This is a genomic window from Ornithinimicrobium sp. F0845, from assembly GCF_023015765.1.
Lineage (GTDB): Bacteria > Actinomycetota > Actinomycetes > Actinomycetales > Dermatophilaceae > Ornithinicoccus.
Window position 1 is genome coordinate 511,035 of record NZ_JALKAL010000002.1, and the last position, 47,386, is coordinate 558,420.

The window sequence follows — 47,386 nt, forward strand, 5'->3', positions numbered from 1 at the left end:
CCGTCCAGAACCGGCCGGTCGTCTCCGGGTCACGTGCCTGCATGTTGATGTTCTCCAGTCCCATCCCGTCAATGTAGGCACCGGCACCGACAGCCACCCGTTGCACGCACACCCCCGGGTGCGGTAGGCCTGCTGTCACGTGAGCGGCCCTTTCCCGAGAGGCCCAGAAAGGATGAGCCGATGTCGTCCCACACCCACGGTGTCCACTCCGAGGTCGGCCGGCTCCGCAAGGTGCTGGTGTGCCGTCCGGGGCTGAGCCACGAACGGCTCACCCCGAGCAACAACGACGACCTGCTCTTCGACGACGTGCTCTGGGTCGAGAGCGCGCAGCGCGACCACCAGGAGTTCGTCGACAACCTGCGCTCCCGCGACGTCGAGGTGGTGGAGCTGCACGAGCTGCTGATCGAGACCCTGGCCGTCCCGGGGGCCAGAGCATGGCTGATGGACCGCAAGCTGGACGTCAACGACGTCGGGATCGGCCTGGTCGACGACACCCGGGCCTACCTGGACACCCTGGACGCCCCGACGCTGACCGAGTTCCTCATCGGCGGGCTCTCGACCCGGGAGATGCCGGCAGAGTTCCGGTCCGCCCATCTCGCGCTCGCCCGGCACTCCGAGGGTGTCACGGAGTACCTCATGCCGCCGCTGCCCAACACCATCTACACCCGGGACACCACGTGCTGGATCTACGGCGGGCTCACCCTCAACCCGCTCTACTGGCCCGCGCGGCACGACGAGACGCTGCTGATGAAGGCGATCTATGAGTTCCACCCTGACTACACCGGCAGCACGGTGTGGTGGGGCGACCCGGAGCAGGACTGGGGCCAGTCCACGATCGAGGGCGGTGACGTCATGCCGATCGGCCACGGGGCCGTCCTCATCGGGATGAGCGAGCGCACCTCACGGCAGGCGATCACCCAGGTCGCCGCCAAGCTGTTCGAGGCCGAGGCGGCCACCCGGGTCGTCGTCGCCGGGATGCCGAAGCTGCGCGCAGCCATGCACCTGGACACGGTCTTCACCTTCGCCGACCGCGACGTGGTCACCTACTACCCCGACATCGTCGACGGCATCCGGACGGTGTCGCTGCGCCCGGCCGACGACGGTGGCCTGGAGGTGACCGAGGAGTCCGATTCCTTCATCGACGTCGTCGCCGACGCGCTCGGGCTGCCCGCGCTGCGGGCCGTGGAGCCCGGTGGCGGCTGGTATGCCGGGGAGCGGCAGCAGTGGGACAGCGGCAACAACGCGGTGGCCGTCGAGCCGGGGGTGGTCTTCACCTACGACCGCAACACCTACACCAACCAGCTCCTGCGGGACGCAGGCATCGAGGTGATCCCTATCAGGGGTGCCGAGCTCGGCCGCGGACGCGGTGGCGGCCACTGCATGACCTGTCCGATCTCCCGGGACCCGGTCGACTACTGACCTGACAGCGTTCTCGTCGGGACCTGTCCACCGGAAGGCGCGGACAGCTTCGGCGTCACACGTCCGCGGACAGCCGACGCCGCGTCACGAACCGGTGCCGATCGCCGGTGACCGGGTCGGTGAACGCCAGCTCGCTGGCCAGCAGCTGCAGCGGCGCGCCGAAGTCGTCGGCAGCCACCTCCCTGACCCGCGGATAGAGGGGGTCACCCACGATCGGGGCACGGAGCGCCGCCAGGTGCACCCGCAGCTGGTGGGTGCGCCCGGTCTCCGGCCGCAGCCGGACGAGCGCACGGTCGCCGGACCGCTGCAGCACCTGGATCCGGGTCACCGCGTTCGCCTCGCCGGGCACCTCCACAGCCTGGAGCTGCCCGCGCGGCTTCTCGATCCGCGACCGCACCTCCCCGGGCAGGTCGGCACCTGCCGGCAGCGCCACCACCGCGAGGTAGGTCTTGTCCACCAGGCGCGCCGCGAACAGCTCCTGGTAGTCCCTGCGCACCGCCGGGTCCTTGGTGAGCAGCAGCAACCCGGCCGTCAGCCGGTCCAGCCGGTGCGCGGGCTGCACCTGCTCCCACCCGGTCTGCCGCCGCAGCCGCACCAGCACCGTCTCGCGCACGTGCCGGCCCCGCGGGGTGGTCGCCAGGAAGTGCGGCTTGTCGACCACGAGCAGCCGCTCGTCCTCGTGCAGCACGGAGAGCTCGCCGGGCACCGGGGCCTCCTCCGGCAGGTCCCGGTGCAGATAGACCCAACCGCCCGGGGAGTATGCCGTGCGCCGGGTCACCACGGTGCCGTCACCCAGGCGGACCTCGCCTGCGTCGAGCCGCCGCACCACCTCGGTGGCGCCGTTGGTCCGGTCCAGGAGGAACTCGGCGACGGTCCCCCACGCCCCGCCGATCGGCATACTGAACCGGGCGGGCGGGACCCCGTCGCGAGGTGGGAGCGGCGCGCTCACCTCGGCTCCCTGCCCGTCGCCGTCGGCACCCGGGGGTTGGCTCAGTCGCGGGTGAGCTTGCGGTACGTGACGCGGTGCGGGCGGGCCGCCTCGGCGCCCAGCCGCTCCACCTTGTTCTCCTCGTAGGCGCCGTAGTTGCCCTCGAACCAGTGCCAGTTGGCCGGCTCCTCGTCGGTGCCCTCGTAGGCCAGGATGTGCGTGGCGACCCGGTCCAGGAACCACCGGTCGTGAGAGATGACCACGGCGCAGCCCGGGAAGTTGAGCAGCGCGTTCTCCAGGGAGCCGAGGGTCTCGACGTCCAGGTCGTTGGTGGGCTCGTCCAGGAGCAGCAGGTTGCCGCCCTCCTTGAGGGTCAGCGCCAGGTTCAGGCGGTTGCGCTCACCGCCGGAGAGGATGCCGGCCTTCTTCTGCTGATCCGGCCCCTTGAAGCCGAACTGGCTGACGTAGGCGCGTGAGGGGATCTCGACGTTGCCGACCTGGATGAAGTCGTTGCCGTCGGAGACCACCTCCCACAGGGACTTCTCCGGGTCGATGCCGCCGCGTGACTGGTCGACGTAGGAGATCTTGACCGTCTCGCCGACCTTCACCGTGCCCGCGTCGGGCTCCTCCAGGCCCACGATGGTCTTGAACAGCGTGGTCTTGCCGACACCGTTGGGGCCGATCACACCCACGATGCCGTTGCGCGGCAGCGTGAAGGAAAGGTCGTCGATGAGGATGCGGTCGCCGAAGCCCTTGCGCAGGTCGTTGACCTCGATGACCTGGGCACCCAGCCGGGGACCCGGCGGGATCTGGATCTCCTCGAAGTCGAGCTTCCTGGTGCGCTCGGCCTCGGTCGCCATCTCCTCGTAGCGCGCCAGACGGGCCTTGCTCTTGGTCTGCTTGGCCTTGGGGTTGGAGCGCACCCACTCCAGCTCCTTCTCCAAACGCTTGGCCAGCTTGGCGTCCTTCTTGCCCTGGACCTCCAGACGCTCGCGCTTCTTCTCCAGGTAGGTCGAGTAGTTGCCCTCGTAGCCCAGCAGGCGGCCACGGTCGACCTCGGCGATCCACTGGGCCACGTTGTCCAGGAAGTACCGGTCGTGGGTGACGGCGAGGACGGCGCCGGCGTACTCCTTGAGGTGCTGCTCCAGCCACTGGACGGACTCGGCGTCGAGGTGGTTGGTGGGCTCATCGAGCAGCAGCAGGTCGGGCTTGCTCAGCAGCAGCTTGCACAGTGCCACGCGGCGGCGCTCACCACCAGAGAGGACGGTCACGTCGGCGTCCGGCGGAGGGCAGCGCAGGGCGTCCATCGCCTGCTCGAGCTGGGCGTCGAGGTCCCAGGCGTCGGCGTGGTCGATCTCCTCCTGCAGCTGGCCCATCTCGGCCATCAGCGCGTCGAAGTCGGCGTCCGGGTTGGCCATCTCCTCGGAGATCGCGTTGTAGCGGTCGAGCTTGGCCTTGATCTCACCGACACCCTCCTCGACGTTGCCGAGGACGGTCTTCTCCTCGTTCAGCGGCGGCTCCTGCAGCAGGATGCCGACGCTGTAGCCCGGGGTCAGTCGCGCCTCGCCGTTGGAGGGCTGGTCCATCCCGGCCATGATCTTCAGGATCGTGGACTTGCCGGCGCCGTTGGGACCGACCACGCCGATCTTGGCGCCCGGGTAGAAGGACATCGTGACGTCGTCGAGGATCAGCTTGTCGCCGACCGCCTTGCGGGCACGCGTCATGGTGTAGATGAATTCGGCCATGGTGCTCAGGCTATCCGGCGGAGGCGGTCCGGCCCGAATCGGTGGGCCACCTCCGCCGTCCGCCTCAGGCACCGATCGCCACGGGCTCCTCCGGAACGGGCTCCTGGTCGTAGTCGTCCCCGGCGGGCGGCTCTTGGCCGGCCGGGAGCTCACCGTCGTGCTCCTGGGCGAAGGCTGCCTGCACGTTCTCATCGGCCGACGGGTCGTTGCCGGTGAAGTGCGGTCGTCGCACGGCGGTGAAGTCGGCCTGTCCGAAGCTCAGGTTCGGGCCGACCGCGACCGCGGTGATCTGCACCTCGGTGCCCTGCTTCTCGCCGTTCTCCCACTCGTTGACCCGCAGCTTGCCGTGGACCACGACCGGCGTGCCCTTGTGCAGGGACTCGAAGACGTTGACCGCCAGGGCACGGAAGGTCGAGACCTTGTAGAAGCTGGCGCCCGTCTCGAGCCACACGCCCTTCTCGCGGTCGAAGTAGCCGTGGTTGACGGCCACGCGGAAGTTGGCGAAGACGTCGCCGCCCTTGGTGTTGCCAATCGTGGGGTCGGCGGTCAGGTTGCCGGCCACCGTCACGTATGAATCTGTCATCTGACTCCCCTTCTGCTCGGTCCCACGGGTCCGTGGGTGAGCACCACCGTGCCGAGCGAGTATGTCGGGGCGCAGGTGGGCGGGAGGATCTGTGGACAGGCGGTGGCTGAGCGGGGTGGTTGTGGACAGTGCGTACGGAGCCACGACGAGAATGCGCGGGGGACGTACGGAACCACTACAGGAATGCGTGGGGCCGCCAAGCCTCGACAGACTGGTCAGCGCGCGGCGGCCTGCAGCTGCTGGCGCGTCTGCTTGTGTCGCTCCAGCACCTCGGACACGGGGGTGCTCACGTGCTCGTGGGCCACGTCGGCGACCGAGCCGCCCAGCCGGTCCTCGATCGCCTGGCGCCGGCGGCGGGCACCGACCCGCGCGAGGGCGCGCGCCGTCAGGGCGATCAGCACCCCCAGCAGCAAGCCGCCGGCGAGCATCAGGACCGGGATCGGGAAGGGACCCCACGTCGGCACGTCCAGCGGCATCTGCATGAACCCGAAGAGACCCAGGACCACGAGCCACACCAGACCGCCGATCGCGACCAGGGCGAGCAGCCACTGCAGCACGTTGACCATCTGCCACCACATCGGGTTACGCGCCCGCAGCGGGGTGCTCATGACGGCCTGGTCGAGGGAGTCGGCCAGCTCGCCGGTGTGCGGGGTCGCGGCGTGCGCCACCGCGTCCGCCCAGCGCGGGGGCAGGCCCGCACCGGCCGCCTCGCCCACCTGGCGCGTGGCCAGGTCGACGGCGGACCGGGCCGCCGGGCTGGCCGGTGGCAGCGAGGAGCGTCCGAGAGCCGTCTTGACGTCGACCGGCGTGATCGCGGCGGGGTTGTCGCCCAGACGCAGTCGCTTGAGCGGCTCGGGGCGCAGCGCCGAGACCCACCGGGTGAACGGCCAGCCCACGTGGTTGGCGGCCTGACGCAGGTAGTCACGGTGCACCGCGTCCAGCACGACCGGCACACCGGCCGCCTGCTTCAGCGCCACCACGAGCTTGCGGTCCGCCTCCGGGTCGAGCCGGGGCTCGTCGTCGCCCACGTCCTGCAGCAGGTCCCGCGCCGTGCCCTTGACGTCGCCCACCAGCCGCTGCTCGGCGGCGTTGCGGCGGGCCACGACCTCACCAATCGCGCCCTTGAGGTCATCCAGCCCGTCGTGCAGCCGCGCCGAGGTGCCGATCACCTCGAAGTCGCCGGCGCCGTCGGCCGCCACCAGCTTGCGCAGGTCGGCCTTGATCCGGTCGGCGCCGTCCTCGTCCTGGATCCGGTCGATCTGGTTGAGGACGACGAGCATCACCGTCTCGTGGTCCTGCAGGGGCGCGAGGTACTCGTTGTGCAGGCGCGCGTCGGCATACTTCTGCGGGTCGGTCACCCACACGAAGACGTCGGAGCGCGCGAGGATCCGGTCGGCCTCGACGCGGTGCGCCTCCTCGGTGGAGTCGAAGTCGGGCAGGTCGACCAGGATCAGGCCGTCCAGCGCGCCCTTGCCCGACCCGGGCGACTCGGCGACGTGGTGCCGGGCCTCGATCCCCAGCCAGGACAGCAGCTCGCTCGGGTCCTCACCGCCGCCCCAGATGGCCGCAGTGGCCTTGGAGGTGGTCGGCCGCCGAGCCCCGATCCGGGAGACCTCCTCGCCGACGAGGGCGTTGAACAGAGTGGACTTGCCCGAGCCCGTGGCACCCGCCAGGGCGACGACCGTGCGCCCGCCCTTGAGCGCCCACCGCTCCCGCACCTTGGTGACCAGCTCGGTGGCCGCCTCGGAGCGCTCCGGGTCGAGCTCGGCGCCACCGCTCTCCAGTGCGTCGTCGAGCTGGTCGGTGCGCCAGACCAGTGTCGCACCGCGGCTTCCCGACTCGCGGGGACTCATCGGGACTCCTCCACCTGCTGGGCCGCCTCGGACAACTCCTGGACCGCCTCGCCTGACAGGCGCACCTCGTCCAGGACGGTCTCGTAGCGAGCCAGCTCCTCGTCATACAGTCCGGACACCTTGGCGAGCAGCGCCTTGCGGGCCTTGGCGGCCAGCTCGCGCACCGCCTGGTCACCGAAGATCGCCTCGAGCAGCCGCTGGGCCAGCACTGCCGATCCACCCGCGATGCCCACCTCGACACCGGTCAACCCGGCCGTGGAGGCGAAGACCACCAGCATCAGCATGACGGCGAGCGCGTTGACGCCGAAGGCGAGGTAGCGGGCCGTGGCGCGCTTCTGCCCCGCCTCGTTGCGGACCATGTCGAGGACCTCGCCCTGCCAGTCGCGGATCAGCCGCTCGACGCGCTCCTCGATGCCGGGGCTGGCCTTGGCGAGCTCGGGATGCCGCTGCACCAACTCGGCGCCCCCGCCGGCGCCCTTCCAGTTGCGGGTGGCGGCGGCCGCGGCCACCTGGGCGTGGGAGGTGACGAGCGCGGCCGCACCGGACTGGATGGCCTCACCCAGGTGCTCGGTCGAGACGCTCTTGCCGGTGAAGAACGAGGTCAGTCGGTCGCGCAGGCGGCTGATGCCGGCCTCGACCTGCCGCAGGAACTCGCCCGTCCCGACCAGCTCCTGCCAGCGGGCGAGCACCTCGCCGCGCAGCAGCGTGCCGTCCTCCATCCCGTCCTCGACGCCCTGGGAGGCCTCGGAGTATGCCGTGCGCGCGGCCTGGCGCAGCGCGTCCCGGGCCGCGATCTGAGCCGAGCCGGCCTCGCCGAGCTCGGCGGAGCGGTCCGCAAGGGAGCCCAGCGCACCCTCCAGGGTGCGTCGGATGACCACGGAGCGGGCCTTGGCGTCGCCGGCCAGCGTGTGCAGCCAGCCGCGGAGCCGCTCGGTGTCCTTGGCCGGGAGCATCCCGTCCTCGCCCAGCCGCGACTCGGGGATCGTGAAGATCGGGGACTTGGCCAGCCCCTGCTCGCGGAGCATCTCGGAGAGGTGGACACGGATGTCCTCCATCGCCTCTGGTGGCACGCGGTCCAGGATGATGGCCACGCTCGTGCCGCGCTCGGCGGCCTCGCGCAGCAGCGACCACGGCACGGCGTCGGCGTAGCGCGCGGCGGTGGTGACGAACAGCCACAGGTCGGAGGCGGCCAGCAGCTGGCGGGCGAGGTCACGGTTGGAGGTGACGACCGAGTCGATGTCGGGGGCGTCCAGCAGGCCCAGACCGGCGGGCAGCATCGTGGAGGGGGTGAGCCGCACGGAGCCGGGGTCGTCCTCGTCGGTGACCGAGCCGGTCACCCGCGCCAGCCCGGGCAGGATCCGGTCCCCGGTGAACCACTTCTTGTCGTCCGGGTGGTGCACCAGGACCGAGGCCCGGGTGGTGGGACGCAGCACACCCGCCCGGGTCACGGTCTCCCCCACGAGCGAGTTGACGAGGGTGGACTTCCCGGCTCCCGTCGAGCCGCCCACGACGCAGAGCAGTGGCGCGTCCAGCGAGCGCAGACGTGGCAGCACGTAGTCGTCGAGCTGCTTGACCAGGTCGTCCTGCCGGACCCGTGCCTGGTCGACCCCGGGCAGGTCGAGGGTCAGCTCGACACGCTCTGCCGCGCCGCGCAGTCGCTCGACGGCGCGCAGCAGGGCTGCTCCGGAATCGGTCTTTGTCACGACCCAAGATTGCCGTGTGCAGGGCGTTCGGCCAAACCTGACCCGCCGTAGGGTGCCGAGTTTGTGTCCGCGCACGCTGGTTGGGCCCCTGCGCGCACTGCTGACCCCGGTCGGCGCGCACTGCTGACCCCGGTCGGCGCGCACTGCTGACCCCGGTCGGCGCGCACTGCTGACCCCGGTCGGCGCGCGCACCGCTGACGCGTGGGTGGGCGCGCCCCCGGCAGGACTCGAACCTGCAACCTACGGATTAGAAGGCCGTTGCTCTATCCATTGAGCTACGGGGGCAGCGGCTCCGCTGTGGCGGGCCGGTCGCCCAGTCTAGTTGCGTCGGCCGGACCGACCGTTGCCGCCGCGCCCCGCGCGACTACGCTCGACCCTCATGGAGCACCCCGACCCCTCAGTCGGCCCGTCAGTCAGCGCCGAGGCGCCGCTCGCCGACCTGCGCGACCAGATCGACGCGGTCGACAAGCAGGTCATGGACCTGCTGGCCACCCGGCTGGAGCTGGTGGCCGAGGTGGGCGAGCTCAAGGGGCAGCACGGTCTGCCGATCTACGCCCCCGACCGGGAGCGCACCATGATCGCGGCGCGTCGCGCGGAGGCCGAGCGGCGCGGCCTGCCGCCGGACCTCATCGAGGACGTGCTGCGACGGTGCATGCGGGAGGCCTACGCGCACGAGAAGAACCTCGGCTTCACCCGCCAGGCGCCGCACCTGGGCCCGGCGGTGATCGTCGGCGGCGCCGGCCAGATGGGTCAGTTGTTCGGCCGGATGCTCCGCCTGTCGGGCTACGAGGTGCGTGAGCTGGACCGTGACGACTGGGACCGTGCCGAGGAGCTGCTCGAGGGTGCCGGCCTGGTGCTGGTCAGCGTGCCGATCCACGACACGGTCGAGGTCCTGCACCGGCTCCCGCCGCTGCCCGCGGACTGCCTCCTGGTCGACCTCACCTCCACCAAGGGCGCCCCCGTGGCGGCGATGCTCGAGGTCCACCCCGGTCCGGTGCTGGGGCTGCACCCGATGTTCGGGCCCGACGTCGACAACCTCGCCAAGCAGGTCGTCGCCTACGTGCCGGGCCGCTTCCCGGACGCCAGCACCTGGCTGCTGGAGCAGATCCGCCTCTGGGGCGCCCGGCTGCACGAGGTGTCCGCCGAGGACCACGATCACGCCATGGGCCTCATCCAGGCCCAGCGCCACTTCGCCACCTTCGCCGACGGGCTGCACCTGGTCCGCGAGGACCGCTCCCTCGACGAACTGCTGGCGCTCTCCTCCCCGATCTACCGCCTCGAGCTCATCATGATCGGCCGGCTGTTCGCCCAGAACCCCGAGCTCTACGCCGACATCATCATGGCCTCGCCGGACAACCTCGCTCTCATCGAGCGCTATCACGACCGCTTCGCCGAGGCCCTGGAGATCCTGCGCGCCGGCGACCGCGAGGCGTTCATCGAGCGGTTCCGCGAGATCGGCGCCTGGTTCGGCCCGCACGCCGAGCGGTTCATGACCGAGAGCCACTCGCTCCTGGCGCATGCCGACACTCAGCGCTGAGTGCGCACCGATCCTCCCCGAGAACGCGCTCCCGGCGTACCGATCTTCCCCAGAATGGGGTGGTCAGAGCTTGTGGGGCACCGGCACGATCCGCTGCGCGGCGGCGTAGGGCTGCGGGGTCTGCAGGGGGGCGGCGAAGGTCGCGCGTCTGGCCTGGACGGTGTGCAGCAGCGCCCGCTCGCGGTGCCGCCACACGGGGTCGGGGTCGCCGCGCTCGAGGTGGTGCCGCGCGATCGCCAGCTCGCTCGACTCGTCCTGGAAGGCTTCCATCGCCTGCTCCGCGCGGGTGCCCCCGACGCCCTTGGCCCAGGCGCGGGCCCGGCGGCGCTCGCGTGGCGAGATGAGCATCGCGACCTCCGCCGGGGTGAACCAGCCGTTGAGGCCGTAGCCTGTCAGGTGCTCACGAAGCATCCTCGACTCCTGCCGTCGGGAGTAGAACAGCAGCAGCACGAAGCCGATGAACAGCGGCACCTGAACGAGGACGTAGGCGAGCAGGAACCCGTCGATCGTGCTGAGCGCCGCGAAGTTCCACAGGAAGTGCAGGAAGACCGCCGCCACGAAGCCGATGAGCGGGATGAAGGCGTAGCGCCACCGCCGCCGGTGGGTGATCATCCCCAGCGCGATGCCGAAGCAGATGGTGAACATCGGGTGCGCGAACGGGCTCACCAGTACCCGCATGACGAAGATCCCCAGCAGTCCGGGCGCACCCAGCTCGTTGTAGGCACCGCCCAGATAGATGATGTTCTCGATGAAGGCGAAGCCGACCGCCACCATGCCGGCGTAGACGATGCCGTCGACGACGCCGTTGAACTCACGGCGGGCGACCAGGAAGATCACGAGCACGCCGAGGCACTTCAGGGCCTCCTCGACCACGGGCGCCACGAGCACCGCCCCGGTGAACACCGGGTCGAGGTGGAGACCGGCGAAGAAGGCCATGCCGATGTCGTTGAGGAGCAGGGCTCCCGCCGTGCTGACCAGCGCCCCCCACAGGAAGGCGAACCACATGGTGCGCGCGGGCTCGGCCTCCAGCCGGTCGACCCACAGCAGCACCGGCACGACGATGCCCAGGGCAATCGAGGCGGTGAGCAACCCGAGCAGCGCGGCCGTGGCTCCGGTGCTCTCGGTGACCAGGACCGACATGAACAGCCCGCACAGGCCGAACAGGGTGACCGCACCGCTCCACACCATGAACCGACGCAGCGTGCGCCGGGGCGTGGCGTTGGCGGGCTCACCCAGGAACCCGGCATACGGCCCGTGGGCGACGCCGGGAGGCGGGGCGGGCGGGGCCAGCTGCGGCTGCGCAGGCCCCCACTGGTATCCGACGGGTTGCGGTGGAACCGGTCCCCCGTGCGGCGCGACGTGCGGTCCTCCCTGGTAGCCGGCAGGCGGCTGCTGAGGCTGGTGCGACATGGGCGTCACGCTACCGCCACCGCTGAGTAGGGTGGGGCCCGTGACGGAGACCATCACCAGGGCCCAGGCTGACCGCATCGTGTGGATCGACTGCGAGATGACGGGGCTTGACATCGTCAACGACGCGCTCATCGAGGTCGCCACCCTGGTCACCGACTTCGAGCTCAACGTCCTCGGCGAGGGGGTTGACCTGGTGATCCGTCCGCCGGAGGCCGCCCTGGCGATCATGGGCGACTTCGTCCGGCAGATGCACACCGACAGCGGCCTGCTCGACAAGCTGGCCGAGGGCACCACGATCGAGGATGCGCAGACCCAGGTCCTGGACTACGTGCGCCACTGGGTGCCGGAGTCCCGCAAGGCACCGCTCGGTGGCAACACGGTCAGCACCGACCGCGCCTTCCTGGCCCGCGACATGCCCGAGCTCGAGGCGCACCTGCACTACCGGATCATCGACGTCTCCTCGATCAAGGAGCTGTCCCGCCGCTGGTTCCCCCGTGCCTACTTCGCCGCGCCGGCCAAGACCGGCGGCCACCGCGCGCTGGGCGACATCCGCGACTCGATCACCGAGCTGCGCTACTACCGCCAGGCGGTCTTCCAGGCCCAGCCCGGCCTGGAGACCGCCGCCCTGAAGGACCTGGCCAGCCAGGTGGCCGCCGAGCACGACAGCTGACGGGAGCGCACGACATACTGCCTGCTCAGACAGTATGTCGTGGGCCTGGGACAGCCGTTTTCGGAACCACCCCGCGGAGCAGGTAAGATAGCCGCCGTTGCCTGAACGCCCCCGGTGTCACAGGTCAACATGGTGGGTGTAGCTCAGCTGGTAGAGCGCCGCGTTGTGGTCGCGGATGTCGCGGGTTCAAGTCCCGTCACTCACCCTGGTGTGGCGAGGTTCAGACTTTCGACCAGAGGAACCGCTCTGGTCGGGGTTTGAAACTCGCCGCTCTTCTTGGCCTCAGCCGCCCGGGTCAGCGCGTTGCCCCGCACCAGGAGTTCGCCGTCCTCATCGATGGAGGTGGCGGTGCCGCAGCGAACCCATCATGGTGGGCGGGGAGCCGGTTCGTGATCGCTTCCAGTTCGGCGCTGATCCGGTCCTGGTCCCTTCCTGAGCAAGTCCAACGGGACCGCGCCGCCTTAGTGAGCCTGGAGCAGCTTGCCTCACTCGTCGTCCAGCCCGTCACCGTCCTTGGTGAGTCGAGTGAGTGCCTTGGCCTCCGACACCATCAGCCGGTCGACCTCCGCATCGGCGGACGAGTTCACGAAGCAGTTGGCTGGTGGCCCATTGACCGGAGACGAACACCTGAGATGCCCAGGTCACCAACTCGGCCCGGTCGGGGGCCGACCTGGTGGACGATGCACTAGTTGATCTGGTGTTCGGTGACCTCCGGGATCATCCGCATCAGCTCGGGAACTGTCGACCTTGCCTCTGACTTCCCCCATCCACGAACTCGGGCCGTGTGATGGCAGCGAGGCAGGGACGAGGCTTCGACCGGGCGCGGCTCGAGGTTGACAAGTCCGCGGATCGCATCGAAGGCGCCGGCCGTCAGCAGCACGATGCCTGCGAACCAGCCCTCTCAGACCCTCCAAGAGGTCGCCGTGTCACTCGATGCGGGCACCTCTCTTGGTCTCGTCGGCCCCAGTGCACCCGTTCGAAGGGAATCGGTTCAGCGGGCGCAGCGAAAGCCGATGTGCGTCGTCGCGGTGTCCTCCGCTTGCGGCGAGCGGGCGGCAGGCCGGAAGCGAAGGCAATAGTCCGGTGAGCAGAGGTAGGAGCCTCCCTTCAGCGTGCGTCGCGGGGTCGACGAGCCGGGCTCGCTGTTGAGGGCAGACAGAAGGTTGGCGCGCGGTCCGGCCTCGATCCCGGTACTGCCCGGGACAACATGGCGGCTGGTGTAGAAGTCGCTCGTCCATTCCCACACGTTCCCGATCAGGTCGAAGAGCCCGTACTCGTTGGCCGGGTACGATCCGACGGGCGAGGTGTTGGCGCCGAATCGGCCACGATTGTCGTAAGGGAAGCGACCGAGCCACGTGTTCGCACGCGCTCGCCCGTCCGGGTACGGGACGGCTCCCCAAGCGTAGGGTAGGCCATCGTACCCACCACGAGCCGCATACTCGTACTCGGCCTCGGTCGGCAGACGCTTGCCGGCCCATGCGGCGTAGGTCGCGGCATCCTCAAACGCGATCTGGACGACAGGATGCTGCATGCGGTGCTCGATGGAGGAGCCGGGTCCCTCCGGGGCGTACCAGCAAGCGCCCGCCACCCAGCGCCACCACTGCCGCCATTCGCTCAGGTCGACGGGCCCCTGGGTCGGCGTAAAGACGAGCGCTCCAGGCGCGAAACTCGACAGGTATACGTCCGGGAAGCCGGCGGGATCGAGGGGTCGCTCGGCGACCGTGACGTACCCTGTGGCTGCCACGAACGCCGCGAAGCCGGCGTTCGTCACCGCGTATCGATCGAGCGCGAAGTCCGCGACCACGCGGTCGTGCACTGGTCGCTCGTCGGGGTAAAACTCCTCCGATCCCATCCGGAACGAGCCGCCGCGGATATCGACCATGTCGTGGTCGACTACTGTCGGCGACCCGTCCCCCTCCCCATCCATAGCCAGCCCTCCGGTCCCTCCGGGACTTCTCTAAGTGCCGACACTGCGGCGAGGTTCGTGCGGAACAGGCACCCATCGGTGAGGATTCCCCCCGACGACGGAGTTCATGGCGTCTGGTCTCCGTGGGTAGGCGTGATACGGGTGCCGATGCCCACCGTATCGCCGCCCTCCTAGGGTTCGATTCACACAGATCGCGTGATGTCACCATGTGCGGCCGCCGGGTTCGAGAACTGGGCGCGGACCGTGCCCGGCAAGGGCTGGTTCGTCCTGTTCCGCCTCACGGCCTGCCCGACTCATGGTTCGACGGGACCTGGACGCCCGGTGACATCCACCTCGCCTGATTCTCGGTCCGGCTGTCGTCGGCGTTGATAGGCAGCAGGAGACCGCTCTAGAATTCGGACGTGCGGGAGTCGACCCCATCGGCCGCTCCGGAGACGCGGAGTCTGAGCGGCATCTTCCTCGACGGCAAAACAGCGGTGCGCCCGCCTCGGCCCGGGGCGGTGACCCGGCGGCCGCTGATTGATCGTGCGCGGTCGACAGGTACTCGCGTTGTCGGGGTGACGGCCCCGGCAGGCTACGGCAAGTCGACGATGCTCGCAGAATGGGCATCGAGAGACCGCCGGACCGTCGCGTGGGCATCGCTTGACCGGTTCGACGACGACCCCGCCACGCTGCTGACGCTGTTGGCTACGGCCTGTGCGCCCCTGTCGCCGCGCGCGGCGGAGATCATCGCCGAGATGCGTGGGGTCGGGGTCTCGGCGCTCGGGCGCTCAGCCCCGATGCTCGCGGCCGTGCTCGCCCAGGTGCCCGACCCCTTCGTGCTGTTCCTGGACGACGTCCACGCGGCGGGATCGCTAGAGTGCCAGGACGTTCTTGAGGTCGTGCTCACGGGTGTGCCGGAGGGCTCGCAGGTGGTCCTCGCCAGCCGGCACGAACAGCCCTACTTCGCTCGTCTGCGCGCCGCAGGAGCAGTGCTCGAGATCGGGGTCCACGAGTTGCGCATCGACCGCGAGGGCGCGCGCACGATCTTCGGTGATGCGGCGGTCGAGGTCTCGGAGGACGACCTCGCCGTTGCCGTCGAGCGCTGCGAGGGGTGGCCGACGGGGGTCTTCCTGTGCGCACTCGCTGCTGGTGCCGGCACCGACGTGCTCTCGATGGCTGGGGATGAGCGGTTCGTCGCCGACTATCTCTATCACGAATGCGTCGCCGGGCAGCCCGCCGACGTGCGATGGTTCCTTTACCGGACCGCGGTGTTCGATCAACTGTCAGGGGCCCTTTGCGACGCCGTCCTCGGGACCGAGGACTCCCGGGCGATTCTTCGTCGCCTTGAGACACTGGGCCTCTTCCTGGTACCTCTCGACGGGCGCCGGCAGTGGTTCCGATACCACTCCCTGTTCCGCGAGTTCCTGCTCGCCGAGCTGGAGCGCGTCGACGGCGACATCGTGCCGGAGCTTCATCGGCGTGCGGCAGCGTGGTTCGAAGAGCATGATGCGCCCGAGCGCGCAGTCGAACACCTACTCGCCGCAGGAGACCTGGAGCTTGCGGGTGCGCTCATCGCCGACCTGTCGTTGCCCACGTACCAGCGTGGGGAGATCGCAGTGGTGGAGCGGTGGTTTGCGCAAGTCGGCGAGAAGGTGGTCGAAGCATCCCCGTGGTTGTCTGTGATGGCCGCGTGGACCGCGATCCTGCAGGGCAAGTCCCCGGCCTCGGAGCGGTGGGCCGCGGTGCTGGAGCGCATGGTGCCGGAGGGCTCCGCGGACGAGCAGGTGGCCTTCGAGTCGGCTCGTGCGATGGTCCGGGCCGCGATGTGTGTCGACGGCCCCGAGCGCGTCCTCGTCGATGCTCAGTACGCAGTGGCGAACGAGCCGGACTGGAGTCCATGGCGGGATCAGGCTCTCCACCTGCTCGGTTCCGCCTGGCTGCTCGTCGGTGACACCGCGGCGGCTCGTGAGGCCTTCGCCGCCTCCTCTGCGTATGCGCTGGAGATGGGCAACACCGACTCGGTCTTGCTCAGCGAGGCCGAGCTGGCGATCCTCGCCATCGACGAGGGAAGGTGGGTGGATGCCGAGTCGCATGCCCACATTGCGGTCCGTGCGATCGACGATAAGCATATGGAGGGATACCCCACAACCGCGCTCGCCCTCGCGGTCAGCGCACGGATCGCGTTGCGACGGGGAGACACGACTGCGGGGGAGCGGTTCCTCGCAAGGGCGATGCGAGCGCGCGTGCACTGCACGCACGTGCTGCCCTATCTCGCGATGCGCGTGCGTCTCCAGCTCGCCAAGGCGTTCGGGGGACTGGATGACCGCGCCGCCGCCCAGCACCTGCTGCGTGAGATCGACGAACTGCGGGCACGGCGCCCGCACATCGGCGTGCTCGCCGAGGAGATCGATCGGTTCCGCGCCAAGCTCGGCGAGAAGGCGGGGGGCGTGGCGAGCGTTCCGCTCACGCCCGCGGAGCTGCGACTCCTGCCCTACCTGCAGACGCATCTGACGATCGCCGAAATCGGGCAACGGCTCTATATCTCACGGAACACCGTGAGCACCGAGGTCGGGTCGATCTATCGCAAGCTCGGTGTCACCACGCGCGGTGCAGCGGTCGACCGGGCGATCGAGTGCGGCCTGCTCGGCGAGTGACCGGGCTGTCGCGGTCAAGGCTCGTCACTCAGCAGATCCAGATCCTCCCCAAGGGCGAGAGCGACCTTTGGTGCGGCCGTAACCACTCGGGGTCGACCGACGATGGGCATGATCGCGTCGAGCACGCTCACGATCGCGCTCGCTTCGGCGCCCGCGCTCACCGCGCCGTCGATCTCGCGGCGGATCGACGGGGCAGCAGCGGAGACCGCGATCAGGGCTCCCAGCCGCACGAGACATCGTGTCTTTGCGTCGAGGGCCGACAGCTCGGGGAGATCCTGCTGCTCGTCGAGAAGGCGTTCGTCATCGATGCTCAAACGCCGCAGATGCTCCGAATAGTCCAAGAGGGCACCCCCACTACTGGCGATCGGTGAGCGGTGGACCGCCCGGCGGACCGCCTGCACTGCTCACGACAAGTAAATCCTCTCGAACGCCAATCCGGTTCACATTATCTGCATGATGCGGGTCGTTCGAGCACGCCCCTAGCCTCGCTCTCGAGGGCGCCGTGCCCGGCCCCGTCCGATCGATTCGAAATGAGGTGCACCCATGGGTTTTCTTGATTTCATGCTGTGGTTCCTCTGGGTCTGGTTCGCCATCGTCTGCATCTGGGCGTACATCTGGATCGTCATCGACGTGTTCCGCGACCACACGCTGAACGGCTGGGCGAAGGCGGGATGGCTGATCCTCTTGGTGCTTCTCCCGTTCCTGGGTGCGCTCATCTACCTGATCGCGCGGGGCGGTTCAATCGCATCGCGCCAGGCGCGCGACGTGAGTGAGGCACAGCAGGCCCACGCGGAATACATCCGAAGCGTGGTCGGCACTGCGTCGCCGGGAACTGAGATCGAGCGCGCGCAGTCGCTGCTCACTTCCGGCGCGATCACACAGGCGGAGTTCGACTCGCTCAAGGCAAGAGCGCTCGCGTGAACCGGGCCGATACTGAGCAGGAGATGGAAGACCTCGAGTACGGGCCGGTGGAGCTTGTCCTCACCGCCTTCGCGGGCGAGGAGCCGAGCCTAGGCGTCCTGGATGCGCTGGCGGATCTCGCCGATGCCGCAACGATCCGGTTGATCGACCTGGTTCACGTCGCGCGCGATCACGACGGCACCGTCACATTCGCGGAGATCGACGACCGCGGGATCGAGGTCTGTGCGATCGATCTGGTCGCCGCGGGGCTCGCATCGGACGATGATGTGCACGAACTGGCGTCGCGGCTGCCTCCGGGCACCTCAGCGCTCCTGCTTTGTCGTGGAACTGCTGTGGGCGAAGAAGCTGGCCTCGCGGCTCATGGAGGCCGACGGCTTCGTCGTCGACTCGGTCCGAATTCCCGCCCCCGTGGTCAACTTCGTGGCCGTCGAGGCGGCCGAGATCGAGATGGAAGTGAGCTGACATGCCACTGAGGAGAAGGGGCCGGCCCGGACTGGTCGGAACGGCGGCGCGCACCGCAGTGGTCGCCGGCACCGCGACGACCGTGAGCGACAACGTTGCTCGGCGACAACAGAATCGCGCCGAGGAGAAGCGCGCCGAGGAGAAGTACGTGCAGCACGAGGACCCGGTGCAGCAGCAGGCTGCCGGGATGGCAGCGACTCCCACCCCAGTTCCCGCGGCGGCGGCCGCTCCCGCGCCCGACATGGTCACCCAGTTGCAGCAGCTCGCTGACCTGAAGGCGCAGGGGGTGCTCACCGAGGTGGAGTTCGAGAACGCGAAAGCCAAGCTGCTGAACCGACTGTGAAACCGGAATTACTGAACCCGTTCCAGGGATACCGAGGAGAGAATCGTGAACGACGCCCACACGGTGATCGGATCGCCCTTGCCGCCGGCGAGGACGCTGCCCTTCCCGCCGAAGTCCTCCGGTAGCATCGCTGGGCGGACGATCCAGGAGTCCGTCTACTCACCGAAACCCGCCGACGATCATTTGCCGGACGACGCGCCGAACGTGCTCGTCATCCTCATCGACGATGCCGGTCCCGCGCTGCCGTCGACGTTCGGCGGTGCGATCCGCACCGCGACGCTCGACCGGGTGCGAGCGGGCGGCGTGGGGTTCAATCGGTTCCACACGACCGCGATGTGCTCGCCCACCCGGGCGTCGCTGCTGACCGGTCGCAATCATCACCGCGTTGGGAACGGCCAGATCGCGGAACTCGCGAACGACTGGGACGGCTACTCCGGGCACATCCCCAAGAGCAGCGCCACGATGGCCGAGGTGCTCCGGCACTACGGATACGCCACCGCGGCCTGGGGCAAGTGGCACAACACCCCCGCCGAGGAGACTACGAAGGCGGGGCCCTTCGACCGCTGGCCCACGGGCTACGGATTCGAGTACTTCTATGGCTTCCTCGCGGGCGAGGCGTCCCAATACGAGCCCAACCTCGTGCGCAACACCACTTCCGTGCTCCCGCCGAAGACCCCCGAAGAGGGCTACCACCTCAGCGAGGACCTTGCCGACGACGCAATCGCGTGGTTGCGCGACCACAAGGCGCTCGCTCCGGATCAACCGTTCCTCATGTATTGGGCGACCGGCGCGATCCACGGACCGCACCACATCATGAAGGAGTGGGCCGACAGATACACGGGCGCGTTCGACGACGGCTGGGACGTCTACCGCGAGCGGTCGTTCGAAGGGGCAAAGGCCGCAGGATGGATCCCCCCGGATGCCGAGCTCACGCCGCGGGACGAGAAACTGGCAGCGTGGAACGACATCCCCGAGCACCACAAGCCGTTCCAGCGCCGGCTCATGGAGATCGCCGCGGGTTTCGCCGAGCACGCCGACGCTCAGGCCGGACGCGTCCTCGACGAGATCGAACGTCTCGGGTACAACGAGAACACGATCATCTTTTACATCTGGGGCGACAACGGATCGTCGGGCGAGGGCCAGAACGGCACCATCAGCGAGTTGCTCGCGCAGAACGGCATCCCGACCACCGTCGACCAGCACCTCGCGGCGCTCGATGAGCTCGGCGGCCTCGACGCACTCGGCACGCCGGCGACCGACAACCAGTACCACGCGGCGTGGGCGTGGGCCGGCTCGTCCCCCTACAAGGGCATGAAGCTGCTCGCCTCTCACCTGGGCGGCACGCGGAATCCGATGGTCATCCAGTGGCCGGGGCATATCGAGCCCGACCCGACGCCGCGGACACAGTTCCACCACGTCATCGACATCGTGCCCACGGTCTACGAGATCCTGGGGATCTCGCACCCCGAGACGGTAGGTGGCGCCCCGCAGGACCCGATCGACGGTGTCAGCCTCGCCTACGCGATCGAGGATCCGCATGCTGCAGGCAGGCGACGTGCGCAGTACTTCGAGATTATGGGCAGCCGGGCGATCTACGCCGACGGATGGATGGCTTCCGCGACCGGACCTCGACTGCCGTGGGTCCCCGGACTCCCGCCGGGCATCACGACGTGGACCCCCGATCAGGACACGTGGGAGCTCTACGACCTCGACAACGACTGGAGCCAGGCGCGCGACCTCGGGGCGGAACAGCCGGAGAAGCTCGCGGAGCTCAAGGAGCTGTTCGCGATCGAGGCCGCGCGCAACGACGCGCTTCCCATCGGGGGCGGCCTCTGGGTGCCCGTGATGCACCCGGAGGACCGCATCAGCCCGCCCTTCACCGAATGGGAGATGGGCGGCGATACCGTCCGCGTGCCGGAGTTCTGCGCGCCCGCGCTGGGGAATCGGCCGAACACGGTCACAATCGAGTGCACCGTGCCCGACGGCGCGAACGGCGTTCTCTACAAGCTCGGGGGCGCCGGCGGCGGCCTCACCTGCTACCTGATCGACGGGGTGCTGACGTACGAGTACAACCTGTTCCTCGTGCAGCGCACGATGATCGCCGCGCCTGCACCGCTTGCCGCGGGCGACCACACGGTGGAGATTGAAACGCGCTACGTCGAGGCTCGTCCAGGAGGGTCTCTGCACGTATCGTTGCGCGTGGATGGCACCGAGGTGGTATCGGGAGAGGTTCCGATCAGCGCCCCCCTGCTGTTCTCGGCGAACGACTGTCTCGACATCGGTCGCGCCTACGGCGGCGCGGTCTCACGCGCGTACGCCGACCGGATGCCGTTCGCTTTCGAGGGGCGGATAGATCGCGTGCACATCGCGTACGCACTGCCGCAGCAGGCTTGACGGGGCATGTCGGAGGGCCTCACTCCGTGGTGCGTGGTTCGTGGCGTCGAAGTGGGGCAGCCATTGTCCCTACAGTTCTGCGTTCGCAGAGAAGGGCGAATCGCGGTTCACGCCCGAGTCCGGCCTCTGCAAGGCCCGGTGCAGCTCCCCGGTCCAGACGCGAGTTTGGTCCGGGGCGCTTTGTCGTTGTGGTCACTCTCGGACCGTGGCGCCCCACACCGACTGGGCACCGGAGTCCCCGACGCGGTAGACCTGCACCCCGGCTGCAAGGGCGGCGACCACGCTGAGCACGGCGACGACCGTCACGAGCCCGCGGCCCGCCGGCGCGCCGCTGACGGCCAAGGCCGCGGTGCGTCCTTCCTCCGTGGCGGAGTCACGCTCGGCCCTGCGGGACAGGAACACGAGGACGACGAGGAGGATCAGCAGTGGCACAGCAAACCAGATGAGCTGCTCGCCGAGGTCCTCGTGGTCGCCCGGGGAGCCCACCCGGTCCTCCAGTGCGTCGCCGCTGGAGGTCGCGACCGGGATCAGGAGCGTGGCGATCGCGGCGATCCCCACGACGACCGGGCCGTAGGTCCTGCGCCACGCGGGCCGCACCGCGATGGCGATCGTGCCCAGGACCGCCAGCGGCAGCAGGACGACGACCCCGTGGACGACGAGCGGGTGGAGCGGCAAGCCGTTGATGGTGTCGAACACGAGGGGCTCCTTCGGTTGTGGTGGAGCAACTTTCGCACCCCATGACCCCTGCCGTGCGGATCGCCCCGCCGACGATTTCTCGGCGTCCGTCCCCGCTGGCCCGCCGACCGAAGCACCACTTCCCGTTGACCCGCCGACTGAACCACCCCGGAAATGGTGCTATTATTTTGATATCATTTTTAAGAGAGAGGACACAGCGATGAGCGAGGCACAGGACGAGTCGGTGGGCGGCGCACCGGCAGGCACACCCGTCGGGCACGAGGGCACGCGCGTCGACGCGACGGAGCGCAGGGCGTGGTCGATCGACGGTTTCGCCGGTCTCGTCATCTTCCTCGCGGTGCTCGGTGTCGGGGTGTGGCTCATCATCATCGGGACGATCGCCGCCGCGGAGGGCGAGGGTGGCATCGGCCAGCTGGTCGGCGGCTCGCTGCTGGTGGTCCTCGCCTGCGTCATGCTGGCCTCGCTGACCGTGATCGCGCCGGGGCACACCAAGGTCGTGCAGTTCTTCGGGCGCTACATCGGCACCGTGCGCAAGCCCGGCCTGCGGATGACCGTGCCGCTGGCCACGCGCAAGAATGTCTCGGTCCGGGTGCACAACTTCGAGACCAGCGACCTCAAGGTCAACGACTTCGACGGCAACCCGATCAACATCGCGGCGATCGTGGTGTGGCAGGTCGCCGACACCGCTCGGGCCACCTTCAGCGTGGAGGACTACGAGGACTTCGTGGCCGTGCAGGCCGAGTCCGCGCTGCGCCACGTGGCGATGAGCCACCCCTATGACAACGACGCCCGCGAGGTGACGCTGCGCGGTGACACCGACGTGATCAACGCCGAGCTCGCGCGCGAGGTCGCGGAGCGGATCACCCTCGCCGGCCTCGAGGTCATCGAGGTCCGCATCTCGAGCCTGGCCTACTCCCCCGAGATCGCCCAGGCGATGCTGCAGCGCCAGCAGGCCTCGGCCATCATCGCGGCCCGCGAGAAGATCGTCGACGGTGCCGTCGGCATGGTCGAGGGCGCGTTGACCCGCCTGGAGGGCCAGGGCATCGTGGACCTCGACGACGAGCGCCGCGCCTCGATGGTCTCCAACCTGCTCGTCGTGCTGTGCTCCGAACGAGGCACCACCCCCGTCGTCAACGCGGGGTCGCTCTACTCCTGACCGGGTGAGCCCTATGGACGATCAGAATCCGACGTCCGACCGGCGTCGAGCCGCAGCAGCCCGCAAGCAGGTGCTGCTGCGGCTCGACCCTGCCGTCCACGAGGCGCTGCAGCGCTGGGCGGCCGACGAGCTGCGCAGCGTCAACGCGCAGATCGAGGTCGTGCTGCGTGACGCGCTCAAGAAGGCCGGACGCGCGCCCCGCGGCGCTGCCCCCATCCGCCGGCCCGGCCGGCCACCGAAGTCATAGGCGCGTCGTCACCCGACTCACTCGCGGGCATCGACAACCCACTCGAGGCCCAGACCGAGAAGGGCCTGGTCAGAGGTGAGCAGAGCGAGCCCCTCGGAGGAGGCCTGCGCCAGGAGCATCCGGTCGAACGGGTCCTGCCTGGCGAGCTCCGGGAACTCGGCCAGCGCCGCCGCATGCGGCGCGCGGAACGGCAGCTCCACCAGTCCGGCCGCCTGCGCAGCCTCGGTCACCGGCTCCGGGACCCGCAGCCGCCCGAACATCTCCTTGATGGTGACCTCCAGGACGCACACCGACGAGGCATAGACAGGAGACGACCCCGTCACCAGCAGGCGCGAGCGCTGGCCGAGTCGCTCGTCGCCAGTGAGCAGCCAGAGGAACACATTCGTGTCGAGCACGACACCTCTCACGTGTCGGACTCCTCGTAGAAGGGGGCTGAAACCTCGGCATCGGCACCGTCAAAGACCGCTGGGTCGACCTGAAACCCCTCCCACGACTCCAACCCGATCACGACCTGCCGACCCTGGTGCGCCACCAGGTCCACGACGGGCTTGCCGGCCCGAGCGATCGTCACCGACTCTCCTGCCAGGACCGCTTCGATCAGCCGGGACAGCTGGGACTTCGCCTCGTGCACATTGACCTGGACTATGCACGACTGTAGAGGCCTATGGCTAAGTTTGGCTAAGTCTTGTCGGCAGCCCGAGGTCCTTCGACGTGGGACACCGTCCAGCTCAGCGGGAGGAGTAGACGAAGACCTCGGTCGCGTGCCTCAGGTCCAGCACCTCACGCTCGGATGTCTCGGGCGACTCGTCGAGGATCTGCTCGAGCTCGGCCACCATCGCCGCCCGTCGGTCCGGCTCGGCAGCTAGGAAGCTGCTCACGGTCAGCCAGCGGCGCAGGTAGAGGTCCCGGGTGATCCGCTCGGTCCAGCGCACCACCTCCTGCTCAACGAGCTCGAAGCCCGGCACGTCAGGCTCGGCCGCCGCCTCGTCGTCCGCCAGCCCGGGGTGCGCCACGTCGTAGCAGGCCCGGTCCCACGCGCAGTCCGGGTCGGGAGTGTTCCAGAGCAGACCCAGACGGCCACCGGCCACGAGCACCCGGGCGATCTCGGCGCAGGCGGGCTCGCGGTCGAACCAGTGGAAGGCCTGCGCAACTGTGACGACATCGGCGCTCGCGTCGGGCAACGGGATGGCCTCGGCACCTCCGACCAGCGCCCGCACGGCCGGGAGCTTGTGGCGCAGGACCGCGAGCATCTGCTCGGACGGCTCGACGGCCACGACCCGGTCTGCGCGCCCGATGAGGCGCTCGGTGAACTTGCCGGTGCCGGCCCCGAGATCGACAGCAGTGCCCACGTGCTGAGGCACGATCAGGTCGGCGGCGCGCTCCGGGAAGCCGGGGCGGTAGGTGTCGTAGTCCTGACCGATCTCCCGGAAGGTGCCGCCCAGCATCGCGCGGGTCGCGGACGCGGACGGCCGAGGCTGGACCGGCGGCACGTCCTCGGTCACGGCCGGTCCTCCGGCTCACTCACCGTCGTCGTTCCCGCGGCTCGCCTCGATACGGATCCGTCGGTTCTCCTCGACGATCTCCTGCTGCTTCTCGGCCTTCTTGATCTGCGCGCTGTTGTCACGCGGCGGCAGCTGGAGGTGCTCCTCCGCCGGCAGCCCCGCCCGCAGCTGGCGCCCGCGCTCGAACTCTGCGTCGAACTCGGCACCGAGCAGGAGGGCGAGGTTGACGATCCACAGGAGCAGGAGCAGCAGGATCGCACCGGCCATCACGCCGTAGGTGGCCGAGTAGTTGCCGAAGTTGGCGATGTAGAAGCCGTAGCCGGCCATGGTCACGACCAGCACGACGATGGCCAGCAGCGCGCCGGGGCTGAACCAGCGGAACTTGCGCTTCAGGTTGGGCGTGGCCCAGTAGAGCAGGGCGATGACGCCCACGACCATGAGGAACATGAAGGGCCACTTGGCGATGTTCCACACCATCGTGGCCTGGTCGCTGAGCCCGACCACGCCGAAGACCGCGCCGGCGATGCCACCGGTCAGGACGAGCGACAGCCCGACGACGACGACCAGGAGCAGCACGACCAGGGTGATCAGCAACATCAGGGGACGCAGCTTCCAGAACGGGCGGCCCTCCTTGACGTCGTAGATCGAGTTCATGGCCCGGGAGAAGGCGTTGACATAGTTCGAGGACGCCCACAGCGCGGCGCCGAGTCCGATGACCAGCGCGATCCCCGCCCCACCGGTGCCCTGGAGGTTGTCGACGAAGCTCTCGATCGGCTCCAGCTGCTGCTCCGAGACGCCCAGGTCGATCAGCACGTCCAGCAGCGCCCGGGTGGTCTCCTTGCCCTGTCCGAACACGCCGAGGAGCGAGGTCAGCGCGAGGATCGCCGGGAAGAGCGACAGGACGCTGTAATACGTCAGCGCGGCGGCCATGTCCGTCGCCTTGTCGTTCAGAAACTGGGTCACGGTGCGCTTGAAGACCGTCACGACGTTGGGCATCGGCTGCTGCTCCTGTCGCTCGGCACTCACTGGACCGTCCCCTCGGGTCGACGTCGCGTCCAGCGGCCAGTCTGTCAAAGGTTCACCCGGCGCGCCGTGCGAACGGGGAGTATGCCGGGACCGCCGCTCGGCGGACCCCGCACCAGGGCGGGGGTCCCGGACACAGCACTGGAGGCGAGGCGCACGGCATACAAAAAGTCCCCGCCCGGACACTTCCGGACGGGGACTGGGAGTGCGCCCACAGGGACTCGAACCCCGAACCCGCTGATTAAGAGTCAGCTGCTCTGCCAATTGAGCTATAGGCGCGCGACGCAGAACTTTAGCATCGGCAGACTGCCTGACAGAAATCGAGACCGGTAGGTCAAGATGGACCCCATGCGCGCACTGGTCAAGACCGCAGCCGGCCCGGGTCTGGAGCTGATCGACATCCCCGAGCCGGTGCCGGGACCGGGCGAGGTGAAGGTCCGCGTGCTGCGCGCGGGGCTCTGCGGGACCGACCTGCACATCGAGTCCTGGGACGACTGGGCCGCCGGCATGCTGAAGCCGCCGCTGACCGTCGGGCATGAGTTCTACGGCGAGATCGTCGAGCTCGGCGAGGGCGTGGCCAGCGGCGGGGGCAAGTACGACCTTCAGGTCGGCCTGCGGGTCTCCGCGGAGGGCCACGTGATCTGCGGGCGCTGCCGCAACTGCCGCGCCGGACGCCAGCACATGTGCGTGCAGACCTCCAACCTCGGGGTCAACCGCGACGGCGCGTTCGCCGACTACGTCGTCCTGCCGGCCACCAACGTGTGGGTGCAGCCGGACGACATCGACGCCGACCTGGGCGCCGTCTTCGACCCGCTCGGCAACGCGGTCCACACGGCGCTGAGCTTCCCGATGTCCGGCGACGACGTGCTGATCACCGGGGCCGGCCCGATCGGCGTGATGGCAACCGCCATCGCCCGGCACATCGGCGCCCGCTACATCGTGGTCACCGACGTCTCCGACCACCGGCTCGGGCTGGCGCAGGCCGCCGGTGCCGACCGCGTGGTCAACGTCGCGCGGGACCGGATCCGGCCGGTGCAGGAGGAGCTGGGCATGGCCGAGGGCTTCGACGTGGGCCTGGAGATGTCCGGCTTTCCCACCGCGCTCGCGGAGATGATCGAGAACGCCACGCACGGCGCCAAGATCGCGATGCTGGGCCTACCCAAGGAGCCGTTCGCGATCGACTGGGGTCACGTCATCACCCGGATGATCACGATCAAGGGCATCTACGGCCGCGAGATGTACGACACCTGGTACCGGATGACGTTCATGCTGCAGACCTCGCAGGTCCTGCGCGAGCGCATCCGGTCGGTCATCACCCACCGCTTCCCCGCCGAGCAGTGGGCGGACGCGTTCGCCGCCGCCCGTTCGGGTGAGGTCGGCAAGGTCATTATGGATTGGAGCTCATGACAGGGGTCGGAGGACACGAGCTTGCGAGGCCCGGACGACCCCGCGGAATGAGCACAGTAGATTGGAGCTAACAGATGTATGCCGTGAAGCAGGCTCTCGCAGACGAGCTGCAGGAGATCCGGGACGCGGGTCTGTTCAAGGTGGAGCGCGAGCTCACCTCACCGCAGTCCTCGCACGTCACCACCAAGACCGCGGACGACCTGAAGGCCGAGGCGCTGAACTTCTGCGCCAACAACTACCTCGGGCTGGCCGACCACCCCGACGTCGTCGCGGCGGCGCACGCCGCGCTGGACGAGTGGGGCTTCGGGATGGCGTCGGTCCGGTTCATCTGCGGCACCCAGGCCCAGCACCGCGACCTGGAGCGGACCATTGCCGACTTCGTCGGGACCGATGACGCCATCCTGTTCCCGTCGTGCTTCGACGCCAACGGCGGCATCTTCGAGGTGCTCTTCGGCCCGGAGGACGCGATCATCTCCGACGAGCTCAACCACGCCTCGATCATCGACGGCGTGCGCCTGTCCAAGGCCCAGCGCTTCCGCTACAAGAACCGCGACATGGCCGACCTGCGTGCCCAGCTCGAGGCGGCCAAGAACACCCGCCGCCGGGTCATCGTCACCGACGGCGCGTTCTCGATGGACGGCTACCTGGCGCCGCTGGAGGAGATCTGCGACCTGGCCGAGGAGTTCGGCGCGATGGTGATGGTCGACGACAGCCACGCCACCGGTTTCGTCGGCGAGGGCGGCCGCGGGTCGCACGAGCACTGCGGCGTCTTCGACGGAGTCGACAACCGTGTCGATATTCTGACCGGCACGCTCGGCAAGGCGCTCGGTGGCGGATCGGGCGGCTACGTCGCCGCGCACCAGGAGATCGTCGACCTGCTCAAGCAGCGCGCCCGCCCCTACCTGTTCTCCAACGCGGTGGCCCCCTCGGTGGTGGCCGGCTCGGCCAAGGCCCTGGAGATTGCCCGCGACTCCGATGAGCCGCGTGCCCAGCTGCGCGCCAACGCCGAGCTCTTCCGGTCCCTGATGACCGAGGCCGGATTCGACCTGCTGCCCGGCGAGCACCCGATCGTGCCGGTGATGTTCCCCGGCGAGGACGGAGCGCGCCGAGCGACCGAGATCGCCGACGCGATGCTGCACCGGGGCGTCTACGTCATCGCCTTCTCCTACCCGGTCGTGCCGAAGGGCAAGGCCCGCATCCGCGTGCAGCTGTCCGCCGCGCACTCCGAGGATGACGTCCGCGCCTGCGTCGCCGCCTTCGTGGCCGCTCGGGACCAGGTCGCCTAACAACCTGGACATCCAGACAACGAGCCTGCGGGGTGGCGAGATCCCGTCTCGACGCGGGCACCACGGTCCCACTGGTCAGGCGAGTCGCTCGGCCAACCTGACCGTCGCAGTCACCTCGTCACCGGGCTCGATGCCGGCAGCTCGACGCACTGCGTCCCGCAGCGGCAGCAGATAGCGCCCGTCCTTGGGGAACAGTGCAGTGCTGAACGCCGTGTCGCGGATGGAGACCTCCACTGCGACCTGGCCCCAGTACTCCAGGCCGCGGGCGGCTTCCTTGATGTCCTCGCTCTCCTCAGGTCCGATCGCGAGGAACCAGAAGGGCGCCGGACCACGCCACTCGATGACCGGGCCGGTGCACATGAACTCCACCGGTCAGTCCTAACCCGCGGATGGTGCCGCTGTCCACCGCAAGCGAATCGCCGAACCGTGCGCTCGGACTGGCAGAGGGCTACGCTGGTTGGACATGAGGCCCTCAGCCCGGACAACGGTGTCACTCGCGGCCGCGGCCGTCCTTCTGCTCCCCGTGGCCATCACCGCGACGGCAGCACCCCGGACCTTCACCTACGACGCGATCGGCGACTCCTACGCCGCGGGCTCTGGCGCACCCGACGGCGCCGCCTACCCCGAGGTGCTGGACGGCCGGATGCGGATCAGCCTCGAGGACTTCGCCGCCGTGCCGGGCGCCCACGCCGAGCCGGGCGGGAACGGCCTTGACGCCCAGCTCGGAGGCCTCGACGCGGACACCGATCTGGTCACCCTGACGATCGGGGGCAACGACATCCCCTGGTCGACAACCGTGACCCAGTGCCTGCTCCTGGACGACGCGTTCTGCCTCCAACAGATCGGTGCGGTCGAGCAGGAGATCCGAGACGATCTGCCCGCCATCCTTGACGAGGCATACAGCGGCGTGGCCGACGCGGCGCCCAACGCGCACATCGCCGTCACCGGCTACGCCCACCTGTTCTCACCGCGGTTCGGAGACTACGAGGTCCCGCTCAACCCGGACTTCACGATGGTGATGTCGGTCGCCGAGCAGGAGGCCGCCAACGACGCGGCCGACCTGCTCAACCAGGTGATCGCAGGAGTCGCGGAGGACCACGGCTTCGAGTTCGTGGACGTCACCAAGCGCTTCGACGGCCACGGAGCCAACTCCGACGAGCCCTTCCTCCACGGCGTCCTCCCCGCCGATGTCGGCAGCTCGTTCCACCCCAATGCCGACGGCTACCGGGCCTACGCCGCAGCCCTGACCGCGGCCATCAACCCCAACGAGCTGCGCGGCTAGGCGAGGCGCGTCCCCGCAGGCGCCTCCAGCCCGACGTCGGTCCACACCTCGGTCAGGTCCACGATCAACCCGTCACGGAGCGTGACGAAGGAGGCCACCGCGAAGCGCTGCGGCCGTCCGTCGCTGGTCCCCGTCACCGAGGCCCGGCCGACCGCCCGCTCCCCCTCGCTGACGCAGTCCTCGAGCACCATGCGCTCGAACCCCGGGTAGTCCGCGTTGAACCGCACCCACTCCTCCTTGCCGAACATCTCCCCGGTGTGCACCAGGTGACACCGGAAGTCCTCGTGGAGCAGTCGGGCCAACCCCTCCCAGTCGTGGTCGTCGATCACCGTCACGAACCGCTGCATCATCTCCGCACCCGTCATGCCGAGGATGCTGCCAGCCGCCACCGACAGTGCGGGCGGGGCGAGGCGGCGTCACGCAACTACCCTGGAACGATGGCCGACTACTTCGCCGGGGACGACCGGAGCAACTACGAGCGCATGGTCGCCGGCGACCTCTACATCGCCGACGACCCCCGCATCGCCGCGGAGGGTCGCCGGGCCGTCGAGCTCGCCGCCGACTACGCCCGGGCCTACCTCGAGGACCCCGACGCCGCCCGGGAGATCCTCGCCGGCCTCCTCGGAGACCTGGGCGAGGGCGCCGAGATCAAGCCGCCGCTCTACGTCGACTACGGCAGCAACATCGCCGTCGGCGAGGGCACCTTCGTCAACTACGGCCTGACCGCGCTCGACGTCGCGCCGATCACCATCGGACGCCACTGCCAGATCGCCACGCACGTGCAGCTGCTCACCCCGTGGCACCCACTGGAGCCCGGCCCGCGCCGCGACGGCGTCGAGTCCGCCTCGCCCATCACCCTGGGTGACAACGTGTGGCTCGGCGGCGGCGCGATCGTGCTGCCCGGCGTCACCATCGGCGACAACTCTGTCGTGGGCGCGGGAGCTGTGGTCACCAAGGACGTGCCCGCCAACGTGGTCGTGGTGGGCAACCCCGCCCGCATCGTCAAGCACCTCGATGCGGAGTGACGCCACCCGCTGAGCCCACACGCCGCGCCGCGCGACCGCTCGGCGCCGCTTTCGTCCTGCTCGCCACGGCCCTCATCGCGATCAACCTGCGCCCCGTCGCCTCGTCGGTCGGACCGGTGCTGGAGGAGGTCACACAGGGGCTCGGCATGAGCACCGCCGTCGCCGGGTTCGTCACGGCTCTCCCAGGGCTCTGCTTCGGTCTGATCGGCGCGCTCGCGGTCGGCCTCGCCCGCCGGGTCGGTATGACGACCGGCATCGTCCTCGGGCTCCTCGCCGTGGGCGTGGGTCTCCTCGCCCGGGCCGCCATCGACAGCACCGCCCTGTTCCTGCTGCTCACGGCCCTGGCGCTGGGCGGGGCCGCCATCGGCAACGTGCTCGTGCCCGCCTGGATCAAGCGGCAGCCCCGCGACGTCCGTCTGATGACCATCTACAGCGCCGGCCTCACCCTGGGCGGTGCCATGGCGGCGGCGCTGGTCGCCCCGATCAGCGCCGCCTCCGACCTGGGGTGGCGTGCGGCGCTGGGAGTATGGGGTCTGGTCGCCCTGGTCGCCGTCCTCCCCTGGGCGCTCATCGCCTCGCGTGAACGACGCACCCCCGGCGGGCGCGGGTCGCCCGCCGCGGCGAAGCCCACCGGGCGGATCTGGCACTCATCCACGGCCATCGCCCTGACCGTCGTCTTCGGCATCCAGTCGATGAACGCCTACGTCCAGTTCGGCTGGCTCCCCCAGATCTACCGCGACGCGGGACTCTCAGCCGGGCACGCCGGTATCCTCATGTCCCTGCTCACCGCCCTCACCCTGATCGGCGCCCTGATGATGCCGACGGTCATCGCGCGCTCGCCCTCGCTGCAGCCGTGGATGTATGCCTTCGGCGCGCTGCTCGTCATCGGCAACGCCGGGTTGCTGCTTGCTCCGGCGACGGTGCCCTGGTTGTGGGCGATCATCCTGGGCACGTCCGGCTTCGCGTTCCCGACCGCCATCGCGCTGATCACGGCCCGCACCCGCGACCCACAGGTGACCGCGCGGCTGTCGGGGTTCGTGCAGCCGATGGGCTACATGCTCGCCGCGGTCGGGCCGTTCGTGGTCGGTGTGATCTATCAGGCCACGGGGACCTGGACCATCGTGCTGATCCTGCTGATGCTCAGCGGCGTCGTGCTGACCCTGGCTGGTCTGCGGGTCTCCCGTCACACCTGGGTGGACGACGAGCTGGCTGCCTGATCAGCGCTCCAAGATCTCCAGGACGCGATCCAACTTGCCCTCGACGCTCTCGAACCGGGCATCGTGCGCATCGAGCTTGCCCTCGATCGCCTCAAACCGGGCATCGTGCGCGTCGAGCTTGCCCTCGACCGCCTCGAATCGGGCATCGTGCGCGTCGAACCGAGCATCGTGCGCAGCCACACTGGACTTGATGGCGGCGATGTCCTCGGTGATCTCAGCCAGGCGAGTGGTGTGTTGATCCTGCGTCGTGCTGATCTTGCCGATCATGTCGTAGATGGCGTGGACGTCGTTGTCCAATTGGCGGACCTTCTGCTCGATGCCTGGCGACGTCATGCCCACGACTGTAGGCGAACGACGCGACCCCGACCAGAGCCCGCGGTCAATCTGTGGACAACGGTCCCTGCGTGGACTCGATGAGGCTCGAGCTCAGCACGGCGAGCAGGCGGGTGAGCTCTGTCCGGTCCTCCGAGGAGAGACCCTCCAGCATGACCTCGTCCGAGGCGAAGATGGCGCCGGCGAACTCGTCGGTGATCCGCTGGCCCTCCTCGGTGAGCTGCACATCGACCCGTCGCCCGGGACGTGGCTCGCGCCGGACCCAGCCGCGCTGCTCAGCCCTCGTGAGCCGCTGGGAGATCGCCGCGGGCGAGACCACGGAGGCCTCGGCCAGCTCCCGCGAGCTCAAGCGGTAGGGCTCACCACTGCGGCGCAGCGTGCCGAGCAGGTCCATGAGCGCGCTGTCGATGCCGAGGCTGGTCAGCAGCTCGCGCCGGTTGGCGCTGAAGACCTTGCCCAGGTGCCAGACCCTGGTGATCACCCCGATGGATGAAGGATCCAGGTCGGGACGCTCGCGGCGCCACTGCGCCTCGATCATCGCGGCCCGGTCGGCCACCTGTTCGCCATCCCTGTCGCGCCGACCAGCCCCGTCGCGCACATCATGCCGGCTCATCCCCTCACTCTACGTTAAGCACTTAATGCAGCATGTTAAGGTCTAAACACTGAGAGGAAAGATGCGCATGATCGTTGTGACAGGAGGGGCGACCGGCCTCGGCCGGGAAGTCGCCCAGAAGTTCATCAGGCACGGCGCACACGTCGTGATCACCGGGCGACGGCGGGAGCCGCTGCTGCGCACCGCCGACGAGATCGGCGCGCAGGCGGTGCCGTGCGACAACGCGAGTGCCGAGGACCTGGCCGGCCTCACGGACGCCTGCGCCGACGGGGTGGAGGTGCTGGTCAACAACGCCGGAGGCAACGCTGCGCCACCCGTCGCCAACGGAGACCTGACAGCCACCGCGGAAGCGTGGCAGGCGAACTTCACCGCCAACGTGCTGACCGACGTGCTCACCACAACGGCGCTGGAACCGCTGCTGGTTGACGACGGCCGGGTGATCAACGTCGGGTCGATCGCGGCCGACAGCGGGTCCGGCTCCTACGGGCCGGCGAAGGCAGCCGTCCAGAGCTGGACGGTCGACCTGGCCAGACGGCTAGGGCCGCGCCGGGTCACCGTCAACTCCATCACCCCCGGTTACATCTCCGAGACGGAGTTCTTCGGGGACGGCCCGAGCGAGGCGAAGTACGCCAGCCTGCTCGCGGCCACCATGACCAAGCGGGTCGGGGTGCCCTCGGACATCGCCGAGTTGGTCTTCTTCCTGGCCTCGGACGCAGCCGGGCACGTCACCGGTCAGACCCTGCACGTCAACGGCGGCGCACAGACCACCCGCTGATCACGGGCGGCGGGCGCGCACCAGCCAGCCGCGGCCCGGGGCATAGGGCAGGTCGCCGAGCACGACGTCCTCGAAGCCCGCGGCCGCCAGCGAGGTCTCCAGTTCCTCGGCCGAGCGAAAGCGCAGGGTCGAGGTGGACACCACGTCCTGCCCGTCCGGGAACTCGTTGTGTGCGGTGAAGCTCACCAGCAGCGGGTCCTCTCGCACGTCGGTGACCTCCATCCACTCGGTCAGCGGCCCGAGGCCGGGCACGTCGGTGGTGGCCCGGGTCCGCTCCGGTGTCCAGCGCTCCCATCCGCGGTCCGCGGGCACCCGGGTCTCGAACGCCAGGTGCCCACCCGGCCGCAGCGCGGCGTGGATCGCCGAAAGCGTCCGCGCCCAGGCCTCGTCGGTCAGGAAGACCTGCGCGACGTTGGCAGTCATCGTGGCCAGGTCGACCTGCAGCGGCGGCAGCGTCGTGGCGTCGCCGTGCACCCAGGCGACCTGCTCGGCACCCTCCTTGCCCCGGGCCACGTCCAGGCTGGCGCCGGCCGGATCCAGCCCGGTCACCTCGATCCCCCGCTGCGCGAGCAGTATGGCGAACGTGCCGGTCCCGCAACCGACGTCCAGGACCGATCGGGCACCGATCTCCTCCGCCACGGCGAGGTAGGTGTCCAGGTCGCTGCGGTCGGGGTCGAGGATGTCGTAGAGCGGGGCCAGGCGGGGGTCGTCGAACTCGGCGTCGGGCATGCCGGGGAGGTTAGTCCCCACGCGCCCGAGGCACGATCGGTTTATGCCCCGCGACGGCGGGACCGGCTAGTAGTCGCGGGGTGGAGGCGGTGGAGGCGGGTTGCCCTGCTGGTAGCCACCCTGCTGATAGCCAGCCTGCTGGTCACCGCCCTGCTGATAGCCCCCGGGCTGGTAACCACCCTGATAGCCGCCCTGGGGGTAGCCGTAGCCGCCGGGCCCCGCGGCCATCGCCCGCTTGCTCTCGCCGCGACCGATGAACCACAGGATCGCCCCCACGATGACGAGCAGGCCACCCAGCATCATGCCGCCGATGCCCGCGAGGACCCCGAGGAAGCCACCCACGGCTCCCGCGATGTCCAGGGCCGGGCCGACGAGGGTCCGGGGACCCTCGCAGACGATGTGGTGGTCGCCGGACTCCGCCGCGGTGAAGTTGCCCACGTTGACGTAGGTGGTGTCCCCACTCGTCCCGCTGATGTCGGCGCCGCGGTTGATCGACAGCTCCTGCCCGTCGGGCCCGGTCACCGTGCAGGTGGCCTGCTCGGCGCCCTCCTCGACCTGATAGATCGTGCGCTCGTCGCCGGCCTGCAGGGACACGGTGATGTCACCGTTGGTGGGCTGGGCGTCCTGAACGGCCTCGGTGATGGCCCTGAAGGACGTCATCCCGAGGACGATGGCCAGCGCGAGGGACACGAGCCCGATGGCGATCCCGATCCAGAACGTGATCGCCCCACCCTTGCGCTTGCCATGACCGGGGAGGGGACCAGTGACGTTGGACATGGGGTCAACCGTAGCGGGGCTACTCGGGCGGACGGACCAACTCGGCTGGCACCACCTCGAACGCGAAGGGCAGCTCCATCCGTGCCGTGGCGTCACCGGTGACCCTCGTCGTGCTGGCATAGACCCCGTCGACCAGGTCGAGCGCCTCGAAGCTCGGCTCGACCGGATCGACCAACCAGTAGGAGGCGACGCCGGCCTCCTCATACCGCGAGCGCTTCAGCACGCGGTCCTTCCGGCTGGTCGAGGGCGACAGGACTTCGACTGCCAGCACCATCGCGGCCCCGATGTCCCCCTCGCGCACCTCCTCGTTGCGCACGACCAGGACGTCGGGCTGCAGCGAGGTGAGCCGGTCCGGGCGCCAGTCGAGAGGGGCGAAGAACACCTCAAAGCCGGGCGGGCACGCATCGCGGAGACGTACGAAGATGTTGCCGGTCGCCCGTTGGTGCCACATGGTCGGCGCCGGGGTCACGAGCAGCACCCCGTCCAGCAGCTCGTACTGCAGGCCGTCGTCGGGCAGCCGGTCGACGTCATCGACCGTCCACTCCCCGACCACCCGCGGCAGCGCTGTCATGACACCCATGGTGCTCCTCTCGTCCGAGCCTGTCGATCCCCACCCACCCAGCGTGCCCCGAGACGCCGGATGGGTGACCGAGTTATCCACAGGTGCCCGCCCGTCCCAGCCCGGGGGCCAGCCGGGCCGGCACATCTCAGGCCTCCGCGCCCTGCGCCAGCGGCGTCTTGAAGCGGATCATGTTGCCGGCCGGGTCACGGAAGGCACAGTCGCGCACGCCGTAGAACTGGTCGGTGGGCTCCTGGATCACCTCGGCCCCACTGGCCGACACCTTCTCGAAGAGCGCGTCGACGTCAGGCACCTCGAAGACCAGCGAGGACAGGATGCCCTTGGCCATCAGGTCGGCCACGGCCTGCTGGTCAGCCTCGCTCATCGGGATGCCGAACGCCTTGTAGTCCTGGATGACGATCTCGATGTCGGGCTGCCCCGGCGGCGTGAAGGTGAGCCAGCGGAAGTCGCCCTGCGAGACGTCCTGGCGCACCTCGAGGCCGACGGCGTCCCGGTAGAAGGCCAGCGTGGCGTCGACGTCGTCGACGATCACGAAGCAGTTGTTCAGGGTCGGTGCGGTGGGGTTTGCGTTCATGCCCGCAACGCTATGACGCCCCACCGTCATCGCGCTTCTCCGATCCTGACCGGGTCCGGTCCGCAGCGCCCCGGGTCGGACGCGTCGCGTGCTTGACGTAGCAGCCCGGGATGCCGACGAGCTGGCCGTGGTCGCTCGCGCGGTACTCACTCGGCGTCTGCCCCACCAGCTCGGTGAACCGGGCGCTGAACGAGCCGAGCGAGGTGAAGCCCACGGCCATGCACACGTCGGTGACGCTCTGGTCGCCGAACCGCAGCAGCGCCATCGCCCGCTCCACCCGCCGCGTCATCAGCCAGGAATAGGGCGTCTCCCCGAACGCCTCCTTGAACGAGCGCTGGAAGTGCCCCACCGACATGAGCGCCTCCCGGGCGAGGCGCGGGACGTCCAGCGGCTCGGCATACTCCCGGTCGATCAGGTCTCGCACCCGGCGCAGCCTGATGAGGTCCTCGCGATCCACCCAGCCAGTATGCCGGGCGCGCAAGGCGGCGCGCCGGTCACCTTAGGCTGTGGCCCATGTCGCTGCAGGGTCACCTCTCCCCGCTGGTCTCGTCCGCGATCGAGCGCGCCCTCGGTCCCGAGCACGCAGGTGTTGACCCGGTGCTGCGACCCAGCCAGTTCGCCGACATGCAAGCCAACGCGGCCCTCGCGCTGGCCAAGCGGGTCGGGATGCCGCCCCGCGACCTGGCCGCCCGGATCGTCGAGCACCTGGAGGCCGACGGCGTCCTGGCCCGGGTCGAGATCAGCGGCCCCGGCTTCGTCAACCTCACCCTGGACGACGACTGGATCGGCGACCGGGTGAGCGCCCTCGCGGCCGACGACCGGCTCGGCGTGCCGCGGCAGGAGCCCCAGCGGATCCCGATCGACTACTCCGCCCCCAACGTCGCCAAGGAGATGCACGTCGGGCACCTGCGCACCACCGTGGTCGGGGACGCGCTGGCCCGGACCCTGGAGCACCTCGGGCACCACGTCATACGGCAGAACCACATCGGCGACTGGGGCACGCCCTTCGGCATGCTGATCGAGCACCTGCTCGAGGTCGGGGAGGACAGCGCGGAGGCGAGGCTGCTGGAGAGCGACCCCAACGCCTTCTACCAGGCGGCGCGCGCCCGCTTCGAGACCGACGAGGACTTCGCCACCCGCTCCCGCGCCCGTGTGGTGACGCTCCAGGGCGGGGACCCCGAGACCCTGCGCCTGTGGACCGAGCTCGTGGAGCTGTCCACGCACTACTTCAACCGGATCTACGGCACGCTCGGGGTGACGCTCACCGACGCGGACCTGGCCGGTGAGTCGACCTACAACGACGACCTGCAGGCGATCTGCGAGGAGCTGGAGTCCGCGGGGATCGCCACGATGAGCGACGGCGCGCTGTGCGTCTTCCTCGAGGGTTACACCGGTCGCGAGGGCAGGCCGGTGCCGCTGATCATCCGCAAGTCCGACGGCGGCTACGGCTACGGCACGACTGACCTGGCCACCGTGCGCCACCGGGTGCGCGATCTGGGGGCCGACCGCATCCTCTACGTCATCGGCGCGCCCCAGGCGCTGCATCTCAACATGGTCTGGGACACCGCGCGGCTGGCCGGCTGGCTCCCCGAGGCGGTGGAGGTCGTGCACGTCCAGATCGGCAACGTGCTGGGTGAGGACCGCAAGATCCTGCGCACCCGCTCGGGCGCACCGCTGCGGCTCATGGCGCTGCTGGACGAGGCGGTCGCCACGGCGCGCACTGTCATCGACGAGGCGCGGCCGGACCTGCCCGAGCAGACCCGCGCGGCCATCGCCCCGCAGATCGGGGTCGGTGCCGTGAAGTATGCCGACCTGTCCGTCGCGCACGAAAGCGAGTACGTCTTCGACCTGTCCCGGATGGTCTCCCTCACCGGCAACACCGGCCCCTACCTGCAGTATGCCGCGGCGCGGGTCCGGTCGATCTTCCGCACCGCAGGCCTCGGTCCGGAGGGGGCGCGCGGCCAGATCGTGGTCACCGAGCCGGCGGAGCGGGAGCTGGCGCTGCAGCTCATCGAGTTCGGCGAGGTCGTGGCCCAGGTGGGCGACACCCTCGAGCCGCACCGGCTCTGCGGCTACCTCTTCCAGGTCGCGCAGGCGTTCTCCGCGTTCTACGAGACCTGCCCCGTGCTCAAGGCCGACGACCCGGCCAGCCGGGCGTCCCGTCTGGCGCTGTGCGCCCTCACGCTGGACGTGCTGGTCACCGGGCTCGGCCTGCTGGGCATCGAGTCGCCCGAGGCGATGTGAGGCCTGCCCTCAGAACCCGCCCTCTCAACCGGCCCTCAGAGCCAGCCGGAGCGCTTGAACGCCCGGTAGAGCAACCCACAGATCAGCGCCATCAGCGCGAGCACGAGGGGATAGCCGAAGTCCCAGTGAAGTTCCGGCATCTCGTCGAAGTTCATGCCGTAGATGCCCGCGACCATGGTCGGCACCGCCGCGATGGCCACCCAGGCCGAGATCTTGCGCATGTCGTTGTTCTGCTGGATCGAGATCTGCGCCAGGTGGGCGTTGAAGATGTCGGTGAGCAGCCGCTCGTAGGTCTCGATGTGGTCGGTGACGCGCAGCAGGTGGTCACTGACGTCCCGGAAGCGCAGCCGCAGCTCGGTGGAGGTGATGGGGCCGGTCTCGCCGGCCAGCCAGGACACCGGCTGGCCGAGCGGTGCGGCGGCCCGGCGGAACTCCAGCACCTCGCGCTTGAGGCGATAGATCGAGCCGGAGTGCGCGGTGTCGTTGCTGCCGAAGACCGCCTCCTCGATGTCGTCGAGGTCCGCAGCCACCTCGAGGTCGATCTCGAGGTAGGTGTCGACCACCGTGTCCAGGATCTTGTGCAGCACCCCGGCGGGACCGTCCTCGGCCAGGCGCTCCGGGTCGGCCTCCATGATCTTGCGGACCGGCCCCAGCGGGGCGACGTCACCGCGCCGCACGGTCACCACGAACCTTTCACCGACGAAGATCATGATCTCGCCGGTCTCGATGTCGGAGGTCTCATCGAGGTAGGCCAGGGTCTTCAGGGCGGCAAAGATCGTCGACCCGTACCGCTCCACCTTGACCCGCTGGCGCCCTGAGACGGCGTCCTCGACAGCCAGCGGGTGCAGCCCCAGCTCGTCGTTGACCTCAGCGAACTCTTTGTCGGTCGGGTCCTTGAGCCCGATCCACAGGAAGTCGTTGCCCGGGGCACTGCGCAGCGCGACGAGGTCGCCGCCGAGGTCACCGCACTCGTGGCGGACGCCGTCGCGATAGACGGCCCGGTCGACGATCAGGGCGTCACCCCTTGTGGAAGACCCGCCGGGCCAGGCCCAGCACGATCGCCACACCGGCCACCGCGATCAGGGTCGTGGCGAGACGGTCATAGCGCGGCTCACCGGTGGCGGTGAACGCCGCCCGGTTGGCGCTGGCCTTCAGCGACGCCACCTGCCGGCGTTTGATCTCTCCCGGAGACACCCGGAAGGTGAGCTCGTCGACGGTGCGGGCCAGGCGCTCTCGAGTCGCGACGATCTCCGCCTCGATCTCCTTCTGAGAGCGGGTCGGTGCTGCCTTCTTGTCGGCCATCTGGGCACGCCTTTCCCTGTTGTCAACGTCGCCTGAGACGATAACGCAGAACGCCGCCCCAGACCTCAGGAGATGACATGTCCCGCCTCGAACCCGGCCAGCCGGCACCCGACTGGACCCTGCCCGACGCCGACGGGTCGCAGGTGTCCCTCGGCGACTTCGCGGGGCGCAAGCTCATCATCTACTTCTACCCCGCCGCCATGACACCGGGCTGCACGAAGCAGGCCTGCGACTTCCGCGACAACCTCGCCGTGCTCCAGGGACAGGGCTACTCGGTGGTCGGCATCTCCCCCGACTCCCCGGCCAAGCTCGCGAAGTTCACCGACAAGGAGTCGCTGACCTTCCCGGTGCTGGCCGACGAGGACAAGGCGGTGATGAACGCCTACGGCGCCTTCGGCGAGAAGAAGCTCTACGGCAAGACCGTCACCGGCGTCATCCGCTCGACCATCGTGGTGGACGAGGAGGGCCGGGTCGAGCTCGCGAAGTACAACGTCAAGGCCACCGGCCACGTGGCCATGCTCGCCAAGGCCCTCGGCGTCAGCCTGGCGTGAGGTCGGGTCGATCCTGCCGCGGTGCGGCGGGGCCGTTGAGCACCTGGCGGATCTCCGTTGCTCAGTCGTCCAGGTCGGCGCAGGCCGCCCGTGCACCGGCCATGGCTTCGTCGAACTCGGGGCCCTCGGTCACGAACATCTGGGCCGCGACGTGCCGCGGGCGTTCCATCGCCTCGCGGAAACCCTCCATGCCAGGGTCCTGCGCCTCCGCGGTCCAGGCCAGCATCCCCGCCGTGCTGAGCCGGTTCACCTGGATGAACCGTTCGTCATCACTCAGGCCCTCGAAGCCGTTGAGCTCCGCCTCGGCGAACACCTGGCAGCTCAGCTCGGCCGAGTCCTCGGCGGTGTCGGTCACCGTGTCGTCGTCCCCGTCCGGCCACAGCAGCACAGCCAGCAGGATCATCGACAGGATCGCGAAGCCGATGGCCAGGATCGGCCAGAGCCGACCGACCGCGTTGAGCGGTGGCTTGGGCGTCTGGGGCGGCTCCGCCCCTGGGAACGTGTCTGCTTGTTGACTCACTGCTGTCCTCCCCTTCGGCCGGTCCCGGTCGATAGTAGTGGCAGGTGACGGAGCGACAACGCATACCATCGGTCACGCACGCGTCCGTGGTGGAACTGGCAGACACGCAGGATTTAGGTTCCTGTGCCTCCGGGTGTGCGGGTTCGAGTCCCGCCGGACGCACCACTGCAGTGCGGCAGCTCAGCGCACCAGCGTCGTCGGCTCGTGCTCCACCGGGAAGTTGACGGACGAGGCGATGAAGCACGCCTGGCTCGCCTCGTGGTGCAGCTGCGGGACCAGGTCCACGTGCGCCGGGTCGGTCACCGTGACGGTCGGCCGGAGTAGGACCCGGGTGAAGTGGCCGCCGATGCCCTCCTGGACCATCGTCCCGACCGGGGTATCCGCATAGTCCACCACGGTCACGCCGTGACTGACGGCCACGTGGAGGAAGGACAGCAGATGGCACTCGCTCAGCGCGGCGACCAGCAGCTGCTCGGGGTTCCACTTCGTTGGGTCGCCCCGGAACGGCTTGTCCGCCGAGAGCTCCAGGACCGGGCGGCCCGAGCTCCCGACGCGCACCGACCGGTCGTAGTCTCGGTAGCCGGACGTCCCGCTCCCCCGGTCACCGGTCCAGGTGACCTGCAGCTCGTAGGTGTGCTCCGTCATACTGCCTCCTCGATCTTGGCGACCATCGCGGCCAGGCCGTCCCGGGCGGAGCGCTCGGCGGCCCGCACCCGCTCCTGCATCGCCTGCGCGGCCTCCAGGTTGGCCACCGCCCGCTGCTCCGCGGCACGGCTGGCCTCGACCCCGCGCGTCCGCTCGTGCTCGGCAGCCTCCCGGTCGCTGCGGTAGCCCTGCACCTCCCCCGCCGCGAGCTCGGCCGCCCGGTCGAGCAGGAAGCGGTAGGCGGCGCGCAGCTTCTTCGGGGTGGTCTTGCGCTCGAGGCCGTCGACCTCCTCCTTCATGGAGGCGCGCATGAAGACGAGCGGGTCGGACTGGTAGCGGCGGGCCCCCTCGGCCCGCACCGCGGCCGCCAGCTGCTCCCGGGCCTCGGCCAGCTCCCGCTCGGCCTCCCGCACCGCCGACGCGGCCGCCTCGAGGTGATCGGCGAAGCGCGTCTCCAGCCCGTAGACCAGCTGCTCGCGCTCACCGGGCTCCAGCCCCTCCCCTGCCGCCTGTCCGCCCGTGCCCGACCCGTCGCGTTGCGCCATTCCTGCACCTCACCTTGCCTGTTCCTGAGGCACCACTGTCTCATCCGTGGCGGCCCTCGACCGAGCACGGCATACTCGACCCCAGCAGACTCGGCCTCCGGAGGATTGTGTGGAGCTGCACCCGAGTGGATACCCCTGGTCAGAGCCGGTGCGCACCGGCCTGCTCGGCGACCGCGGGTTCGACCAGGGCTCGCCGGGAGACCTCGACGGGCGGGTGCCGGTGGTCGCGGTCGGGTCGAACGCCTCGCCCGTGGTCCTGGCCGGCAAGCTGGCCAGGCTGCTCGGGCCGGGTCTGCCCGTGGCGGCGGCGGAGGTCCACGGGCTGGCGGTCGGCCACTCGGCCCACATCAGCGCACGGGGCTATGTCGCGGCGGCGCCGGTGCAGGGCGACGGGGTCCGGTCGCTGACGGTCTGCTGGTTCGACGAGGCGCAGCTCGCCACCCTGGACGCGACCGAGCCGAACTATCGCCGGGTCCAGCTGCCCGGGAGTATGCCGTGCCTCGTCGCCGGCGCACCCCTCACGGGCGCGGAGGTGTATGAGTCGGTGCACGGCGTCCTCGGTGAGGACGGGACCCCGCTCGAGCTGCTCGACCAGGCCGGCGTCCTCGCCTGGCTGACCGAACGGCTGCCGGCCCTCGGCGGGCTCGACCACGACCGGCTGGTGGACGAGGACCTGCGCGAGCAGGTACGGCGGGCGCTCCTCGAGGCGGAGCTGGTGCTGCCGTCGGGCCTGTGAACCCCCGGGCGCTACCCTCCGAGGGACGTCAGGAGGAGCCCGATGACCGCCACGCCCGCCCCGCTCTGGGAGCCGTCCGAGGAGACGGTCGCCCACCCCCGCGTCACTGCCTTCACCGCCCTCGCCGAGCGGGTCAGCGGCCGGCGACTGACGGCATACTCCGATCTGTGGGCCTGGTCCACGACGGACCTGGACGGTTTCTGGGGAGCGGTGTGGGACTTCTTCGGGCTGCCGGAGGTCTTCGGTGCGCACGGCCCGGTGCTCGCGCGGGAGGCGATGCCGGGGTCGGTCTGGTTCCCGGAGGTGCGGCTCAACTATGCCGAGTTCGTGCTGACCGGGCGGCCCGAGGACGAGGTGGCGATCGTGGGGGTCGGTGAGGACGACGCGCCGACCGAGCTGACCTGGGGTGAGCTGCGGCGGCAGGTCGGGTCGCTGGCGGCGTGGCTGCGCGAGCGGGGGGTGGGGCGCGGTGACCGGGTCGTGGGCTACCTGCCGAACATCCCCGAGGCGGTCGTGGCGATGCTGGCCACCGCCGGGGTCGGGGCCGTCTGGTCCAGTGTCGGGCAGGACTACGCGCCCGCCGCCGCTGGTGATCGGCTCGGGCCGCTGGAGGCCAGGGTGCTGATCACGGCGGACAGCTACCGGTATGCCGGCACGCGCCACGACCGCCGCGCTGCGGTCCGCGAGGTGCTGGGTCTGCTGCCGACGGTGACCGACGTGGTGATGGTCGCCCGGGGCGAGGGACCTGCAAAACCCCTGACAAAAGACGGGATGGACCAGCAAAACCCCTATCAAAATTGGGGGTGGGGGGAGGTCGTCACGTCGGATGCTGCGCAGATCGCCTGGGAGCGGGTCGGGTTCGACGACCCGCTGTGGGTGCTGTTCTCCTCCGGCACGACCGGCCGCCCCAAGGGGATGGTGCAGTCGCACGGCGGGATCCTGCTCGAGCAGCTCAAGCTGCTCGGTCTGCACCTCGACCTCGGCCCGGGCGACCGGCTCTTCTGGTTCACCTCACCGTCGTGGGTGATGTGGAACATCCAGGCGTCCGCGCTGGCCGTAGGGGCCTCGATCCTCTGCTACGACGGCGCCCCCACCGCCCCGGACGCGCGCAGGCTCTGGCACCTGGTGACCGAGCACCGGGTGACCGTGTTCGGGTCCAGCCCCGGCTACCTCGAGGCCTCCCGCGCCACCGGCCTGGACCCGGCCCAGGACCTCGACCTGTCCGCGCTGCGGGCGCTGGCCACGACCGGGTCACCGATCAGTCCCTCCACCCACGAGTGGGCCGTCACCGGCTCGGGCGGGCTGCCGGTCTACTCCATCAGCGGCGGCACCGACATCTGCTCCGGGTTCTGCGGTGGGGTGCCGACCGTGCCGATCTGGCCCGGCGAGCTGTCGGTGCGCAACCTCGGCGTCGCGATGGACGCCTGGGACCCCGAGGGCCGGCCCCTGCGCGGCGAGGTGGGCGAGCTGGTGATGACCCGTCCGCTGCCCTCGATGCCCATCGGCTTCTGGGACGACGAGGACGGGGCGCGCTACCGCGAGTCCTACTTCGAGGTCTACCCCGACGTGTGGCGGCACGGCGACTGGATCACGATCACCGACCGCGACAGCGTCGTCATCCACGGCCGCTCGGACTCCACCCTCAACCGGCACGGGGTGCGGATGGGCAGCGCCGACATCTACAACGTCGTCGAGGACGTCCCGGAGGTCGCCGAGTCCCTCGTGCTGGGCATCGAGGAGCCCGACGGCGGCTACTGGATGCCGCTCTTCGTGGTCCTGACCGACGCCGATCGCGAGCTCGATGACGACCTGCGTGACGACATACTGACCGCGATCCGGACCAAGGCCTCGCCCAGGCACGTCCCTGACGAGATCCACCAGGTCGTGGCGCTGCCGCACACCCGCACCGGCAAGCGTCTGGAGGTGCCGCTCAAACGGATGATGCAGGGCGCCGACCCCGACACCGTCGTGCAGCGCACCGCCCTGGACGACCCCTCGCTGCTCGAGCCGTTCCTGGCCCTGGCCCGCGAGCGCCGCTCCCCCTCCTGACACCACTCTCGTTCGGCTGCGCGACGGGCCGGCTCGCGAAGTCCGACCCGTCACGCACCAGGCCCGACCCGGAGGGTCGCGGGCCTTCCCGATGGTGATCAGGAGTCCTCCCGCGGAGGTGAGGACACAAGGAGTATGCCGTGCGGTCCCCTCCTGTTGCACGTTTCCGTGATTGTTCTCACGCCCGTGGACCGGCCCGTCCGGTGTGCGTGCGTGGACCTCCCGCGGGGCCGGTTCGGTCGCATCGCTGGGCGCCGGAAGGTCACAGGTTTTCCAAGTTCTGCCAGCCAGCACCGCACGTGTGGCACAGTGAAACCGACCACACGGGGACCGGGCAGCGATGCCGAACCACGCGATGCCGAACCACGCAAGGGGTGCCATGTCAGACGACGGAGTGAAGGTCGGCCACGGCGACCGGGTGGACGACGACTCAGGGACGCCAGCGCGCTGGAAGATCGTCGGCCCCGGCCTGGTCGTGGCGGCCACCGGTGTGGGCGCCGCGGACATGGTGGCCACCCTGACGGCGGGGTCGCGCTACGGCTACGCCCTGTTGTGGGCGGTCATCCTCGGCGTGATCCTGAAGATCATCCTCGTGGAGGGCGCGGGCCGCTACACCCTCGCGACCGGCTACACGATCTTCGAGGGCTGGCGCAGCCTGGGCCGGTGGACGACCTGGTACTTCGGGCCCTACATCATCATCTGGGGCTTCGTCTACGGCGCCTCGGCGATGAGCTCGACCGCCCTGCCGCTCGCCGCGCTGTTCCCCGGCATCGACCTGAAGATCTGGGCGATCCTGATGGGGCTGGCGGGCTTCGTCATGGTGTGGCTCAACCACTACGCGACGTTCGAGAAGATCACCGCGACCCTGGTCGGGCTGATGTTCATCACCATCGTGCTGCTCGCCGTGATCGCCGCGCCCAACTTCCCCGCGATGGTCAAGGGCCTGGTGCCGATGATCCCCGAGGGCGGGCTGCTCTACACCCTGGCCCTGGCCGGCGGCGTCGGTGGCACCATCACCCTGGCGGCCTACGGCTACTGGCTGCGGGAGAAGGGCTGGTACACCCCGAAGTGGATGCGGGTGATGCGCATCGACAACACCATGGCCTACGTCCTCACCGGCATCTTCGTGCTCTCCATGCTGATCGTCGGCGTCGAGGTCGTGCAGGCCGCCGGCGTCGCCCTGAGCGCCGGCGACGAGGGGCTCGTGGAGCTGGCCGACGTGCTGAAGGACCGCTACGGCGACTTCATCGGCACCGCCTTCCTCGTCGGGTTCTGGGCCGCGGCGTTCTCCTCGATCATTGGTGTGTGGAACGGCGTCTCGCTGATGTTCGCCGACTTCTGGGGCAACATGCGCGGACTCGGGTCAGACCACCCGGACACCCGCATCGGCGGCAAGTACGTCAAGTGGTACCTCATCTGGCTGACCTTCCCGCCGATGGTCATGCTCTTCCTGGACCGCCCGATCGCGCTGATCCTGGCCTACGGCGTGCTCGGGTCGTTGTTCATGCCGTTCCTGGCGGTCACCCTGCTCGGCCTGCTCAACGGTCGCCGGGTGCCGAAGGCGTGGGCCAACCGGCTGCACACCAACATCGCGCTGGCGCTCACGGCGCTCATCTTCATCGTGCTGGGCGTCAACCAGCTCTGGAACGCCATCAGCGACGTCGTCGGCTGATTCCGCAGCGCCACCGCACCCGGCCGCCCTGGCGGGCCACGACCGAGCGCCCGCCCCGGCTCGCTTCAACGACTGTCGAACCGATGCCGCGAATGTCCTACTCCTCGCGGTGACTCCCTCCGTCTCCCTCGACATACGTTCACACGAACGGAAGTCCGGACCACGCCGACGTGGGCCGCGGCACCCCCGCCGGGAAGAGCGGGGTGACCCGACAGACAGGGAGTAGGTGGCAGCCATGCACTGCGAGAAGGCTGAGCGCAGGGGGCAGCGGTGAGCGCCTCGACCCGCACCGAACCCGACCCCGCCACGACGCCGCGGACGACGCCGCGGGCCTCGAGATCGCCCAGGAGCTGAGAGCCGCGGGGCCACGCACACCCGAGCTGATCGTGGCCGCTCTGCGGGCTCACGCGAGGGACAGGATGAGCCCGGCACTCGGCATACTGCTCGAGGATTGCCGGCAGAAGCTGAGCGGGCTGCTCGAGCAACCGCGGCGCTCCCCCGAGGACTGGGCGATTGACTGGTCAGGGTGCGGGTGCGAGTTGTGCGCCAGGTTCAGCGATTTCCTCGGTGCGGGGACCACCCAGACCCTGGAGTGGCCTCTGGCCACCGACGGGAGGCGGCACGTCCACCACCAGATCGACGTGAACGGCCTGCCGGTCCGGCACACCACGCGGCGCACGGGCCCGCCCTACACGCTGGTTCTGCGCAAGACCGACGAGCTGTTCGCCCGGGAGGCTGAGGCGAGGCGCGCCGCGGCCACCGATCTGGAGTGGTTGGCGGTTCAGGGCCACCGATGAGTCCTGCGCACGCCGCGATCTCCGACTGTACGGTGACCTTCGCCGACCCCGTGTGCGCTGATCGCGAGGTCTTTTGGCGCCGGATCACGGGACCGCTCACGCAGGTACCCCCGGACGGGGAGACCCCGGGTCCTTGCCGTTGCAAGAACCCGGGGTCTCCCGGAGCAGTGTTCAGTCGGCGCGGACCCACTGCTCCGCGTTCCACGGGACGCCGGTCTGGCTGGCGTTGTGGATCACGTTGTCGATCGTCGCGTCGTAGGCGATGACGCCCGGGTGCGCGAAGATCGGGATGCTGTGCAGGGTGTTCCACGCCTCGGTCTCGACGATGGCGAGCTGCTCGGCGTGCACCTCCTCGTCCAGGCTGGTGGAGATGGTCTCCCACGCGGCGTCGGCGGCCTCGTTGACCCAGCCACCCATATTTCCACCGCCACCGGTCTCGTACCAGAAGGCCGAGCCGGTCACCGTGCCGGAACCGGCCCAGGCGAACAGCGCGATCTCCCAGTCGCCGGAGGCCAGGACGTCGCCCAGGCCCGGGGCGCTGGCGTCGACGATGTTGAAGCCGACCTGGTCGC

51 protein-coding genes, 4 tRNA genes and 1 pseudogene (1 of these 56 running past the window's edge) are annotated in these 47,386 nt (G+C 69.6%); 24 read left to right on the forward strand and 32 right to left on the reverse strand.

Features of this window, described 5'->3' with window-relative positions; all coding sequences use genetic code 11:
• A protein-coding gene (locus MWU75_RS05645) for a VOC family protein (protein WP_247088798.1) crosses the window boundary here: on the reverse strand, positions 1 to 64 show its start. Its footprint begins 662 nt before the window's first position; the window shows 64 of its 726 coding nt (coding positions 1-64); its start codon is at positions 62 to 64; its stop codon lies off the left edge, out of view.
• Between the two features lie 116 nt (positions 65 to 180).
• Here MWU75_RS05645 and MWU75_RS05650 point away from each other — a divergent pair, with 116 nt between their 5' ends.
• Entirely contained in the window at positions 181 to 1,419 is a 1,239-nt protein-coding gene (locus tag MWU75_RS05650) for an arginine deiminase (protein ID WP_247088799.1), read from the forward strand.
• 55 nt (positions 1,420 to 1,474) lie between these two features.
• Here MWU75_RS05650 and MWU75_RS05655 read toward each other — a convergent pair whose 3' ends face one another.
• The 6 genes from MWU75_RS05655 to MWU75_RS05680 form a co-directional block, all read right to left on the reverse strand.
• A complete protein-coding gene (locus MWU75_RS05655) occupies positions 1,475 to 2,368 on the reverse strand; it encodes a pseudouridine synthase (protein ID WP_247088800.1) in 894 nt (297 codons plus the stop codon).
• A gap of 41 nt (positions 2,369 to 2,409) precedes the next feature.
• Positions 2,410 to 4,092 carry an energy-dependent translational throttle protein EttA gene (gene ettA / locus MWU75_RS05660; RefSeq protein ID WP_247088801.1) on the reverse strand — a complete coding sequence of 561 codons (1,683 nt, stop codon included), beginning with the start codon at positions 4,090 to 4,092 and terminating at the stop codon, positions 2,410 to 2,412.
• Positions 4,093 to 4,156: 64 nt separating this feature from the next.
• Positions 4,157 to 4,675, reverse strand: a complete 519-nt coding sequence (locus MWU75_RS05665; protein ID WP_247088802.1) for a single-stranded DNA-binding protein — start codon at positions 4,673 to 4,675, stop codon at positions 4,157 to 4,159.
• Positions 4,676 to 4,890: 215 nt separating this feature from the next.
• Complete coding sequence (locus MWU75_RS05670; protein WP_247088803.1) at positions 4,891 to 6,528, reverse strand: GTPase; 1,638 nt, start codon at positions 6,526 to 6,528, stop codon at positions 4,891 to 4,893.
• On the reverse strand, positions 6,525 to 8,231 hold the full coding sequence (locus MWU75_RS05675; protein WP_247088804.1) for a dynamin family protein: 1,707 nt from the start codon (positions 8,229 to 8,231) through the stop codon (positions 6,525 to 6,527). The genes MWU75_RS05670 and MWU75_RS05675 overlap by 4 nt, the downstream gene beginning before the upstream one ends.
• A gap of 212 nt (positions 8,232 to 8,443) precedes the next feature.
• Positions 8,444 to 8,516: transfer RNA gene (locus MWU75_RS05680), tRNA-Arg, on the reverse strand.
• Positions 8,517 to 8,610: 94 nt separating this feature from the next.
• Here MWU75_RS05680 and tyrA point away from each other — a divergent pair.
• Positions 8,611 to 9,768, forward strand: a complete 1,158-nt coding sequence (gene tyrA / locus MWU75_RS05685) for a bifunctional chorismate mutase/prephenate dehydrogenase (protein ID WP_247088805.1) — start codon at positions 8,611 to 8,613, stop codon at positions 9,766 to 9,768.
• A gap of 63 nt (positions 9,769 to 9,831) precedes the next feature.
• Here tyrA and MWU75_RS05690 read toward each other — a convergent pair whose 3' ends face one another.
• Positions 9,832 to 11,178: a PrsW family intramembrane metalloprotease gene (locus MWU75_RS05690; protein WP_247088806.1), complete on the reverse strand. Its 1,347-nt coding sequence runs from the start codon at positions 11,176 to 11,178 to the stop codon at positions 9,832 to 9,834.
• Positions 11,179 to 11,218: 40 nt separating this feature from the next.
• Here MWU75_RS05690 and orn point away from each other — a divergent pair, with 40 nt between their 5' ends.
• Together orn and MWU75_RS05700 are read left to right on the forward strand one after the other, a co-directional pair.
• Entirely contained in the window at positions 11,219 to 11,848 is a 630-nt protein-coding gene (orn, locus tag MWU75_RS05695) for an oligoribonuclease (protein WP_348647741.1), read from the forward strand.
• A 132-nt stretch (positions 11,849 to 11,980) separates the two neighbouring features.
• A tRNA-His gene (locus MWU75_RS05700) sits at positions 11,981 to 12,053 on the forward strand.
• 786 nt (positions 12,054 to 12,839) lie between these two features.
• Here the strand turns inward: MWU75_RS05700 and MWU75_RS05705 are convergent.
• Positions 12,840 to 13,730, reverse strand: coding sequence for a formylglycine-generating enzyme family protein (locus tag MWU75_RS05705; protein ID WP_247088807.1), 891 nt, complete (start codon positions 13,728 to 13,730; stop codon positions 12,840 to 12,842).
• A 446-nt stretch (positions 13,731 to 14,176) separates the two neighbouring features.
• Here MWU75_RS05705 and MWU75_RS20215 point away from each other — a divergent pair, with 446 nt between their 5' ends.
• Complete coding sequence (locus MWU75_RS20215) at positions 14,177 to 16,411, forward strand: LuxR C-terminal-related transcriptional regulator (protein WP_247088808.1); 2,235 nt, start codon at positions 14,177 to 14,179, stop codon at positions 16,409 to 16,411.
• A 14-nt stretch (positions 16,412 to 16,425) separates the two neighbouring features.
• Here MWU75_RS20215 and MWU75_RS05715 read toward each other — a convergent pair whose 3' ends face one another.
• Complete coding sequence (locus MWU75_RS05715; protein WP_247088809.1) at positions 16,426 to 16,725, reverse strand: hypothetical protein; 300 nt, start codon at positions 16,723 to 16,725, stop codon at positions 16,426 to 16,428.
• Positions 16,726 to 16,954: 229 nt separating this feature from the next.
• On the opposite strand from MWU75_RS05715, the gene MWU75_RS05720 reads away from it, so the two are divergent.
• Positions 16,955 to 17,332 carry an SHOCT domain-containing protein gene (locus MWU75_RS05720; RefSeq protein WP_247088810.1) on the forward strand — a complete coding sequence of 126 codons (378 nt, stop codon included), beginning with the start codon at positions 16,955 to 16,957 and terminating at the stop codon, positions 17,330 to 17,332.
• A gap of 89 nt (positions 17,333 to 17,421) precedes the next feature.
• On the opposite strand, the gene MWU75_RS05725 is transcribed toward MWU75_RS05720, so the two are convergent.
• Positions 17,422 to 17,604, reverse strand: coding sequence for a hypothetical protein (locus tag MWU75_RS05725; protein ID WP_247088811.1), 183 nt, complete (start codon positions 17,602 to 17,604; stop codon positions 17,422 to 17,424).
• 49 nt (positions 17,605 to 17,653) lie between these two features.
• On the opposite strand from MWU75_RS05725, the gene MWU75_RS05730 reads away from it, so the two are divergent.
• From MWU75_RS05730 to MWU75_RS05740, 3 genes are all read left to right on the forward strand, one after another.
• Positions 17,654 to 17,794, forward strand: a complete 141-nt coding sequence (locus MWU75_RS05730; protein ID WP_247088812.1) for a hypothetical protein — start codon at positions 17,654 to 17,656, stop codon at positions 17,792 to 17,794.
• A gap of 82 nt (positions 17,795 to 17,876) precedes the next feature.
• Positions 17,877 to 18,137, forward strand: coding sequence for an SHOCT domain-containing protein (locus MWU75_RS05735; protein WP_348647742.1), 261 nt, complete (start codon positions 17,877 to 17,879; stop codon positions 18,135 to 18,137).
• A gap of 45 nt (positions 18,138 to 18,182) precedes the next feature.
• Positions 18,183 to 20,531 carry an arylsulfatase gene (locus MWU75_RS05740; protein WP_247088814.1) on the forward strand — a complete coding sequence of 783 codons (2,349 nt, stop codon included), beginning with the start codon at positions 18,183 to 18,185 and terminating at the stop codon, positions 20,529 to 20,531.
• A gap of 192 nt (positions 20,532 to 20,723) precedes the next feature.
• Here the strand turns inward: MWU75_RS05740 and MWU75_RS05745 are convergent, their stop codons facing one another.
• Positions 20,724 to 21,227: a DUF2231 domain-containing protein gene (locus tag MWU75_RS05745; RefSeq protein ID WP_247088815.1), complete on the reverse strand. Its 504-nt coding sequence runs from the start codon at positions 21,225 to 21,227 to the stop codon at positions 20,724 to 20,726.
• 199 nt (positions 21,228 to 21,426) lie between these two features.
• On the opposite strand from MWU75_RS05745, the gene MWU75_RS05750 reads away from it, so the two are divergent.
• Both MWU75_RS05750 and MWU75_RS05755 read left to right on the forward strand, forming a co-directional pair.
• On the forward strand, positions 21,427 to 22,383 hold the full coding sequence (locus MWU75_RS05750; RefSeq protein ID WP_247088816.1) for an SPFH domain-containing protein: 957 nt from the start codon (positions 21,427 to 21,429) through the stop codon (positions 22,381 to 22,383).
• A 13-nt stretch (positions 22,384 to 22,396) separates the two neighbouring features.
• Positions 22,397 to 22,630: a hypothetical protein gene (locus tag MWU75_RS05755; RefSeq protein WP_247088817.1), complete on the forward strand. Its 234-nt coding sequence runs from the start codon at positions 22,397 to 22,399 to the stop codon at positions 22,628 to 22,630.
• 17 nt (positions 22,631 to 22,647) lie between these two features.
• On the opposite strand, the gene MWU75_RS05760 is transcribed toward MWU75_RS05755, so the two are convergent.
• From MWU75_RS05760 to MWU75_RS05780, 5 genes are all read right to left on the reverse strand, one after another.
• Positions 22,648 to 23,037, reverse strand: a complete 390-nt coding sequence (locus MWU75_RS05760; RefSeq protein WP_247088818.1) for a type II toxin-antitoxin system VapC family toxin — start codon at positions 23,035 to 23,037, stop codon at positions 22,648 to 22,650.
• Complete coding sequence (locus tag MWU75_RS05765; protein WP_247088819.1) at positions 23,034 to 23,261, reverse strand: type II toxin-antitoxin system prevent-host-death family antitoxin; 228 nt, start codon at positions 23,259 to 23,261, stop codon at positions 23,034 to 23,036. The genes MWU75_RS05760 and MWU75_RS05765 overlap by 4 nt, the downstream gene beginning before the upstream one ends.
• 97 nt (positions 23,262 to 23,358) lie before the next feature.
• Positions 23,359 to 24,132, reverse strand: coding sequence for a class I SAM-dependent methyltransferase (locus MWU75_RS05770; protein ID WP_247088820.1), 774 nt, complete (start codon positions 24,130 to 24,132; stop codon positions 23,359 to 23,361).
• 15 nt (positions 24,133 to 24,147) lie between these two features.
• On the reverse strand, positions 24,148 to 25,158 hold the full coding sequence (locus tag MWU75_RS05775; RefSeq protein ID WP_247088821.1) for a YihY/virulence factor BrkB family protein: 1,011 nt from the start codon (positions 25,156 to 25,158) through the stop codon (positions 24,148 to 24,150).
• A 203-nt stretch (positions 25,159 to 25,361) separates the two neighbouring features.
• A tRNA-Lys gene (locus MWU75_RS05780) sits at positions 25,362 to 25,434 on the reverse strand.
• 69 nt (positions 25,435 to 25,503) lie between these two features.
• On the opposite strand from MWU75_RS05780, the gene tdh reads away from it, so the two are divergent.
• Both tdh and MWU75_RS05790 read left to right on the forward strand, forming a co-directional pair.
• On the forward strand, positions 25,504 to 26,562 hold the full coding sequence (gene tdh, locus MWU75_RS05785; protein WP_247088822.1) for an L-threonine 3-dehydrogenase: 1,059 nt from the start codon (positions 25,504 to 25,506) through the stop codon (positions 26,560 to 26,562).
• Positions 26,563 to 26,636: 74 nt separating this feature from the next.
• Positions 26,637 to 27,848, forward strand: a complete 1,212-nt coding sequence (locus tag MWU75_RS05790) for a glycine C-acetyltransferase (RefSeq protein WP_247088823.1) — start codon at positions 26,637 to 26,639, stop codon at positions 27,846 to 27,848.
• A 75-nt stretch (positions 27,849 to 27,923) separates the two neighbouring features.
• Here the strand turns inward: MWU75_RS05790 and MWU75_RS05795 are convergent, their stop codons facing one another.
• Entirely contained in the window at positions 27,924 to 28,208 is a 285-nt protein-coding gene (locus tag MWU75_RS05795; protein WP_247088872.1) for a DUF1905 domain-containing protein, read from the reverse strand.
• A 103-nt stretch (positions 28,209 to 28,311) separates the two neighbouring features.
• Between MWU75_RS05795 and MWU75_RS05800 the strand changes: the two genes are divergently transcribed.
• Entirely contained in the window at positions 28,312 to 29,130 is an 819-nt protein-coding gene (locus MWU75_RS05800; protein ID WP_247088824.1) for an SGNH/GDSL hydrolase family protein, read from the forward strand.
• Here MWU75_RS05800 and MWU75_RS05805 read toward each other — a convergent pair.
• The gene (locus MWU75_RS05805; RefSeq protein WP_247088825.1) at positions 29,127 to 29,495 is read right to left on the reverse strand and encodes a nuclear transport factor 2 family protein; all 369 of its coding nucleotides are present in this window, start codon (positions 29,493 to 29,495) and stop codon (positions 29,127 to 29,129) included. The genes MWU75_RS05800 and MWU75_RS05805 overlap by 4 nt on opposite strands.
• 72 nt (positions 29,496 to 29,567) lie before the next feature.
• On the opposite strand from MWU75_RS05805, the gene MWU75_RS05810 reads away from it, so the two are divergent.
• Both MWU75_RS05810 and MWU75_RS05815 read left to right on the forward strand, forming a co-directional pair.
• Positions 29,568 to 30,155, forward strand: a complete 588-nt coding sequence (locus MWU75_RS05810; protein ID WP_247088826.1) for a sugar O-acetyltransferase — start codon at positions 29,568 to 29,570, stop codon at positions 30,153 to 30,155.
• On the forward strand, positions 30,152 to 31,372 hold the full coding sequence (locus MWU75_RS05815) for an MFS transporter (protein ID WP_247088827.1): 1,221 nt from the start codon (positions 30,152 to 30,154) through the stop codon (positions 31,370 to 31,372). The genes MWU75_RS05810 and MWU75_RS05815 overlap by 4 nt, the downstream gene beginning before the upstream one ends.
• Here the strand turns inward: MWU75_RS05815 and MWU75_RS05820 are convergent, their stop codons facing one another.
• Positions 31,373 to 31,705 carry a hypothetical protein gene (locus MWU75_RS05820; RefSeq protein ID WP_247088828.1) on the reverse strand — a complete coding sequence of 111 codons (333 nt, stop codon included), beginning with the start codon at positions 31,703 to 31,705 and terminating at the stop codon, positions 31,373 to 31,375.
• A 46-nt stretch (positions 31,706 to 31,751) separates the two neighbouring features.
• Positions 31,752 to 32,318, reverse strand: coding sequence for a MarR family transcriptional regulator (locus tag MWU75_RS05825; protein ID WP_247088829.1), 567 nt, complete (start codon positions 32,316 to 32,318; stop codon positions 31,752 to 31,754).
• A 67-nt stretch (positions 32,319 to 32,385) separates the two neighbouring features.
• Here MWU75_RS05825 and MWU75_RS05830 point away from each other — a divergent pair, with 67 nt between their 5' ends.
• On the forward strand, positions 32,386 to 33,093 hold the full coding sequence (locus MWU75_RS05830) for an SDR family oxidoreductase (RefSeq protein WP_247088830.1): 708 nt from the start codon (positions 32,386 to 32,388) through the stop codon (positions 33,091 to 33,093).
• Here the strand turns inward: MWU75_RS05830 and MWU75_RS05835 are convergent, their stop codons facing one another.
• From MWU75_RS05835 to MWU75_RS05855, 5 genes are all read right to left on the reverse strand, one after another.
• Entirely contained in the window at positions 33,094 to 33,822 is a 729-nt protein-coding gene (locus MWU75_RS05835; RefSeq protein ID WP_247088831.1) for a class I SAM-dependent methyltransferase, read from the reverse strand.
• A gap of 66 nt (positions 33,823 to 33,888) precedes the next feature.
• Complete coding sequence (locus MWU75_RS05840; RefSeq protein WP_247088832.1) at positions 33,889 to 34,599, reverse strand: hypothetical protein; 711 nt, start codon at positions 34,597 to 34,599, stop codon at positions 33,889 to 33,891.
• 19 nt (positions 34,600 to 34,618) lie between these two features.
• Positions 34,619 to 35,179, reverse strand: a complete 561-nt coding sequence (locus MWU75_RS05845) for a Uma2 family endonuclease (protein ID WP_247088833.1) — start codon at positions 35,177 to 35,179, stop codon at positions 34,619 to 34,621.
• Between the two features lie 127 nt (positions 35,180 to 35,306).
• A complete protein-coding gene (locus tag MWU75_RS05850; RefSeq protein ID WP_247088834.1) occupies positions 35,307 to 35,753 on the reverse strand; it encodes a VOC family protein in 447 nt (148 codons plus the stop codon).
• A 10-nt stretch (positions 35,754 to 35,763) separates the two neighbouring features.
• Positions 35,764 to 36,210 (reverse strand): AraC family transcriptional regulator, encoded by a 447-nt coding sequence (locus tag MWU75_RS05855; protein WP_247088835.1) that lies wholly within the window; start codon positions 36,208 to 36,210, stop codon positions 35,764 to 35,766.
• A gap of 56 nt (positions 36,211 to 36,266) precedes the next feature.
• On the opposite strand from MWU75_RS05855, the gene argS reads away from it, so the two are divergent.
• Positions 36,267 to 37,997 carry an arginine--tRNA ligase gene (argS, locus tag MWU75_RS05860; protein ID WP_247088836.1) on the forward strand — a complete coding sequence of 577 codons (1,731 nt, stop codon included), beginning with the start codon at positions 36,267 to 36,269 and terminating at the stop codon, positions 37,995 to 37,997.
• A gap of 35 nt (positions 37,998 to 38,032) precedes the next feature.
• Here argS and corA read toward each other — a convergent pair whose 3' ends face one another.
• Positions 38,033 to 39,064, reverse strand: a complete 1,032-nt coding sequence (gene corA, locus MWU75_RS05865) for a magnesium/cobalt transporter CorA (protein ID WP_348647743.1) — start codon at positions 39,062 to 39,064, stop codon at positions 38,033 to 38,035.
• Entirely contained in the window at positions 39,015 to 39,299 is a 285-nt protein-coding gene (locus tag MWU75_RS05870) for a DUF3618 domain-containing protein (RefSeq protein WP_247088837.1), read from the reverse strand. Before MWU75_RS05870 ends, corA begins: the two co-directional genes overlap by 50 nt.
• A gap of 77 nt (positions 39,300 to 39,376) precedes the next feature.
• Between MWU75_RS05870 and bcp the strand changes: the two genes are divergently transcribed.
• Positions 39,377 to 39,850: a thioredoxin-dependent thiol peroxidase gene (bcp, locus tag MWU75_RS05875; protein WP_247088838.1), complete on the forward strand. Its 474-nt coding sequence runs from the start codon at positions 39,377 to 39,379 to the stop codon at positions 39,848 to 39,850.
• A 61-nt stretch (positions 39,851 to 39,911) separates the two neighbouring features.
• Here bcp and MWU75_RS05880 read toward each other — a convergent pair whose 3' ends face one another.
• Positions 39,912 to 40,370 (reverse strand): hypothetical protein, encoded by a 459-nt coding sequence (locus MWU75_RS05880; protein WP_247088839.1) that lies wholly within the window; start codon positions 40,368 to 40,370, stop codon positions 39,912 to 39,914.
• 80 nt (positions 40,371 to 40,450) lie between these two features.
• On the opposite strand from MWU75_RS05880, the gene MWU75_RS05885 reads away from it, so the two are divergent.
• Positions 40,451 to 40,535 (forward strand) — tRNA-Leu (locus MWU75_RS05885).
• Between the two features lie 15 nt (positions 40,536 to 40,550).
• Here the strand turns inward: MWU75_RS05885 and MWU75_RS05890 are convergent.
• Positions 40,551 to 41,015, reverse strand: a complete 465-nt coding sequence (locus MWU75_RS05890) for an OsmC family protein (RefSeq protein WP_247088840.1) — start codon at positions 41,013 to 41,015, stop codon at positions 40,551 to 40,553.
• Positions 41,012 to 41,560: a hypothetical protein gene (locus MWU75_RS05895; protein ID WP_247088841.1), complete on the reverse strand. Its 549-nt coding sequence runs from the start codon at positions 41,558 to 41,560 to the stop codon at positions 41,012 to 41,014. Before MWU75_RS05895 ends, MWU75_RS05890 begins: the two co-directional genes overlap by 4 nt.
• A 109-nt stretch (positions 41,561 to 41,669) precedes the next feature.
• On the opposite strand from MWU75_RS05895, the gene MWU75_RS05900 reads away from it, so the two are divergent.
• From MWU75_RS05900 to MWU75_RS05915, 4 genes are all read left to right on the forward strand, one after another.
• Positions 41,670 to 42,296 (forward strand): hypothetical protein, encoded by a 627-nt coding sequence (locus tag MWU75_RS05900; RefSeq protein ID WP_247088842.1) that lies wholly within the window; start codon positions 41,670 to 41,672, stop codon positions 42,294 to 42,296.
• 42 nt (positions 42,297 to 42,338) lie between these two features.
• The gene (locus MWU75_RS05905) at positions 42,339 to 44,345 is read left to right on the forward strand and encodes an acetoacetate--CoA ligase (protein ID WP_247088843.1); all 2,007 of its coding nucleotides are present in this window, start codon (positions 42,339 to 42,341) and stop codon (positions 44,343 to 44,345) included.
• 379 nt (positions 44,346 to 44,724) lie between these two features.
• Positions 44,725 to 46,017 carry an Nramp family divalent metal transporter gene (locus tag MWU75_RS05910; RefSeq protein WP_247088844.1) on the forward strand — a complete coding sequence of 431 codons (1,293 nt, stop codon included), beginning with the start codon at positions 44,725 to 44,727 and terminating at the stop codon, positions 46,015 to 46,017.
• A 419-nt stretch (positions 46,018 to 46,436) separates the two neighbouring features.
• Positions 46,437 to 46,814 carry a hypothetical protein gene (locus MWU75_RS05915; RefSeq protein ID WP_247088845.1) on the forward strand — a complete coding sequence of 126 codons (378 nt, stop codon included), beginning with the start codon at positions 46,437 to 46,439 and terminating at the stop codon, positions 46,812 to 46,814.
• Positions 46,815 to 46,985: 171 nt separating this feature from the next.
• Here the strand turns inward: MWU75_RS05915 and MWU75_RS05920 are convergent.
• Positions 46,986 to 47,386 (reverse strand): annotated as a pseudogene (locus MWU75_RS05920) (ABC transporter family substrate-binding protein); the annotation flags it as partial.

Coding starts and splice junctions, on each gene's coding strand:
- MWU75_RS05650 (WP_247088799.1), top strand. CDS start 181: ATGTCGTCCCACACCCACGGTGTCCACTCCGAGGTCGGCCGGCTCCGC.
- MWU75_RS05790 (WP_247088823.1), top strand. CDS start 26,637: ATGTATGCCGTGAAGCAGGCTCTCGCAGACGAGCTGCAGGAGATCCGG.
- MWU75_RS05895 (WP_247088841.1), bottom strand. CDS start 41,560: ATGGCGCAACGCGACGGGTCGGGCACGGGCGGACAGGCGGCAGGGGAG.
- MWU75_RS05800 (WP_247088824.1), top strand. CDS start 28,312: ATGAGGCCCTCAGCCCGGACAACGGTGTCACTCGCGGCCGCGGCCGTC.
- MWU75_RS05835 (WP_247088831.1), bottom strand. CDS start 33,822: ATGCCCGACGCCGAGTTCGACGACCCCCGCCTGGCCCCGCTCTACGAC.
- MWU75_RS05805 (WP_247088825.1), bottom strand. CDS start 29,495: ATGACGGGTGCGGAGATGATGCAGCGGTTCGTGACGGTGATCGACGAC.
- MWU75_RS05810 (WP_247088826.1), top strand. CDS start 29,568: ATGGCCGACTACTTCGCCGGGGACGACCGGAGCAACTACGAGCGCATG.
- MWU75_RS05705 (WP_247088807.1), bottom strand. CDS start 13,730: ATGGTCGATATCCGCGGCGGCTCGTTCCGGATGGGATCGGAGGAGTTT.
- tyrA (WP_247088805.1), top strand. CDS start 8,611: ATGGAGCACCCCGACCCCTCAGTCGGCCCGTCAGTCAGCGCCGAGGCG.
- MWU75_RS05840 (WP_247088832.1), bottom strand. CDS start 34,599: ATGTCCAACGTCACTGGTCCCCTCCCCGGTCATGGCAAGCGCAAGGGT.
- argS (WP_247088836.1), top strand. CDS start 36,267: ATGTCGCTGCAGGGTCACCTCTCCCCGCTGGTCTCGTCCGCGATCGAG.
- MWU75_RS05755 (WP_247088817.1), top strand. CDS start 22,397: ATGGACGATCAGAATCCGACGTCCGACCGGCGTCGAGCCGCAGCAGCC.
- bcp (WP_247088838.1), top strand. CDS start 39,377: ATGTCCCGCCTCGAACCCGGCCAGCCGGCACCCGACTGGACCCTGCCC.
- tdh (WP_247088822.1), top strand. CDS start 25,504: ATGCGCGCACTGGTCAAGACCGCAGCCGGCCCGGGTCTGGAGCTGATC.
- MWU75_RS05890 (WP_247088840.1), bottom strand. CDS start 41,015: ATGACGGAGCACACCTACGAGCTGCAGGTCACCTGGACCGGTGACCGG.
- MWU75_RS05665 (WP_247088802.1), bottom strand. CDS start 4,675: ATGACAGATTCATACGTGACGGTGGCCGGCAACCTGACCGCCGACCCC.
- MWU75_RS05720 (WP_247088810.1), top strand. CDS start 16,955: ATGGGTTTTCTTGATTTCATGCTGTGGTTCCTCTGGGTCTGGTTCGCC.
- MWU75_RS05830 (WP_247088830.1), top strand. CDS start 32,386: ATGATCGTTGTGACAGGAGGGGCGACCGGCCTCGGCCGGGAAGTCGCC.
- MWU75_RS05870 (WP_247088837.1), bottom strand. CDS start 39,299: ATGGCCGACAAGAAGGCAGCACCGACCCGCTCTCAGAAGGAGATCGAG.
- MWU75_RS05845 (WP_247088833.1), bottom strand. CDS start 35,179: ATGGGTGTCATGACAGCGCTGCCGCGGGTGGTCGGGGAGTGGACGGTC.
- MWU75_RS05905 (WP_247088843.1), top strand. CDS start 42,339: ATGACCGCCACGCCCGCCCCGCTCTGGGAGCCGTCCGAGGAGACGGTC.
- MWU75_RS05750 (WP_247088816.1), top strand. CDS start 21,427: ATGAGCGAGGCACAGGACGAGTCGGTGGGCGGCGCACCGGCAGGCACA.
- MWU75_RS05690 (WP_247088806.1), bottom strand. CDS start 11,178: ATGTCGCACCAGCCTCAGCAGCCGCCTGCCGGCTACCAGGGAGGACCG.
- MWU75_RS05850 (WP_247088834.1), bottom strand. CDS start 35,753: ATGAACGCAAACCCCACCGCACCGACCCTGAACAACTGCTTCGTGATC.
- MWU75_RS05915 (WP_247088845.1), top strand. CDS start 46,437: ATGAGCCCGGCACTCGGCATACTGCTCGAGGATTGCCGGCAGAAGCTG.
- MWU75_RS05910 (WP_247088844.1), top strand. CDS start 44,725: ATGTCAGACGACGGAGTGAAGGTCGGCCACGGCGACCGGGTGGACGAC.
- MWU75_RS05795 (WP_247088872.1), bottom strand. CDS start 28,208: ATGTGCACCGGCCCGGTCATCGAGTGGCGTGGTCCGGCGCCCTTCTGG.
- MWU75_RS05820 (WP_247088828.1), bottom strand. CDS start 31,705: ATGACGTCGCCAGGCATCGAGCAGAAGGTCCGCCAATTGGACAACGAC.
- ettA (WP_247088801.1), bottom strand. CDS start 4,092: ATGGCCGAATTCATCTACACCATGACGCGTGCCCGCAAGGCGGTCGGC.
- MWU75_RS05670 (WP_247088803.1), bottom strand. CDS start 6,528: ATGAGTCCCCGCGAGTCGGGAAGCCGCGGTGCGACACTGGTCTGGCGC.
- MWU75_RS05825 (WP_247088829.1), bottom strand. CDS start 32,318: ATGAGCCGGCATGATGTGCGCGACGGGGCTGGTCGGCGCGACAGGGAT.